The organism is Duganella sp. 1224, assembly GCF_013408245.1.
Taxonomy (GTDB): Bacteria; Pseudomonadota; Gammaproteobacteria; order Burkholderiales; family Burkholderiaceae_D; genus Rugamonas.
The window spans coordinates 1-54,732 of sequence record NZ_JACBYS010000005.1 but is presented as its reverse complement, the minus strand read 5'-3'; the positions used below and the strand labels follow the sequence as shown (position 1 = coordinate 54,732).

The 54,732-nt window shown below is 64.8% G+C and carries 60 protein-coding genes and 1 tRNA gene (1 of these 61 only partly in view); 32 read left to right on the top strand and 29 right to left on the bottom strand.

The genetic code is table 11. The features are described 5' to 3' along the window. A protein-coding gene (locus tag FHW58_RS20385; protein WP_179675010.1) for a CocE/NonD family hydrolase crosses the window boundary here: on the top strand, positions 1–516 show its 3' portion. 1,392 nt of this gene lie to the left of the window's left edge; 516 of the gene's 1,908 nt are visible here — the last part of the coding sequence; the start codon falls outside the window, past its left edge; its stop codon occupies positions 514–516. A gap of 109 nt (positions 517–625) precedes the next feature. Continuing rightward, complete coding sequence (gene ettA, locus FHW58_RS20380; protein WP_179675009.1) at positions 626–2,293, top strand: energy-dependent translational throttle protein EttA; 1,668 nt, start codon at positions 626–628, stop codon at positions 2,291–2,293. Between the two features lie 179 nt (positions 2,294–2,472). Here the strand turns inward: ettA and FHW58_RS20375 are convergent, their stop codons facing one another. From FHW58_RS20375 to FHW58_RS20365, 3 genes are all read right to left on the bottom strand, one after another. Continuing rightward, entirely contained in the window at positions 2,473–3,078 is a 606-nt protein-coding gene (locus tag FHW58_RS20375; protein WP_179675008.1) for an outer membrane beta-barrel protein, read from the bottom strand. A 187-nt stretch (positions 3,079–3,265) separates the two neighbouring features. After that, a complete protein-coding gene (locus tag FHW58_RS27825) occupies positions 3,266–4,984 on the bottom strand; it encodes a methyl-accepting chemotaxis protein (protein ID WP_179675007.1) in 1,719 nt (572 codons plus the stop codon). A 69-nt stretch (positions 4,985–5,053) separates the two neighbouring features. Next, entirely contained in the window at positions 5,054–5,650 is a 597-nt protein-coding gene (locus FHW58_RS20365; RefSeq protein ID WP_179675006.1) for an alpha-ketoglutarate-dependent dioxygenase AlkB, read from the bottom strand. A 43-nt stretch (positions 5,651–5,693) separates the two neighbouring features. Between FHW58_RS20365 and FHW58_RS20360 the strand changes: the two genes are divergently transcribed. Further along, positions 5,694–6,275 (top strand): molybdopterin-dependent oxidoreductase, encoded by a 582-nt coding sequence (locus tag FHW58_RS20360; protein WP_179675005.1) that lies wholly within the window; start codon positions 5,694–5,696, stop codon positions 6,273–6,275. On the opposite strand, the gene FHW58_RS20355 is transcribed toward FHW58_RS20360, so the two are convergent. The 7 genes from FHW58_RS20355 to FHW58_RS20325 all read right to left on the bottom strand — a co-directional run bounded on the left by FHW58_RS20355 (position 6,276) and on the right by FHW58_RS20325 (position 11,934). Next, the gene (locus tag FHW58_RS20355; RefSeq protein ID WP_179675004.1) at positions 6,276–6,638 is read right to left on the bottom strand and encodes a hypothetical protein; all 363 of its coding nucleotides are present in this window, start codon (positions 6,636–6,638) and stop codon (positions 6,276–6,278) included. It lies immediately after the preceding gene. A 231-nt stretch (positions 6,639–6,869) separates the two neighbouring features. Further along, complete coding sequence (locus tag FHW58_RS20350) at positions 6,870–7,697, bottom strand: Rossmann-like and DUF2520 domain-containing protein (RefSeq protein WP_179675003.1); 828 nt, start codon at positions 7,695–7,697, stop codon at positions 6,870–6,872. Next, entirely contained in the window at positions 7,697–8,272 is a 576-nt protein-coding gene (locus FHW58_RS20345; RefSeq protein WP_179675002.1) for a DUF924 family protein, read from the bottom strand. Before FHW58_RS20345 ends, FHW58_RS20350 begins: the two co-directional genes overlap by 1 nt. Before the next feature lies 1 nt (position 8,273). Next, positions 8,274–9,020, bottom strand: a complete 747-nt coding sequence (locus FHW58_RS20340; protein ID WP_179675001.1) for an MgtC/SapB family protein — start codon at positions 9,018–9,020, stop codon at positions 8,274–8,276. 8 nt (positions 9,021–9,028) lie between these two features. Further along, positions 9,029–9,280, bottom strand: coding sequence for a hypothetical protein (locus FHW58_RS20335; RefSeq protein ID WP_179675000.1), 252 nt, complete (start codon positions 9,278–9,280; stop codon positions 9,029–9,031). Then, on the bottom strand, positions 9,277–11,091 hold the full coding sequence (locus tag FHW58_RS20330; RefSeq protein WP_179674999.1) for an aminopeptidase P family protein: 1,815 nt from the start codon (positions 11,089–11,091) through the stop codon (positions 9,277–9,279). The genes FHW58_RS20335 and FHW58_RS20330 overlap by 4 nt, the downstream gene beginning before the upstream one ends. Before the next feature lie 66 nt (positions 11,092–11,157). Further along, positions 11,158–11,934: an SDR family oxidoreductase gene (locus FHW58_RS20325; protein WP_179674998.1), complete on the bottom strand. Its 777-nt coding sequence runs from the start codon at positions 11,932–11,934 to the stop codon at positions 11,158–11,160. A gap of 101 nt (positions 11,935–12,035) precedes the next feature. Between FHW58_RS20325 and FHW58_RS20320 the strand changes: the two genes are divergently transcribed. Next, positions 12,036–12,938 carry a LysR family transcriptional regulator gene (locus tag FHW58_RS20320; RefSeq protein WP_179674997.1) on the top strand — a complete coding sequence of 301 codons (903 nt, stop codon included), beginning with the start codon at positions 12,036–12,038 and terminating at the stop codon, positions 12,936–12,938. A 25-nt stretch (positions 12,939–12,963) separates the two neighbouring features. Here FHW58_RS20320 and FHW58_RS20315 read toward each other — a convergent pair whose 3' ends face one another. Beyond that, positions 12,964–13,653 (bottom strand): Crp/Fnr family transcriptional regulator, encoded by a 690-nt coding sequence (locus tag FHW58_RS20315; protein ID WP_179674996.1) that lies wholly within the window; start codon positions 13,651–13,653, stop codon positions 12,964–12,966. Between the two features lie 110 nt (positions 13,654–13,763). On the opposite strand from FHW58_RS20315, the gene FHW58_RS20310 reads away from it, so the two are divergent. From FHW58_RS20310 to FHW58_RS20270, 9 genes are read left to right on the top strand one after another with little or no spacing between them, the layout of a single operon-like run. Then, a complete protein-coding gene (locus FHW58_RS20310) occupies positions 13,764–15,710 on the top strand; it encodes a long-chain fatty acid--CoA ligase (RefSeq protein ID WP_373996718.1) in 1,947 nt (648 codons plus the stop codon). Between the two features lie 14 nt (positions 15,711–15,724). Then, positions 15,725–16,546 (top strand): ABC transporter ATP-binding protein, encoded by an 822-nt coding sequence (locus tag FHW58_RS20305; RefSeq protein WP_179674994.1) that lies wholly within the window; start codon positions 15,725–15,727, stop codon positions 16,544–16,546. Continuing rightward, the gene (locus FHW58_RS20300) at positions 16,543–17,439 is read left to right on the top strand and encodes a branched-chain amino acid ABC transporter permease (protein WP_179674993.1); all 897 of its coding nucleotides are present in this window, start codon (positions 16,543–16,545) and stop codon (positions 17,437–17,439) included. The genes FHW58_RS20305 and FHW58_RS20300 overlap by 4 nt, the downstream gene beginning before the upstream one ends. Then, positions 17,439–18,497, top strand: coding sequence for a branched-chain amino acid ABC transporter permease (locus tag FHW58_RS20295; protein WP_179674992.1), 1,059 nt, complete (start codon positions 17,439–17,441; stop codon positions 18,495–18,497). The genes FHW58_RS20300 and FHW58_RS20295 overlap by 1 nt, the downstream gene beginning before the upstream one ends. Before the next feature lie 21 nt (positions 18,498–18,518). Continuing rightward, positions 18,519–19,823 carry an ABC transporter substrate-binding protein gene (locus FHW58_RS20290; protein WP_179674991.1) on the top strand — a complete coding sequence of 435 codons (1,305 nt, stop codon included), beginning with the start codon at positions 18,519–18,521 and terminating at the stop codon, positions 19,821–19,823. Beyond that, positions 19,820–20,653, top strand: a complete 834-nt coding sequence (locus FHW58_RS20285) for an ABC transporter ATP-binding protein (protein WP_179674990.1) — start codon at positions 19,820–19,822, stop codon at positions 20,651–20,653. Before FHW58_RS20290 ends, FHW58_RS20285 begins: the two co-directional genes overlap by 4 nt. A gap of 8 nt (positions 20,654–20,661) precedes the next feature. Then, the gene (locus tag FHW58_RS20280) at positions 20,662–21,012 is read left to right on the top strand and encodes an MmcQ/YjbR family DNA-binding protein (RefSeq protein WP_179674989.1); all 351 of its coding nucleotides are present in this window, start codon (positions 20,662–20,664) and stop codon (positions 21,010–21,012) included. A gap of 2 nt (positions 21,013–21,014) precedes the next feature. Continuing rightward, the gene (locus tag FHW58_RS20275; RefSeq protein WP_179674988.1) at positions 21,015–22,268 is read left to right on the top strand and encodes a phenylacetate--CoA ligase family protein; all 1,254 of its coding nucleotides are present in this window, start codon (positions 21,015–21,017) and stop codon (positions 22,266–22,268) included. 36 nt (positions 22,269–22,304) lie between these two features. Then, on the top strand, positions 22,305–22,874 hold the full coding sequence (locus tag FHW58_RS20270; RefSeq protein ID WP_179674987.1) for a hypoxanthine-guanine phosphoribosyltransferase: 570 nt from the start codon (positions 22,305–22,307) through the stop codon (positions 22,872–22,874). On the opposite strand, the gene FHW58_RS20265 is transcribed toward FHW58_RS20270, so the two are convergent. Beyond that, the gene (locus tag FHW58_RS20265) at positions 22,871–24,058 is read right to left on the bottom strand and encodes a tetratricopeptide repeat protein (protein WP_179674986.1); all 1,188 of its coding nucleotides are present in this window, start codon (positions 24,056–24,058) and stop codon (positions 22,871–22,873) included. The two genes, FHW58_RS20270 and FHW58_RS20265, sit on opposite strands and share 4 nt — an antisense overlap. 68 nt (positions 24,059–24,126) lie before the next feature. Here FHW58_RS20265 and FHW58_RS20260 point away from each other — a divergent pair, with 68 nt between their 5' ends. Both FHW58_RS20260 and FHW58_RS20255 read left to right on the top strand, forming a co-directional pair. Further along, positions 24,127–25,236 carry a helix-turn-helix transcriptional regulator gene (locus FHW58_RS20260; protein ID WP_179674985.1) on the top strand — a complete coding sequence of 370 codons (1,110 nt, stop codon included), beginning with the start codon at positions 24,127–24,129 and terminating at the stop codon, positions 25,234–25,236. Between the two features lie 78 nt (positions 25,237–25,314). After that, a complete protein-coding gene (locus FHW58_RS20255; RefSeq protein ID WP_179674984.1) occupies positions 25,315–26,778 on the top strand; it encodes an amidohydrolase family protein in 1,464 nt (487 codons plus the stop codon). Here the strand turns inward: FHW58_RS20255 and FHW58_RS20250 are convergent, their stop codons facing one another. The 3 genes from FHW58_RS20250 to FHW58_RS20240 form a co-directional block, all read right to left on the bottom strand. Further along, positions 26,779–27,732, bottom strand: a complete 954-nt coding sequence (locus FHW58_RS20250) for a nitronate monooxygenase family protein (protein WP_179674983.1) — start codon at positions 27,730–27,732, stop codon at positions 26,779–26,781. 90 nt (positions 27,733–27,822) lie between these two features. Beyond that, positions 27,823–28,725, bottom strand: a complete 903-nt coding sequence (locus FHW58_RS20245; protein WP_179674982.1) for an MBL fold metallo-hydrolase — start codon at positions 28,723–28,725, stop codon at positions 27,823–27,825. Between the two features lie 2 nt (positions 28,726–28,727). Continuing rightward, positions 28,728–28,880: a DUF1289 domain-containing protein gene (locus tag FHW58_RS20240; protein WP_308937278.1), complete on the bottom strand. Its 153-nt coding sequence runs from the start codon at positions 28,878–28,880 to the stop codon at positions 28,728–28,730. 151 nt (positions 28,881–29,031) lie between these two features. Here FHW58_RS20240 and FHW58_RS20235 point away from each other — a divergent pair, with 151 nt between their 5' ends. Both FHW58_RS20235 and FHW58_RS20230 read left to right on the top strand, forming a co-directional pair. Further along, positions 29,032–29,445: a CopG family transcriptional regulator gene (locus FHW58_RS20235; RefSeq protein WP_179674980.1), complete on the top strand. Its 414-nt coding sequence runs from the start codon at positions 29,032–29,034 to the stop codon at positions 29,443–29,445. 8 nt (positions 29,446–29,453) lie between these two features. Continuing rightward, positions 29,454–30,587, top strand: a complete 1,134-nt coding sequence (locus tag FHW58_RS20230) for a PHB depolymerase family esterase (protein ID WP_373996713.1) — start codon at positions 29,454–29,456, stop codon at positions 30,585–30,587. On the opposite strand, the gene FHW58_RS20225 is transcribed toward FHW58_RS20230, so the two are convergent. The 3 genes from FHW58_RS20225 to FHW58_RS20215 are packed head-to-tail and all read right to left on the bottom strand — an operon-like array spanning position 30,588 to position 32,171. Next, a complete protein-coding gene (locus FHW58_RS20225; protein WP_179674979.1) occupies positions 30,588–31,493 on the bottom strand; it encodes a hypothetical protein in 906 nt (301 codons plus the stop codon). It lies immediately after the preceding gene. Positions 31,494–31,506: 13 nt separating this feature from the next. After that, positions 31,507–31,935: a hypothetical protein gene (locus FHW58_RS20220; protein WP_179674978.1), complete on the bottom strand. Its 429-nt coding sequence runs from the start codon at positions 31,933–31,935 to the stop codon at positions 31,507–31,509. Positions 31,936–31,955: 20 nt separating this feature from the next. Continuing rightward, the gene (locus tag FHW58_RS20215; protein WP_179674977.1) at positions 31,956–32,171 is read right to left on the bottom strand and encodes a cysteine-rich CWC family protein; all 216 of its coding nucleotides are present in this window, start codon (positions 32,169–32,171) and stop codon (positions 31,956–31,958) included. Positions 32,172–32,285: 114 nt separating this feature from the next. Here FHW58_RS20215 and argB point away from each other — a divergent pair, with 114 nt between their 5' ends. Both argB and FHW58_RS20205 read left to right on the top strand, forming a co-directional pair. After that, on the top strand, positions 32,286–33,212 hold the full coding sequence (argB, locus tag FHW58_RS20210; RefSeq protein ID WP_179674976.1) for an acetylglutamate kinase: 927 nt from the start codon (positions 32,286–32,288) through the stop codon (positions 33,210–33,212). 49 nt (positions 33,213–33,261) lie between these two features. Next, a tRNA-Thr gene (locus FHW58_RS20205) sits at positions 33,262–33,336 on the top strand. A gap of 23 nt (positions 33,337–33,359) precedes the next feature. On the opposite strand, the gene FHW58_RS20200 is transcribed toward FHW58_RS20205, so the two are convergent. Further along, positions 33,360–34,241: a TraB/GumN family protein gene (locus FHW58_RS20200; RefSeq protein ID WP_373996717.1), complete on the bottom strand. Its 882-nt coding sequence runs from the start codon at positions 34,239–34,241 to the stop codon at positions 33,360–33,362. A gap of 44 nt (positions 34,242–34,285) precedes the next feature. Here FHW58_RS20200 and FHW58_RS20195 point away from each other — a divergent pair, with 44 nt between their 5' ends. Genes FHW58_RS20195 through pabB form a run of 3 tightly spaced genes read left to right on the top strand, consistent with a single transcriptional unit; the run spans position 34,286 to position 37,530 of the window. Continuing rightward, a complete protein-coding gene (locus tag FHW58_RS20195; RefSeq protein WP_179674974.1) occupies positions 34,286–35,011 on the top strand; it encodes a pyrimidine 5'-nucleotidase in 726 nt (241 codons plus the stop codon). Positions 35,012–35,041: 30 nt separating this feature from the next. Beyond that, positions 35,042–35,617 (top strand): nucleoid occlusion factor SlmA, encoded by a 576-nt coding sequence (gene slmA / locus FHW58_RS20190; RefSeq protein ID WP_179674973.1) that lies wholly within the window; start codon positions 35,042–35,044, stop codon positions 35,615–35,617. A gap of 5 nt (positions 35,618–35,622) precedes the next feature. Beyond that, positions 35,623–37,530, top strand: a complete 1,908-nt coding sequence (pabB, locus tag FHW58_RS20185) for an aminodeoxychorismate synthase component I (protein ID WP_179674972.1) — start codon at positions 35,623–35,625, stop codon at positions 37,528–37,530. Between the two features lie 54 nt (positions 37,531–37,584). Here pabB and FHW58_RS20180 read toward each other — a convergent pair whose 3' ends face one another. Next, positions 37,585–37,944, bottom strand: a complete 360-nt coding sequence (locus tag FHW58_RS20180) for a DUF1428 domain-containing protein (protein ID WP_179674971.1) — start codon at positions 37,942–37,944, stop codon at positions 37,585–37,587. Between the two features lie 25 nt (positions 37,945–37,969). Next, entirely contained in the window at positions 37,970–38,923 is a 954-nt protein-coding gene (gene ftrA, locus FHW58_RS20175) for a transcriptional regulator FtrA (RefSeq protein ID WP_179674970.1), read from the bottom strand. A gap of 91 nt (positions 38,924–39,014) precedes the next feature. Here ftrA and FHW58_RS20170 point away from each other — a divergent pair, with 91 nt between their 5' ends. After that, positions 39,015–39,413 (top strand): rhodanese-like domain-containing protein, encoded by a 399-nt coding sequence (locus FHW58_RS20170; RefSeq protein WP_179674969.1) that lies wholly within the window; start codon positions 39,015–39,017, stop codon positions 39,411–39,413. On the opposite strand, the gene FHW58_RS20165 is transcribed toward FHW58_RS20170, so the two are convergent. Continuing rightward, positions 39,394–39,765, bottom strand: coding sequence for a cupin domain-containing protein (locus tag FHW58_RS20165; protein ID WP_179674968.1), 372 nt, complete (start codon positions 39,763–39,765; stop codon positions 39,394–39,396). The two genes, FHW58_RS20170 and FHW58_RS20165, sit on opposite strands and share 20 nt — an antisense overlap. Before the next feature lie 67 nt (positions 39,766–39,832). On the opposite strand from FHW58_RS20165, the gene FHW58_RS20160 reads away from it, so the two are divergent. Beyond that, complete coding sequence (locus FHW58_RS20160; RefSeq protein ID WP_179674967.1) at positions 39,833–40,762, top strand: LysR family transcriptional regulator; 930 nt, start codon at positions 39,833–39,835, stop codon at positions 40,760–40,762. Here the strand turns inward: FHW58_RS20160 and FHW58_RS20155 are convergent. Then, positions 40,759–41,364: a glutathione peroxidase gene (locus tag FHW58_RS20155; RefSeq protein ID WP_179674966.1), complete on the bottom strand. Its 606-nt coding sequence runs from the start codon at positions 41,362–41,364 to the stop codon at positions 40,759–40,761. The genes FHW58_RS20160 and FHW58_RS20155 overlap by 4 nt on opposite strands. A 251-nt stretch (positions 41,365–41,615) precedes the next feature. On the opposite strand from FHW58_RS20155, the gene FHW58_RS20150 reads away from it, so the two are divergent. After that, positions 41,616–42,635 carry a PHB depolymerase family esterase gene (locus FHW58_RS20150; RefSeq protein ID WP_229265418.1) on the top strand — a complete coding sequence of 340 codons (1,020 nt, stop codon included), beginning with the start codon at positions 41,616–41,618 and terminating at the stop codon, positions 42,633–42,635. Here the strand turns inward: FHW58_RS20150 and gabD are convergent. The 4 genes from gabD to FHW58_RS20130 are packed head-to-tail and all read right to left on the bottom strand — an operon-like array spanning position 42,607 to position 48,050. Next, positions 42,607–44,061, bottom strand: coding sequence for an NADP-dependent succinate-semialdehyde dehydrogenase (gene gabD, locus FHW58_RS20145; protein ID WP_179674965.1), 1,455 nt, complete (start codon positions 44,059–44,061; stop codon positions 42,607–42,609). The two genes, FHW58_RS20150 and gabD, sit on opposite strands and share 29 nt — an antisense overlap. An 11-nt stretch (positions 44,062–44,072) precedes the next feature. Continuing rightward, positions 44,073–44,915 (bottom strand): polyphosphate kinase 2 family protein, encoded by an 843-nt coding sequence (locus FHW58_RS20140; RefSeq protein ID WP_179674964.1) that lies wholly within the window; start codon positions 44,913–44,915, stop codon positions 44,073–44,075. A 13-nt stretch (positions 44,916–44,928) separates the two neighbouring features. Further along, positions 44,929–46,539: an NAD(P)/FAD-dependent oxidoreductase gene (locus FHW58_RS20135; RefSeq protein WP_179674963.1), complete on the bottom strand. Its 1,611-nt coding sequence runs from the start codon at positions 46,537–46,539 to the stop codon at positions 44,929–44,931. Beyond that, positions 46,539–48,050: a polyamine aminopropyltransferase gene (locus FHW58_RS20130; protein WP_179674962.1), complete on the bottom strand. Its 1,512-nt coding sequence runs from the start codon at positions 48,048–48,050 to the stop codon at positions 46,539–46,541. The genes FHW58_RS20135 and FHW58_RS20130 overlap by 1 nt, the downstream gene beginning before the upstream one ends. Before the next feature lie 51 nt (positions 48,051–48,101). Between FHW58_RS20130 and FHW58_RS20125 the strand changes: the two genes are divergently transcribed. The 6 genes from FHW58_RS20125 to FHW58_RS20100 are packed head-to-tail and all read left to right on the top strand — an operon-like array spanning position 48,102 to position 52,354. Next, on the top strand, positions 48,102–48,488 hold the full coding sequence (locus FHW58_RS20125; RefSeq protein ID WP_373996712.1) for a DUF350 domain-containing protein: 387 nt from the start codon (positions 48,102–48,104) through the stop codon (positions 48,486–48,488). Between the two features lie 12 nt (positions 48,489–48,500). Further along, positions 48,501–49,556 carry an SPFH domain-containing protein gene (locus tag FHW58_RS20120; protein ID WP_179674961.1) on the top strand — a complete coding sequence of 352 codons (1,056 nt, stop codon included), beginning with the start codon at positions 48,501–48,503 and terminating at the stop codon, positions 49,554–49,556. 6 nt (positions 49,557–49,562) lie between these two features. Beyond that, entirely contained in the window at positions 49,563–51,032 is a 1,470-nt protein-coding gene (locus FHW58_RS20115; protein ID WP_179674960.1) for a DUF4178 domain-containing protein, read from the top strand. Continuing rightward, the gene (locus tag FHW58_RS20110) at positions 51,029–51,211 is read left to right on the top strand and encodes a hypothetical protein (protein ID WP_179674959.1); all 183 of its coding nucleotides are present in this window, start codon (positions 51,029–51,031) and stop codon (positions 51,209–51,211) included. The genes FHW58_RS20115 and FHW58_RS20110 overlap by 4 nt, the downstream gene beginning before the upstream one ends. Further along, positions 51,208–51,600: an adenosylmethionine decarboxylase gene (gene speD, locus FHW58_RS20105; protein ID WP_179674958.1), complete on the top strand. Its 393-nt coding sequence runs from the start codon at positions 51,208–51,210 to the stop codon at positions 51,598–51,600. The genes FHW58_RS20110 and speD overlap by 4 nt, the downstream gene beginning before the upstream one ends. Positions 51,601–51,604: 4 nt before the next feature. Continuing rightward, entirely contained in the window at positions 51,605–52,354 is a 750-nt protein-coding gene (locus FHW58_RS20100; protein WP_179674957.1) for a substrate-binding domain-containing protein, read from the top strand. On the opposite strand, the gene FHW58_RS20095 is transcribed toward FHW58_RS20100, so the two are convergent. Continuing rightward, positions 52,326–53,024 carry a CPBP family intramembrane glutamic endopeptidase gene (locus FHW58_RS20095; RefSeq protein WP_179674956.1) on the bottom strand — a complete coding sequence of 233 codons (699 nt, stop codon included), beginning with the start codon at positions 53,022–53,024 and terminating at the stop codon, positions 52,326–52,328. The genes FHW58_RS20100 and FHW58_RS20095 overlap by 29 nt on opposite strands. Further along, entirely contained in the window at positions 53,021–53,650 is a 630-nt protein-coding gene (locus FHW58_RS20090; protein WP_179674955.1) for a glutathione S-transferase family protein, read from the bottom strand. Before FHW58_RS20090 ends, FHW58_RS20095 begins: the two co-directional genes overlap by 4 nt. Before the next feature lie 78 nt (positions 53,651–53,728). Between FHW58_RS20090 and FHW58_RS20085 the strand changes: the two genes are divergently transcribed. Then, a complete protein-coding gene (locus FHW58_RS20085) occupies positions 53,729–54,544 on the top strand; it encodes a helix-turn-helix domain-containing protein (protein WP_179674954.1) in 816 nt (271 codons plus the stop codon). Positions 54,545–54,732 lie beyond the last annotated feature (188 nt).

The window sequence follows — 54,732 nt, the reverse complement described above, 5'->3', positions numbered from 1 at the left end:
CGCGCGGTCGGCACCCGCACCGACGTGCTGTCCTACCAGACGCCGGTGCTGACCGCGCCGGTGACGCTGCAAGGCGCGCCGGTGGCCGACATCTTCGCCAAGACCAGCGGCACCGATGGCGACTTCGTGGTCAAGCTGATCGACGTGTTCCCGCCGTTCGTCGCCGAGCAGCCGGAACTGGGCGGCTACCAGCTGGCGATCAGCCTGGACATCTTCCGCGGCCGCTACCGCCAGAGCTTCGAGCACCCGTCGCCGATTCCGGCCGGCGAGACGCAGGAATACAAGTTCCGCCTGCCGACCGTCAACTACGTGTTCAAGCCGGGCCACCGCATCATGGTGCAGATCCAGTCGTCGCTGTTCCCGCTGTACGACCGCAACCCGCAGACCTACGTGCCGAACATCTTCTTCGCCAAGCCGGAAGATTTCCAGAAAGCGACGATTTCGGTCCAGCGCGGCGCGGCCGGCGCCAGCTCGGTGCTGCTGCCGGTGGTGCCGGCCAGCACGGCCCTGAAATAAACCGGTGCGGCGATGGCGTCGGCGCGCCGCGCGGCGCCGCGACGCGCCTATAATGCACGCCATCGCCTGTAAAATGCACCTTGTTTATTTTTTTAGAAAGCCTCAGTAAATGGCCAATTACGTCTACACCATGAACCGCGTGGGCAAAATCGTCCCGCCCAAGCGCCAGATCCTGAAAGATATTTCGCTGTCCTTCTTCCCGGGCGCCAAGATCGGCGTGCTGGGCCTGAACGGTTCCGGCAAGTCCAGCCTGCTGAAAATCATGGCCGGCATCGACACCGACATCCAGGGCGAAGCGCGCCCGATGCCGGGGCTGAACATCGGTTACCTGCCGCAGGAACCGCAGCTGGATCCGGAAAAAACCGTGCGCCAGGAAGTGGAATCGGGCCTGGGCGAAGCATTCGAGGCGCAAGCCAAGCTGGAGGCCGTGTACGCCGCCTACGCCGATGAAAACGCCGACTTCGACGCCCTGGCAAAGGAGCAGGAGCGGCTGGAAGCCATCATCGCCGCCGCCGACGGCGGCAACCTGAACCTGCAACTGGAAATGGCCGCCGACGCGCTGCGCCTGCCGCCATGGGACGCCAAGATCGGCGTGCTGTCGGGCGGTGAAAAGCGCCGCGTGGCGCTGTGCAAGCTGCTGCTGTCCAAGCCGGACATGCTGCTGCTGGACGAACCAACCAACCACCTGGACGCCGAGTCGGTCGAATGGCTGGAGCAGTTCCTGGTGCGCTTCCCGGGCACCGTGGTCGGCATCACCCACGACCGCTACTTCCTCGACAACGCCGCCGAGTGGATCCTGGAACTGGACCGCGGCCATGGCATTCCCTGGAAAGGCAACTACTCGTCGTGGCTGGACCAGAAACAGGCCCGCCTGAAGCAGGAAGAGGCGACCGAATCGGCGCGCCAGAAGGCGCTGGCCAAGGAACTGGAATGGTCGCGCCAGAATCCGAAGGCGCGCCAGGCCAAGTCCAAGGCCCGCCTGGCCCGCTTCAACGAGCTGAGCGAATACGAATACCAGAAGCGCAACGAGACGCAGGAGATCTTCATTCCCGTGGCCGAGCGCCTGGGCAACGAAGTGATCGAATTCAAGAACGTGTCCAAGGGCTTTGGCGACCGCCTGCTGCTGGACAACGTGTCGTTCACGATTCCGCCGGGCGCCATCGTCGGCATCATCGGCCCGAACGGCGCCGGTAAATCAACGCTGTTCAAGATGATCGCCGGCCTGGATACGCCGGACAGCGGCGAGGTGGTGATCGGCAAGACCGCGAAAATCTCGCTGGTCGACCAGAGCCGCGACAAGCTGTCGGACGCCAAGACCGTGTTCGAGGACGTGTCGGGCGGCGCCGACGTGCTGAGCGTGGGCCGCTTTGAAATGCCGTCGCGCGCCTACCTGGGCCGCTTCAACTTCAAGGGCGCCGACCAGCAGAAGGTGGTGGGCAACCTGTCCGGCGGCGAGCGCGGCCGCCTGCACCTGGCCAAGACGCTGCTCAAGGGCGGCAACGTGCTGCTGCTGGACGAACCGTCGAACGACCTGGACGTGGAAACCCTGCGCGCGCTGGAAGACGCGCTGCTGGAATTCGCCGGCTCGGTGATGGTGATCTCGCACGACCGCTGGTTCCTGGACCGCATCGCCACCCACATCCTGGCGTTTGAAGGCAACTCGCAGGTCACCTTCTTCGACGGCAACTACCAGGAATACGAAGCCGACAAGAAGAAGCGCCTGGGTGAAGAAGGCGCCAAGCCCAAGCGCATCCGCTACAAACCGCTGACCAACTGATCGGCGAAGTCAACCACCGTCGTTCCGGCGTACGCCGGAACCCATGGAACGTGTGCATGGCAAGAGGCACACTGCGCATGGATTCCGGCTTGCGCCGGAATGACGGACCAAACGTCAAAGGCCGGGCCTGCGTGAGCAGGTCCGGCCTTCTTACTTGAAGGGACTATACCGCGGAGCGCTTAGAAGTTGTAGCGCAGGCCGGCGGTGATGGCGCCGGCTTTGCGGCCGGTGTCGATGTCGTTCTTGCCGTAGTTTTCATACTCCAGCGAGACCTTCACGTTCTTGTTGATGGCGTATTCGCCACCCACCGATGCGTACAGGGCGGTTTTGTTGTCGCTGCCACTCACCGAGGCGATGCCCGAGGTGTTGACTTCGTTATGGTTGCGGGCCACACCCAGTTTGCCGAACACGGCAAAGTCGCGCGCCACTGGCCAGGTGCCTTTACCGGCAACGTAGTACGAGTGCGCGTCGGTGTTGATGCCGCCGGCGGCGCCATTCACCGAGTAGTTGTAGCTGCGTTTGCCGAAGTCGGTGTAGCCAGCTTCCACGGCCCAGGTGCTGTCGATGTTGTAGCCACCGTAGATTTTGCCACCGGCCTTGGTGCCGCTGTGGTTGTCGCCGCTGACGGCGCCAGCGCCGGCCGCGTCGAAGTCATAACGGCTGCCGACCACGCCGGCACCGATGTAGGCGGTGCCTGGCGCGTCTTGCGTGTTGGATTGGGCATAAGCTGCGGAGCCACCCAGGGCGGCGGCGGAAGCGACTAAGGCAAAGATAATTTTTTTCATGATTTTGATCTTTCAGCAAAATGGTTGAAGCGGGACTTGCTTGGGATCGCAGTTGCTATTGAATTGCGATGTGTCCAAGATAGCACTCCGACCAACTCCCGTCACGACCGAATTAGTAAGAAGTGTGACGAGATGTAAGCCAAACGATCATTGGCAAATTTCAAGATGCGCCAAACTTAAGACAAGCTTAAAATTCCTCCCAATCCGTTGTCGATTGCTTAACGGAGGCCCTGGGCGCGACCGGCCGGGACAGTTTGGGCGCCGCTTTGGCCGCCATTTTTGGCACGGCGCGGGCCGTCGGCCGCGCCGGGGCGGGGGCCGGGGCCGGGGCCGATGCCGATGCCCCCTGCGCCAGCCGGAACACGCTGACCAGTTCGGCCAGCTTGCGCGCCTGCTCCTGCATCGCCTCCGAGGCCGCCGCCGACTCCTCCACCAGCGCGGCGTTCTGCTGCGTCACCTGGTCCATCTGGACGATGGCCTGGTTGATCTGCTCGATGCCGGTGGTCTGCTCGTGGCTGGCGGCCTGGATGTCGGCCATGATGTCGGTCACGCGCTGGATGCTGGCGACGATCTCGCGCATCGTCACGCCGGCCTGGTCCACCTGGCGGGCACCGTCGCCCACCTTGCCGACCGAATCGTCGATCAGCTGCTTGATCTCCTTGGCCGCCGCCGCCGAGCGCTGCGCCAGCGTGCGCACCTCGGACGCCACCACCGCGAAGCCGCGCCCCTGTTCACCGGCGCGGGCCGCCTCCACCGCCGCGTTCAGCGCCAGGATGTTGGTCTGGAAAGCGATGCCGTCGATGGTGCCGATGATGTCGGCCATCTTGCCGGACGAGGCGTTGATCGCGCCCATGGTGCCGATCACCTCGTCCACCATGGCGCCGCCCTTCTGCGCCACCGTCGACGCCGACCGCGCCAGCTCGTTGGCCTGGCGCGCGTGGTCGGCGTTGGCCTTGACGGTCGAGGTCAGCTGTTCCATCGACGACGCGGTTTCCTCCAGCGCGCCGGCCTGCTGCTCGGTGCGGGCCGACAGGTCCTGCGTGCCGCTGGCGATCTGCGCCGAGGCGGTGGCGATGGTGTCGGTGCCGCTGCGCACCTGGCCGACGATGCCGCCCAGGCTGTCGCGCATGGCCTTCATCGCGTACAGCACGCTGCGGTTGTCGTCGTGCCGGACGGTGACGTCGACGGTCAGGTCGCCGCCGGCGATCTTGCCGGCCACGGCCGCCACGGCCGCTGGTTCGCCGCCCAGCTGGCGCGTCAGCGCGCGCGTGATCAGCGCCCCCAACAGCAGCCCGGCTGCCAGGCTGCCCAGCACCAGCACGATCATCAGCGTCAGGCTGAAATGGTAGAGCTGGGCTGTGTCCTGGGCCTTGGCGGCGGCGCGCGCCTCCTTCAGATCGGTCATGCCGTCGAACAGCTTGTCCAGGTTGTCGGCCTGGGCGCGCGCCAGCGTGTGGGCGCGGTTGGTGTCGTCGGCGCGCTGCGCCAGCGGCTCACGCTCGGCCAGGTCCAGCGCGGCGCCGATCACGCGCCGGTACTCGGCGGCCGGCGCCGTGTATTCGCTGAGCAGGCGCTGGCCCTCGGCCGACACGAACAGCGGCTTGGCCTTGGCCAGGTAGTCGTCCATGGCGTCCAGGTACTTGCCAACGTCGGCGCGCACGCGCGCCCGCTCCTCGGCGGAGGTGGCGGCAAGGAAGGTGGTGCGCGCGCGGCCGGCGTAGATCAGGTTGATGTTGGCCTCCTTGATGTACGACAGGCCGAGCAGGTCTTCCCGGTACATGGCGTCGGCAGCACTGTTGAGCTTGCTCATGCTGACGATGCCGATGCAGGCGACGATGGCGCCGACCACCGCCACCAAACTGAAGCCGCTGATGAGTTTGGTACCGACTTTCATCTTGCTAAACATAGAGCCTCCCACGGTGAGGAAACTACGATAGCAGTAGCGCCGGCCGGCGCCGCGGCGCACACGCAACACTTAGCGGATCAGGCGGAAAGTCAGGTTGACGCGCGGCCCGCGCGGCGTGCGTTCCTTGTTGATGCCGTGCAGCCAGTGCCGCTGCAGCGCGCCCGCCATCAGCAGCAGGCAGCCGTCGCCCAGCGCCAGCTTGACCGTCTTCGGCAGCGCGCGGTGCTTGAGGATGAAGGTGCGCGGCGCGCCAAAGCTGACCGAGGCGATGGCCGGCTCGGGGCCGAGTTCGCGTTCATCGTCGGCATGGAAGCCCATGCTGTCGCGCTCGTCACGGTAATAGTTGAGCAGCACGCTGTTGAAGCGCCGCCCGGTGACGCGCTCGACCGCCTGCTTGATGTGCAACTGCAGCGGCGTGAACGGCAGCGGGTGGAAGGTCTTGCCGGAATAGCGGTAGCTGGCCTCGCCATGCCAGGCCGACAGGCGCGGCTGCATGTGCAGCTTGCCCCACACCTGGATCTCCTCCGCGCGCCACGGGGTTTCGGCCAGCAGGCGGCGCATCACCTCGTCCGGCGCCAGGTCCAGCGGCAGGCGCGGCTGGAACCACAGTTCGCCATCGTCGATGGGGATGGGGGTCAGGCTGGTGTCGTCGGCAAATAAGTCCATGCGCGGTATGATACCGGCACCTCGCAGACAAGGAGTTTTCCGCATGAACAAACGCCAGTTCCTGGGCACGGCCGCGCTGGCCGGCGTGTCCGCCACCCTCAGCCTGCCGGCGCGCGCCGCCGCCGGCGACGGCCCCACCCTGCTGACCGTGACTGGCGCGATCAGCAAGCCCAACCGGGGCAAGCTGGACCCGGTGCGCGACCAGATGATGTACAAGCAAAAGCTCAGCTTCGAGCGCGCCCACGCCTTCGATTACGCCGCGCTGAGCGCGCTGCCGGCTGTGACCATCAAGCCGACGCTGGAATATGACGCCAGGCCGCACACGTTGAGCGGCCCGCTGCTGCTGGAGGTGGTGAAGGCGGCCGGCGCCAGCCTCAACGGCAACACGCGGCTGGTGCTGCGCGCCATCGACGGCTTCGCGGCCACGGTGACGGTGGCGCAGGCGACCGCGCAGCGCTACATCGTGGCCACCCATCTGGACGGCGCGCCGATGGCGCTGGGCGGCCTGGGCCCGTTGTGGGCGGTGTACGACGCCGACAAGGTCCCCGACATGGCAGCCAAGCCGTTAGCGGACCGCTTCGGCTTGTGCCCGTGGGGCCTGTATCACATCGACGTGCAAGCCTGATCAGGCGTAGGCTTCGGCCAGGCTCATGACGCGCGGCGTGATGGTGATGCCGATGCCGCCGAACAGCGCGGTGATGGCCGCCATGTTGGCTTCCTGTTCTTCGGCCTTCCAGCCCTCGAACAGGTCGGTGCCGGGTTTCTGGAAGTGCAGGTCCAGCACCTTGCCGCGGTCCTTGTGGGTGTAGCCGCCGCTGTAGGTCTGCTTGAAGCCGAGCGCGGCCAGCTGGGCCAGCACTTCGGTGGGAGGATTGTCCGGATCGGTGGCCAGGAACACGCCAAAGGTCTTGCCTGGCGGTTTGGCGGCGATGTCTACGTCGTAAATGCCAGGCGCTTTCGTGACGGTCGTACTTTTCAGAAATAACATGTTCTTACCCCTACTATCCAAATTGGCGCCGGTTAGCTTGCAGATTGATTCTTGTAGAAAACATTCTAAGAAACAAGCTTATTGCTAATTGCCCGGTTTGTCGACTGATCCGCCACTTATTTTGTGAAATCGTGTCATTAAAACTGCAACGGCCTTGTCTCGGACAAACCGGCTTGCTACTTAGAATATAGTTGTTAAGTAGTAATTTGCAAGAAGATACGCGACGTAGCGCTATTTCAGCGCCTTGCGGCGCGCCAGCGCCGTGGTGGGCGCAACCAGCGCCTGATACAACGCGCCGGTGTCGGCGTCCCATTGCGTGACCGCCTGCCGCTGGCGCGCCACCGTGGCCAGGTCGCCGCGCGCGATCGGCCCGCTCAGCGCCGCCGCCGCGCCAAGCCGGAATACATTCGCCATCGACTCGCTGGCCAGCGGCTGCGCCAGCTGGCGCGCCACCGGCTCGGGAATGCCGGCCGCCTGGTAGGCGCGCAGCGCGGCGTCCAGCACCGTCACCAGGTAATTACTGGCGAACACCGCCGCCGCGTGGTAGACCGTCTTGGCGGCGGCATCGATCGGCACCGGTTGCGCGCCGATGGCCTGCAATGCCGGCGTCAGCACCGCCAGCGCGCCAGCGTCGCCCTCGATGCCGCAGAAGGTGCCGGCAAAGTGCGCCGCCACCGCCGCCGGATCGGCAAAGCTGCGGATCGGATGGACGCTGGCCACCAGCGCGCCGGCCGCGCGCGCGGCCGCCAGCTGGTCCGAGGCCAGCGCGCCGCTGCAGTGGAACACGATGCTGCCCGCCAGCGGCACCGCGCGCGCCAGCGCCGCGGCCGCGGCGACGATCTGGTCGTCGCCGACCGCCAGCACGTGCACCTCGGCCGGCTGTAGCTGCTCGTAGGCCGTGGCCACGGCGCCGGCGCCGATGAAGTCCACCGCCTGCCGCGCCGATGCCTGTGAGCGCGTCAGCACCTGCTGGATGACAAAGCCGTCCTGCCGCGCCAGCAGCCGCCCCAGCACGCGGCCGACGTGGCCGGCGCCGATCAGGTTGAGCGTGGTCGCCATCAGAACCGCGCCCCCGGCTGCTGGAGGAACTCCGCCTCGGCCGGCGTCGACGCCCGTTGCAGGATGTCGTTACGGTGCGGGAAACGGCCGAAGCGGCGGATCACCGCGTGGTGCTTGATGGCGTAATCCAGCATGCCGGCGATGCCCTTGTCGCCCGGCGCCGCCTCGGCCAGGCGCGTGAACAGATCGACCGAGCGCTCCTGCATGGCGAGATCCTCGGCATGCTCCAGCGGCAGGTAGACGAAGGCGCGCTGGTACGGCCCCAGCGCCTGGTCCTCGCCGGCGTCGATCATGTCCAGCGCGGCCTGCAAGGCCTGGTGGTCGCCGGCGAAGGCCAGCGCGCTGCCGCGATGGACGTTGCGGCAGAACTGGTCCAGCACCAGGATGCGCGCCAGCGCGCCATGCGGGCCGTCGGCGTCCCAGTGATGCAGGCCGCCTTCCAGCGCCTGCGCGATGTCGTCGCCGAAGCGTTGCGCGATCTCGCGGTCGAAGGCGTCGTCCTTCCTGAACCATTCCTTGCGCGGCAGCGCGCCGCCGAACCAGAAGTCGAGTACCGCCTGTGCCTGTGCATTCATATCAGTTGCGCGCGTGGGTCAGTTGAAAGCTGTGGATGCCCTCGAATTCGGCCAGTTCCGCCGACAGCACCGACATCGGCGCGCCACTGCGCTTGCTGAAGGCGATGGCGACGAAGCGCCACTCCTGCATGCCGTTCTCGCTGCCGATCATCAGCGAGCCGCCGGCGATTTCGTAGCCACGCTGCGCCGCCATGGTCCGCAACGCCTGCTCCTGCGGCTTGTAGCCGGTCTTGAAGCGCATGGTGATGGCGATGGCGTGGCGCGACGGCAGCCAGGCCTCCAGCCGCGTGAGGAAGATCATCGAGCAGGCGCACAGCAGGGCCAGGCCCATGGCACCGGCGTAAAAGCCCACGCCCACCATCACGCCGATCACCGACGAAGCCCAGATCGACGCCGCCGTGGTCAGGCCGCTGATGTTGAAGCCCTCGCGCATGATCACGCCGGCGCCGAGGAAGCCGATGCCGGTGACGATGCCCTGGACGATGCGGGTGGGGTCGGAGCTGATCAGGTACTGCGACACGTGGCCGCCGAACCAGTGCGCCGGATAGCCGCCGATCACCGTCAGGCCGGCGGAGGCCATGCACACCAGGCCATAGGTGCGCATACCGGCGGCGCGGCCGTGATACGAGCGCTCGTAGCCCACCATCAGCCCCAATGCCAGCGCGCCCAGCAGGTTCAGCAGGATCACCGCGTTGGTGGCCAGCTCGGAGTGCGACCAGTAGGCGGTGAGAAAATCGATGGCGGGCATGTTAAGCCTTATTTTTTAATGAGCTGCTTTTCGAAGGCGATATCCAGTTTGCTGACGCGCTTGGGCGCTTCCGGGGCGATGGTCTTGACGAAGGCCACGAAGTCGTCGAGCTCCAGCGGTGGGCACAGCGGCGGATTGCCGGCGCCGTCGGACAGGAAGAAGTGGCCGCTGCCGGTCACCGACATCGAGTATTTCTCATTGCCGGTGCGGCGCTTCAGGCGGTCCACCGCGGTGGTGGCTTTGGTGGCGCGTCCGCTCATATATTCTCCGTGCGTTTTTCCAGCCATGCCAGCGCGTCGCCGGACAGCAGCGGCGACAGGCGCTTGCGCACCGTCGCGTGATAGTCGTTGAGCCAGCGCTTTTCGTCGTCGCGCAGCAGCGTTGGTTCGATGCAGCGGCAGTCGATCGGGCACAGGGTCAGTGTTTCAAAATGGAGGAATTCGCCGAACTCGGTCTGGCCGGCGGCGCGGTTCAGCACCAGGTTCTCGATGCGGATGCCCCAGCGGCCCGGCCGGTACAGGCCCGGTTCGATCGAGGTGATCATGCCCGGCTCCATGGCGGTGTGCGGTTCCGGCATGGTGGACGGCGAGATCGATTGCGGCCCCTCGTGCACATTCAGGAAGTAGCCGACGCCATGGCCGGTGCCATGGCCGAAGTCCAGGCCCTCGGCCCACAGCGGCGCGCGGGCGATGGCGTCCAGCATCGGCGATTTGGTCCCGCGCGGGAAGCGGGCGGCCGACAAGGCGATCATCCCCTTCAGCACCAGCGTGAAATCGCGCCGGTGTTCGTCGGTGAGGCGGCCGACCGGCACCACGCGGGTGATGTCGGTGGTGCCGCCCAGGTACTGGCCGCCGGAGTCGATCAGCAGCAGGCCGTTGCCCTCGATGGTGGCGTGGCGCGCCTCGGTGGCGCGGTAATGCATGATGGCGCCGTTGGCGCCGAAGCCGGCGATGGTGGCGAAGCTGGGGCTGACGAAGCCGGGGCGGCGCGCGCGGGCGGCGGTGATGCGGCGGTCGATCTCCACCTCGGTCAGCGGTTCGCGGTCGGGATCGGACAGCGTCTGTTCCAGCCAGGCGAAGAATTCGCACAGCGCGGCGCCGTCCTGCTCCATGGTGGCGCGCACGTGGATGGCGTCCTGCTCGCTCTTGCGCGACTTGGCCAGCGTGGTCGGGTTGATCGCCTCCACCACCTTGACCCTGGCCGGCAGCCACTGGCGGGTGCCGTGGGTGACGCGGCGCGGGTCCAGCAGCAGCGTGGCGTCGGCCGGCAGCGCGGCCAGCGCGGCGGCGGCGGCATCGTACGGCGCCACGTCGATGCCCTCGTCGGCCAGCGTAGCGCGCAGCTCGGGCGAGATTTTGCCGTCGGCGACGTACAGCGTGGCGCGGGTGGGCGTGATCAGCGCATGGGCCAGGAAAATCGGATTGAAGTTGACGTCGGCGCCGCGCAGGTTGAATAAATAGGCGATATCGTCCAGCGTCGAGATCAGGTGGCGGTTGGCGCCGGCCTGCTGCATGGCGCCGCGCAGGTCGGCCAGCTTGCCGCTGCGGCTTTTCGATGCGTACGGCGGCAGATGCTCGACGATCGGCGCCGTCGGCAGCGCCGGGCGGTCTTGCCACACCTGGTCCAGCAGGTCGAGGTCGGTGCGCAGGGTGACGTCTTTGGCATCCAGCGCGGTGTGCAGCAGGCGGGCGATGGCCAGGCCGAGCACGGCGCCGTCGACGGCCAGCGTCTGGCCGGACTTGAGCTGGCTTGCCAGCCAGTCAACGTATTGGGTGCCGGCGCCGGAGGTCAGCTTCATCAGCTGGATGCCGGTTTCGGCCAGTTGCTGTTCGGCCTGGGTCCAGTAGCGGGCGTCGGTCCACAGGCCGGCGAAGCTTGGCGTGATGATCAGGGTGCCGACCGAGCCGGTGAACCCGGACGCCCATTCGCGTCCCTGCCAGCGCGCGGGCAGGTATTCGGACAGGTGCGGGTCTGCCGACGGGATCATCAGCGCTTCGATCTGCTGTTGACGCATCGCCGCCCGCAGCAGCGCCAGGCGCTCGGCGACTTGGGAGGGGTCTGGAGTATTCATGGGACGTTTTTCGATTGCTTGTCCCTATGATACCCCGATTGCCCATCCCTCCGCCAAGCGTCCGGGTCACACCACCGGGACGGTGCCGCCGTCGATGATGTATTCCTGCCCCGTCAGGCAAGCGGCCTGGTCGGAAGCAAGGAAAGCGATCAGGTCGGCCACCTCGCGCGGCTGGGCGGGACGGCCCAGCGGAATGCCGCCCAGGGCCTGCATGACGCTCTCGCGTGCTTCTTCATAGGTGATGGCGTTTTTGGCGGCGAGTTCGCCGAGGAAGGCGGTGGCCGCGCCGGTCTCGACCCAGCCCGGCGACACGCGCAGCACCCGCACGCCCCGGGAGGTGACTTCCTTCGACAAGCTCTTGCTGTAGGTGGACAGCGCCGCCTTGGCCGCCGCGTAGGCGGTGGTGGAAGCCGGCAATGGCAGGCGGCTCTGGATCGACGTCACGTGAATAATCACGCCGTGCCCCTGCGCCAGCATGCCCGGCAGCAGCGCTCGATCCAGGCGCACCGACGGCATCAGATTCAAATGCAACGCCCGCTCCCACTCCTGATCGTCCAGCACGGCGAAACCGCCGGCCGGCGCCGTCGATCCGCCGGCCACGTGCACGATGGCGTCCACGCCGCCGAGTTGCTGTTGCACCGCATCGGCCACCGCGGCGCAACCGGCCGCCGTGGTCAGGTCAGCAGCGACAAAGATCACCTCCGCCGGCAAGTCATCGGCCGGGCTGCGCGCGGTCGTCAACACGCGCGCACCGGCCGCGTGGAAACGGGCCACCACTTCGCGGCCCACGCCTTTGGTGCCGCCGGTCACCAGCACGCGCTGGCCTTGAAATTCATTCGACATATCGCCTCCTTGACAAGAAAGGCCCCATCATACGGCGGCGGATTATGATCTTAAATGGCTAAAAATGATATGCTCTTTGAACTATCAGTTCAGAATACATCATGAAAAGACCCTCCCTCGACGGTGTGCGCACCTTTTTAGCCGTGGCCGAGCATCGCAGTTTCAGCGCCGCCGCCGCCCAGTTGGGCATGACAACCACGGCGGTCAGCAAGACCATCAAGACGCTGGAGCAACGGCACGGGGTTATCTTGTTCAGGAGAACCACCCGCAGCGTGGCCTTAACGGAAGCGGGCGCGGAGTTATTCGCGCAGTTACGTTCAGCAACGTCGCAAATAGACGACGCCTTTTCCGCATTAAACGCGCATCGCGACAAACCGATCGGCACGTTGCGTCTGACGGCGCCCCGCGCCTTGGGCGGCCTGATATTGAAAACCCTGATTCCGGCATTTCATCGACGATACCCGGATATTCATGTCGATATTTCTCTCGACGATGGCGTCGTTGATTTGGTGGCCGCTGGCTATGACGCCGGTATTCGCCTTGGCCATGCGGTCGCCAAAGATATGGTCATGGTGCAATTAACGCCAGAATTAATATGGATGGTGGTGGGCTCGCCCGATTATTTCCGTGACGCCGGCAGACCAGCAACGCCGGATGATTTAATCCATCATCAAACCATACGCTACCGCTTTCCCAGTTCTGGCATATTACCCCGCTGGCGGTTTAAAGACCGCGAAGTGGAAACCCGGGGCGGATTAATCGTCAACGATACAACCTTGATTGCGGAATTCGCGCGCCAAGGGCTAGGATTGGCTTATCTTCCAGCAGTAGAAATTAAAAATGATTTACTGGCAGGGAGGCTGGAGAATATTCTGGCGGATGATATTCCGCGTACGTCGGGACTATACCTGTATTTCCCTGCTCGCACCCAGCAACAGCCCAAGCTACGGGTGCTGATCGACGCCGCTCGCGCCGGAAATTGGCTGGATCATGCCAATAATTAGCATGTCCAAAACGAAAAAAAGCCCGCTAAGCCTCATAACGCCGTAAACCTTCCAGATCGAGAATGCGAATGCCGCCATAATCCAGACTCAGCAATCCCCGCCGCTCCAGCAGTTGCAACGCCTGATTCGCGCGCTGGCGCGAGGCCCCGGATAATAATCCAAGCTCCTCCTGCGATATATGCACAATCCTTTCCAAATTCGGATATAAATGCGCATGGTATAAGGAGGCCAGACAGCGCGCCACCCGAGTATCCGGATTGAGCAGCCGGTCATTCTCCACCATTCCGATAAATTGCCCCAGCCGCTCATTCAATTGCATCAGCAAAAACCGGCTGAACGGCAAGCTATTATCGAGCAGCCACATAAACGTGGCCGCCGGCATGCGCGCGATACGGCTATCGCGCAACGCCATCGCATCATATTTGAGGATTTCATTCTTTAATACCGTGCCCTCGCCAAACCACCCGCCGCGCGGCACGCCGGTAAATGTCACGCTTTTACCGTTGGAAGAGAAATTAGTCATCTTCACCATGCCGTCGATAATCCCCAGCCAGTTTTCGACCATGTCTCCCTTGCGGCACACATAACCGCCCTTGGGAACAAAAGTCTCGACAGTATCAGCTTCGACGCGCGCCATTTGTTCCGGCGTCAGGTCTCTGGCCCAGATCGCCGAACGCAACGCCTCCCGCAAAGTCATTTGATTCAGATCAGACATTTTTGCGACGCACCATGGAAAAGTCTGTGAATTGTCGTCGAAAAGACAACTTGCCCCGGCAGGGCACGTTAATATCATCACACAAAAAAACAAAACAGCAACAGGAGACACTGGTGCAAACAGAACACGAGACGTTCCCTCGCCGGCTGCTCGCCCACGGCCAGGTCAGGCCGGAGAAACCCGCGTTCCGGGAAAAGCATCTGGGCATCTGGCAAAGCTGGACTTGGGCCCAGGTCAACGCCGAAGTGCGCGCCCTCGCCTGCGGCCTGGCCGCGCTCGGCTTCCGGCGCGGCATGAATCTGGCCATCGTCGGCGACAACCGCCCGCGCCTGTACTGGGCCATGCTGGCCGCCCAGTGCCTCGGCGGCGTGCCGGTGCCGTTGTACCAGGACGCCCCCGCAGCCGACATGGCCTACGTGCTGGACAACGCCGACATCAGCTACGCCATCGTTGAAGACCAGGAACAGGTCGACAAATTACTGGAATTGCAATCTTTCTACCCCCACATCCGCCACATCGCCTACGACGACGAACGCGGCATGCGCCACTATCACCACCCCGGACTGCTCTCCTACGCCCGCGTGCAGGAGATGGGCCGCGCCTGGGACCAGGCCCATCCCGGCTTCTTCGAGGCGCAGGTGGCCGAAGGGCGCGGCAGCGACAACGCCATCATCCTCTACACCTCCGGCACCACCGGCAAGCCCAAAGGCGTGTGCCAGACCCACGCCGCGCTGACGGCCGCCGGCACCGGCGGCACCGGTTTCGAAAATCTGACCGACGCCGAAGACATCCTCTCCTACCTGCCGATGGCCTGGGTGGGCGACTGCCTGTTCTCCTTCGCCCAGGCGATGACCGCCGGCTTCACCGTCAACTGCCCCGAATCCGGCGAAACAGTCATGACCGACATGCGCGAAATCGGCCCGACCTACTACTTCGCCCCGCCGCGCGTATTCGAGAACATGCTGACCACCGTGATGATACGAATGGAGGACGCCAGCGCCATCAAGCGCCGCATGTTCCACTACTTTATGGCCGTGGCGCGCCGCTGCGGCGCCCAGATTTTGGACGGCAAGCCGGTGCCGCTGGCCGATCGCCTGCGCTACGCCGCCGGCAGGCTGCTGGTCTATGGGCCGCTGAAAAACGTGCTGGGCATGTCGCGCATCCGCGTCGCCTACACGGCCGGCGCGGCGATCGGGCCGGACCTGTTCCGCTTCTACCGCTCCATCGGCGTCAACCTCAAGCAGTTCTACGGCTCCACCGAAACCTGCGCCTACATCTGCCTGCAGCCGGATGGGCAGATCAAGTTCGACAGCGTCGGCCTGCCGGCGCCCGGCGTCGAGGTCAGGCTGGCCGACAACGGCGAGGTGCTGGTCAAATCGCCCACCTTGATGGACTGCTACTACAAGCGTCCCGACGCCACCAGCGAAGCGATCGATGCGCAAGGCTACTTCCACACCGGCGACGCCGGCCTGTTCGACGCCGATGGCCACCTGAAAATCATCGACCGCGCCGCCGACGTGGGACGCATGAACAGCGGCGCCATCTTCGCGCCCAACTATGTCGAGAACAAGTTGAAGTTCTTCCCCTTCATCAAGGAGGCGGTGGTGTTCGGCCACCAACGCGATGAGGTCTGCGCCTTCATCAACATCGATATGGAAGCGGTGGGCAACTGGGCGGAACGGCGCGGCATTGCCTACGCCGGCTATACCGACCTGGCCGCGCACGCCGCCGTGTATGGCCTGGTGCGCGACTGCATCGAACAAGTCAACGCCGACCTGGCCGCCGAACCGTCGATGAGCGAGACGCAAATCCACCGCTACCTGGTGCTGCACAAGGAACTCGACCCCGATGACGATGAGCTGACCCGCACGCGCAAGGTACGCCGCAAGTTCATCGCCGAGAAGTACGCGGTGCTGATCGATGCGCTCTACAGCGGCAAGACCGCGCAGTACATCGAAACACAGGTCAAATTCGAGGACGGCCGCACCGGCATGGTGGCGGCGGATCTGCAGATCGAACCCTGCAAAACCTACCCTGCCGTGCAGGCAGCGGCATGACGGAGGCGGCGCACATGCAGATGAATGAACCTGAAGCGCACTTCAACACAACGCGCCGGCCCACCGGCCCGGTCATCCTCGACCTGAAGAACATTTCGCTGTCGTTCGGCGGCGTGCGCGCGCTGACCGATATTTCTTTCGACGTGCGCCAGCACGAAATCCGCGCCATCATCGGCCCCAATGGTGCCGGCAAAAGCTCGATGCTGAACGTGATCAACGGCGTCTACCGCCCGCAGCAAGGGCAGATCGTCTATCGCGGCGAGGTGCGCAAGAATATGGACTGCCACGCGGCGGCCAAATCCGGCATCGCCCGCACCTTCCAGAACATCGCGCTGCTCAAGGGCATGTCGGTGCTGGACAACATCATGACCGGCCGTAACCTGAAGATGAAGTCCAGCTTCCTGATGCAGGCGCTGTATTGGGGCCCGGCGCGGCGCGAGGAAATCGCCCACCGCGTCAAGGCCGAGGAAATCATCGACTTCCTGGAGATCCAGGCCATCCGCAAGACGCCAGTGGGCCGCCTGCCTTATGGCCTGCAAAAGCGCGTGGAGCTGGGCCGCGCGCTGGCCGCCGAACCGGACATCCTGCTGCTGGACGAACCCATGGCCGGCATGAACGTCGAGGAAAAACAGGACATGTGCCGCTTCATCCTCGACGTCAACGACCAATTCGGCACCACCATTGTGCTGATCGAGCATGACATGGGCGTGGTGATGGACATCTCCGACCGCGTTGTGGTGCTCGACTACGGCAAAAAAATCGGCGACGGCACACCGGACGAAGTGCGCGCCAACCAGGACGTGATCAACGCCTACCTGGGAGTGGCCCACCCATGAACTTCTTCTTCGAGGTGCTGATCGGCGGCCTGCTATCCGGCGTGATGTACGCGCTGGTGGCCATCGGCTTTGTGCTGATCTACAAGGCGTCCGGCGTATTCAATTTTGCGCAGGGCGCGATGGTGTACTTCGCCGCGCTCACCTGCGTCGGCGTGATGGACAAGCTGGGCGTATCGCTGTGGATCGCGCTGCCGGTCACGGTGGCGGTGATGATCGCGCTCGGGCTGGCGATCGAGCGCGTGGTGCTGCGGCCCTTGGTCAACCAGCCGGAAATCACGCTGTTCATGGCCACCATCGGGCTGGCCTTTTTCATCGAGGGCCTGGCGCAGCTGGTGTTCGGCGCGCAGGTACGCAAGCTGGAGCTGCCGATCGAAGATGTGCCGTCGCAGTACCTGATGGACCACTACAACATCCTCGTCTCGCAGTTCGACATCATGGCGGCCGCCGTGTGCGGGCTGCTGGTCACCACGCTGGCCCTGCTGTTCTCGAAAACCAAAGTCGGCCGCGCGCTGCGCGCGGTGGCGGACGACCACCAGGCCGCGCTGGCGGTCGGCATTCCGCTGCAGCGCATCTGGGCCGTGCTGTGGGCGGTGGCCGGGCTGGTGGCGCTGGTGGCGGGGATGCTGTGGGGCGCGCGCAATGGCGTGCAGTTCGCGCTGACCTTCGTGGCGCTGAAGGCGCTGCCGGTGCTGATTCTCGGCGGCTTTACGTCGATGCCGGGCGCGATCGTCGGTGGCCTGATCATCGGCGCGTCCGAAAAACTGGCCGAGGTGTATATCGGACCGCTGGTCGGCGGCGGCATCGAGGGCTGGTTCCCCTACGTGCTGGCGCTGCTGTTCCTGCTGGTGCGGCCGGAAGGGCTGTTCGGCGAAAAAATCATCCGGAGGATCTGATGCTTTACCGCGAAGCAGGACAATTCAAGACCAGCTACGAGGCCGATGGCCAGATCTTCCCCATCGTGCAGGACCGCATCGCCATGCTGGCCTTGCTGGCGGTGGCCATCGTGTTTGTGCCGCTGCTGGCGTCGCCGTATGTGCTGTCGGCGATTCTGATTCCCTTCCTGATTTTCTCGCTGGCCGCGCTCGGCCTCAACATCCTGACCGGCTACGCGGGGCAGCTGTCGCTGGGTACGGCTGCCTTCATGGCGGTGGGCGCGTTCGCATCGTATAACTTCATCCTGCGCATTCCCGGCTTGCCGGTGCTGGTCGCGTTTGTGCTGGGAGGCCTGAGCGCCGCGCTGGTCGGCATCGCCTTCGGCCTGCCGTCGCTGCGCATACGCGGCTTCTATCTCGCCGCCGCCACGCTGGCCACGCAGTTCTTCGTGGTCTGGTGCCTGACCAAGATTCCCTACCTGACCAATTACAGCACTTCCGGCGTCATCACCGCCCAGCCCATCGTCATCCTCGGCTACGCGTTTGACACGCCGGACCGCAAATACCTGCTGGTGCTGGGAGTGGTGGCGGTGATGGCGCTGCTGGCCAAGAACATGATCCGCTCCAACGTCGGCCGCTCATGGATGGCGGTGCGCGACATGGACGTGGCGGCGGAAGTGATCGGCTTCCGCCTGATGCGCACCAAGCTGCTGGCCTTCGCCGTCAGCTCCTTCTACTGCGGCGTGGCCGGCGCGCTGTATGCGTACGCCTATCTCGGCACGGTGGAGCCGGAAGCCTACAACCTCGATCTGTCGTTCCGCATCCTGTTCATGATCATTATCGGCGGCGTCGGTTCGGTGTTGGGCTCCTTTCTTGGCGCGGCCTTCATCGTGCTGCTGCCGGTGCTGCTGAATGTCGTCGCACACAGCCTCGCGCTGCCGACCAGCGTGGCCTCCAACCTGGAGCTGATGGTGTTTGGCGCGCTGATTATTTTCTTCCTGATCGTCGAGCCGCACGGCCTGGCGCGTCTGTGGCAGATAGGTAAAGAGAAATTGCGTCTGTGGCCGTTCCCTCACTAAAACAATACAGGAGACTAGTCTATGAAACGCTTTGCATCCATTGTTGCCGGCATGCTGCTGGCGGCCAGCGGCGCCGCCCTCGCGCAGCCCGCGGAGCAGTACGTCGCCCTGCCCTCCTACCGCGTGGGCCCTTACGCGGCGGGCGGTTCCGGCTTTTACGGGGGGATTATCGACTACTTCAATCTGGTCAACCTGTCCGGCGGCGTGAACGGCGTGAAGATTTCATGGGAAGAGTGCGAGACGGAGTACAACCCGTCGCGCGGCGTGGAATGCTACGAGCGCCTGAAAACCCGGAATGGCGGCGCCACGCTGGTGGAACCGCTGTCCACCGGCGTAGCCTACGGCATCCTGGACCGCCTGGCGGTCGACAAGATTCCAATGACGATGATCGGCTACGGCCGTTCCGATGCCGCCAACGGCAAGGTCTTCCCTTACGTCTTCCCGCTCATCACCAGCTACTGGAACCAGGCCGCCGCGATGATCAAGTACCTCGGCGACAAGGAGGGCGGCATGGCAAAGCTGAAAGGGAAAAAGATCGTCCACCTGTACCACGACTCGGCCTTCGGCAAGGAACCCCTGCCGGTGCTGGAGGCGCTGTCGAAGCAGCATGGCTTTGAGCTGATCAAGATTCCGGTGACGCCGCCCGGCAGCGAACAGCAGTCGCAGTGGCTGCAGATCCGCCAGGCGCGTCCTGACTACGTGATCCTGTGGGGCTGGGGCTCGATGAACGCGGTGGCCATCAAGACCGCGCAGCGCAACGGCTTCCCGCGAGAGAAGATCCTCGGCGTGTGGTGGGCTGGCTCGGAGGAAGACACCGTGCCGACCGGCGACGCGGCCAAGGGTTACAGCGCGATGACCTTCAACACGCCGGGCAACTACCCGGTGCTGGACGAGATTCGCAAAAAGCTCTACGACGCCGGCAAGGGCAATCTGGCCGATCCATCGCGCATCGGCAGCGTGTATCACATGCGCGGCGTGAGCGCGGCGATCCTGTGGGTGGAGGCGATGCGCACCGCGCAGGAGAAGTTCGGCAAGGGCAAGCGCGTGAGCGGCGAGCAGTTGCGCTGGGGCCTGGAGAACCTGAACGTGGACGAGGCGCGCCAGAAAGCCATCGGCGCCTTCGGCATGCTGCCGGTGGTGAAGACCAGCTGTGACGATCATGAGGGCTCGGGCGCCGTCAAAGTGCAGCAATGGGATGGCAAGAAGTGGAATGCCATCACGCCCAACTGGATCATCGGCGACAAGGCACTGACCCGCAGGCTGCTGGAGGAAAGCTCGGCGGCCTATGCGGCCGAGAAGAAAATCACGCCGGCGTGCCTGAAATGACAGCCGCCGCCACCACCGCATTCCCGGCGGCGTCCTACCTGGCTGTGAATAACATCGAGGTTATCTACAACCACGTCATCCTGGTGTTGAAGGGCGTGTCGCTGCAGGTCCCGCAGGGCAAGATCGTCGCCCTGCTGGGCGCCAACGGCGCCGGCAAATCCACCACGCTGAAGACCATCTCCACGCTGCTGCGCGGCGAGCGGGGCGACGTCACCAAGGGCGAAGTTCAGTTCAAGGGCGAACGCATCGACCAGCTCACGCCCAATGAACTGGTCAAACGCGGCCTGTCGCAGGTGATGGAAGGCCGTCACTGCTTCGGCCACCTGAGCATCGAGGAAAACCTGCTCACCGGCGCCTACACGCGCAACGCTCCGCGCGCGGAACTGAAGGCATCGCTGGAAAAGGTCTACCACTACTTTCCGCGCCTGAAGGAGCGCCGCGGCAGCCAGGCCGGTTACACCTCCGGCGGCGAGCAGCAGATGTGCGCCATCGGCCGCGCGCTGATGGCGCGGCCGTCCATGATCCTGCTGGACGAACCATCGATGGGCATCGCGCCGCAGATCGTCGAAGAGATCTTCGGCATCGTCAAGGACTTGAACAGCAAGGAAAACGTCTCCTTCCTGCTGGCCGAACAGAACACCAGCATCGCCTTGCGCTATGCCGACTTTGGCTACATCCTTGAAAACGGCCGCGTAGTGATGGAAGGCGCGGCCGCCGACCTGGCCTGCAACGAAGACGTGAAGGAGTTCTACCTCGGCGTCTCCGGCGCCGGCCGCACGAGCTTCCGCGACATGAAATTTTACCGGCGCCGCAAGCGCTGGCTAGCGTAAGGAACAGCATGAATCTCACCAAGGCCAAGGCCTACTGCCGCAAGCTGCCAGGCGCCACGGAGGACATCAAATGGGAAACCAATCTGGTGTTCTCCGTCGGCGAAAAAATGTTCGCCGTGACCGGCGCGGACGGCAGCGAACGGGGCATCAGCTTCAAGGTGGATGACGACCGCTTCCTGGAACTGACCGACCGTTCCGGCATCATTCCGGCACCGTATCTGGCGCGCGCCAAATGGGTCTATATCGAAGACCCCAAGGCCGTCAGCGATGCCGAGGCGGCAGAACTGCTGCGGCGCTCCTACGAACTGGTGTTCGCCAAACTGACCAGGAAACTGCAACGCGAAATACAAGGAGCATGATCATGTCCGATACGCTCGACAGCCTGGAAACACGCCCGCCGGAACAGCGCGAACGCGATCTGATGGCGCGCCTGCCGCAACTGGTGGCGCGCGCCAAGGCCGCCGCCGGCTGGGCGCGCATCCTCAAGGACGTCAACCCGGCCGACATCGACAGCCGCGCGGCCTTGGCCACGTTGCCGGTCACGCGCAAGTCCGGGCTGCGCGACCTGCAAACGCAACAGCCGCCATTTGGCGGCCTGAATACCACGCCGATCGGCCAGCTGGCGCGCGTCTACATGTCGCCCGGCCCCATCTTCGATCCCGAAGGGCGCCGCCAGGACTGCTGGCGTTTCGCGCGGCCGATGTATGCGGCCGGCGTGCGCGCAGGCAGTCTGCTGCAAAACTGTTTTTCCTACCATTTCACGCCGGCGGCGTTCATGGTGGAAGGCGGCGCCGCGCGCATTGGCTGCGCGGTGATCCCGGCCGGCAGCGGCCAGACCGAGATGCAGGTGCAAGCCATCCACGCGCTGCGGCCGGACACCTATGTCGGCACGCCGTCCTTCCTGAAGATCATCATCGAGAAGGCGCGCGAGATGAACGTCGATATCGGCAGCATCCGCCAGGCCATGGTCGGCGCCGAGGCACTGCCGGAATCGCTGCGCGCATGGCTGATGGAACATGGCGTGCCGCGCGTGCTGCAGATGTACGCCTCGGCCGATATCGGCAGCATCGCCTACGAAACCCACAGCGGCGACGCGCGCGATCCCGGCATGGTGCTGGACGAGGACGTGATCCTGGAAATCGTCCGCCCCGGCAGCGGCGAGCCGGTGCCGCCGGGCGAAGTGGGCGAGGTGGTAATCACGGTGTTCAATCCCGACTACCCGCTGATCCGTTTTGCCACCGGCGACCTGTCGGCGATACTGACCGGTGCGCCGCCGCTGCCGTGCGGCCGCACCAACACCCGCATCAAGGGCTGGCTGGGACGCGCCGACCAGACCACCAAGGTGCGCGGCATGTTCGTGCACCCGTCGCAGGTGCATGACATCGCGCGCCGCCATCCGCAGATTGTGAAGGCGCGGCTGGTGGTGTCCGGCCAGATCGCGCAGGAGACGATGACGCTGCATTGCGAGGTGGCCGATCCCGCCAGCGCCAGCGACGGCGACATCATCGACTCGATCCGCAGGCTGACCAAATTGCGCGGCGAGGTGCGGTTTGTCGCCATCGGCAGCCTGCCCAACGACGGCAAGGTGATCGCCGACGTCCGCGATTACCAGTAAAATATCGTCCTTCACACGTTCGTTTAACAAAAGATCATGCAAGACTTCCACCACAACCGCGCCCGCGCCCTGATGCAGAGCGCCGAAGAACTGTATTCGAAACAGGACGTCGACACCGCCGTCAGCGCGATGGCCGACACGCTCAACGCCCGCTTCAACCATCCGGACAGCGAGGAGTTCCCGCTGGTGCTGGGCGTGATGGGCGGCGCCGTGGTTTTCACCGGCAACCTGCTGCCGCAGCTGACCTTCCCGCTCGAATTCGACTACATCCACGTCAGCCGCTACGGCGACGAGGACCGCGGCGGCGAAGTGGTGTGGAAAGTGGTGCCGCGCTCAAACGTCAGCGGCCGCACCGTGATCGTGCTGGATGATATTCTGGACGAGGGTGAAACGCTGGCCCACGTCAAACAGCGCCTGCTGGACATGGGCGCCAGGGAAGTGATCCTGGCCGTGTTCTGCGACAAGGCGATCGGCAAGACCAAGCCGGTGAAGGCGGACATCGTTGGCATCACCATCCCCAACCGCTTCGTGGTCGGCTTTGGGATGGACGCCTATGGCTACTGGCGCAACCTGCCGGGCCTGTGGGCGATCAAGACCGACAACTAAGGACGCAGCGCATAGGTGTTGACGAATTTGCGGACGCCGTCCGGGTGCGCTTTTTTCCACGCCTCGAATTCGGCGCGCCAGGACTCGCGGTACTGCAACAGCATCAGCCCCGCTTCCAGCTGGCCGTCCCTGGCCAGCATGCGCAGGTTCAGCAGCGCTGGATCGTGGATGTCGTCGCCGCCATTGGCCACCACCTCGTCAACCACCTTTAACGCCGAGCGCCACGCCGCCACTTCAATCGCAAACGGCTGATCGGCCACATTGGCCTGCTGGTTCTTCAGGCGCGCATCGACTTCAAACGCGGCATAGGCAAACCACATCGCGCCATCTCCCGCCAGCCTGGCTTTATCGTCGCGGTATTGTTCATCCAGATTGATGACGAACTTGCCATTGGCGTCCAGCTTCACGAAGGACTTGCGCTGGAGATGCAGCGCCGTCAGCGGGTAACCCTGCTTGCCGCGCAGCGACGCCAGCTTGTCCCAGGTCGGCAACTGGTTGGGCTGCGCGGCGATGCCGTTGAACAGCGCGGTTTCCGCCGCCGGCCACTTGCCCTGCCATGACAAGGCATCGGCCAGGAAGCGCCAGGCCTGGCCGTTCAACGGTTCGATCTCGGTCGCCTTGCGGAAGCGTTCTTCGGACTCCGGCCACTTTTTCTGCGCAAAGTAGCAGTCGCCGGCATACACCTCGGCGGCCGAATACTGCGGATCCAGGCGCGCCGCTTCCTGGTATTTGGCCAGCGCCTCGTCGTACTGCTTCGCATGGAACAACACTTCGCCTTCCTGCATCGCTTTGGCGGCGGCCGGCGTGGGCACATGCAGCGGCGCCGGTTTGTCATCCAGCAGATGGCGCAACACTTCCTGTGCCAGCGGGTCGTCCGCCCCCAGCGCCAGCGCCTGGCGGGCCACGCTCTCGGCCTGGCCGCGCAAGCGCGCCGCCGCCTCGCCCTGCGCCTGCAGCGACGCCATCATCAACACGTTCGCGATGCCAGCCAGCGGCCCCGACGCGGCCGGATCAGCCTTGGCTGCCTCCTGGAACTTGGCGATGGCATCCTTGTATTTGCCTTGCGCGGTCAGCACCACCGCCTCCTGCTGCAATGGCGCCGCCGCCTGGTTCGGCAATACGGATGCCTGACCGGCGGCGCACACCAGCGCCAGCAACAGGGATACTGCATATCCAGTTTTCATGACCATCCTCCGCAATATTGCGTTAATTGTAATTGCTTTGGATTGCTAAAAATGTCAGGATTTGTATCATGGTGAATACAATCATTTCCTGGCTTTTCCTGGCGGCCATCGCGCAGGCCGTGTTTCTCAGCATCGCGCTATTCAACCCGCGCCAGCCGGAAATGCGCACCGCCAACCGGCTGCTGTCGGCGCTGTTGCTGGTGTTTTCCGCCATCATCGGGCACGCCTGGCTGGGGCTGAACCACCTGTACCGCGTCTATCCGCACAGCGCGCTGGCCATCGTCACGCTCGGGCTGGCGGTGGGGCCGCTGCTGTATCTGTACCTGCGCGCCATGCTGTCCGACCAGCCGCTGGGCGGGCGCGCGCTGCTGCATTTTCTGCCGTTCGCGGTCGCCACGCTCGCCATGCTGCCCTTCTACCTGCGCCCGGCGGACGAAAAACTGGCGTGGATGCGCCAGCTGCGCGGCTGGCCGTGGTACCTGGCGCTGGGCGCCGTGGTGAAGCTGGTCATCCTGTTCTTTTACCTGCGCGCCAGCTACCGGCTGGTGCGGCGGGTGCCGGCGGATTCGGAACTGGTGACCGACCTGCGCCGCCTGATGCGGCTATGGCTGGCCAGCGCCGTGCTGAGCGCGCTGGCGGTGGCGATGGCGGCATTCGACATCGATCAACCACTGTCGGTGGAGGCCGTGGACGGCGGCGCGCTGATGCTGTTCGTGTTCGCCACCGCCTACACGGCGATGCGCCTGCCGCTGGGCTACCGGCCGCGCGCGCTGCCGCCTGCGCCACCACCCAAGCCGCGCTACGCCGACAAACCGTTATCCGCCGCCGACCGCGACGCCTTCCTGGCCCGGCTGACCGCCTGCATGGCGCAGGACCAGCCCTACCGCAACGGCGAACTCAAGCTGGAAGACCTGGCCGAACGGGTCGCCATGACGCCACACGAGCTGTCCCAATTGATCAACCAGCACTGCGGCACCAATTTCGCCGACTACCTCAACCGCCACCGCGTCGAGGCCCTCAAACTGGCCCTGCAAGACCCGCAACAGGCCGCCACCAGCATCCTCGACCTGGCAATGATCGCCGGATTTAACAGCAAAAGCGCGATGAACCGCGCATTCAAGAAATACACCGACATGACGCCCGGCGAATTCCGCGAACAGGCAAAAACTACCGCCTAACGAGGTGCCAGATCATCATTTGCGACGCCGCGACCGGCCTGGCGCGGCACACTGGGGCATCTCAACCAGGAGCCACGCATGAAACTTACCCACCTCGCCTTCAGCTTTCTGGTCTGCGCGCCAGCCATCGCCGCCCAGACCTGGATCACCAACGTCAGGCTGGTGTCGCCGGAAAAACTGGACCGCATTGACACCGGCAGTGTCCTGATCGACAACGACCGCATCGTCCGCGTGGAGCGCGGCACCGGCAGCAACGTCCCCAAGGGCGCCACCCGCGTCGATGGCAAGGGCTACTACCTGACGCCCGGCCTGATCGATTCCCACGTCCACCTGTTCGCCGTGCCCGGCATGAGCTTCGAGCAGGCCGACCACATGCAAGCCATGGCCAACGCCTATTTCGCGCAAATGCCGCGATCTTACCTCTACTATGGCTATACCACCGTCATTGATCTGGCGGCAGGCAGCCGCGACTTCATCAACCGCGTCAAGGCCATGCCGCGCCATCCGGACATTTATGACTGCGGTCCGCCGCTGGTGTTTGCCAACGGCTACCCTTCCTCCTACGCGCCGCCGGAACACCGCTTCGAGATGTTTTCCAACTTCATCTACGACCCGGCCCAGGCCGACAAGATTCCCAGCCGCTACAAGCCCGAGGACTACACGCCCGCGAAAGGGGTAGCGCGGGCGAAGGCGGACGGCGCCATTTGCGTCAAGACCCACTATGAACACGGCTTTGGCAGCCAGCGCAATCTGCCGGTGATGAGCCCGGCCGTCTATGGCGAGGTGCGCGCCGCCGCCACCCGCGACGGCCTCACGCTGGTCACCCACGGCAACTCGTTTGAAGCCCAGACCTTCGCCGTCAACGGCGGCGTCGACGTCCTGGCGCACGGCATGTGGCACTGGGGTGCGCTGAACAATTCGCCGGAGTTACCAGACGAAATCAAACAATTGCTGGACAAAATCGTCGAGCGCCGCATCGGCTACCAGCCGACCATGCAAGTGCTGTACGGCCTGCGCGCCTATGTCGATCCCGATTATCTGAACACCCCGGCCCTGGCCAAACTGCTGCCGCCCGCCATGCTGGCGTGGCTGAAGACGCCGGAAGGCAGCTGGTTCAAGGAGGAAGTGGCGGAACCGGGTGAGACTGACGAGGACGTTCGTCACGGCATGGAAGCGCCGCTGCGCCGTCAGCGCCAGGTGGTGGCCTATCTGGCGAGCAAAAACGCCAACTTCCTGTTCGGCACCGACACGCCATCCTCACCAACCTACGGAAATATTCCCGGGCTGAACGGCTATCTGGAAATGCAAAACCTGCACAACGCGGGGCTGTCGCTGGCCCAGTTGTTCCAGGCGGCCACCATCAACAACGCCCGGGCCTTCCACCTGGATCGGGATCTGGGCACCATCGAAGCCGGCAAGGTGGCGAACCTGGTGCTGATGAAAGAGTCGCCGCTGCAAGACGTCCGTGCCTACGATACGGTAAACACAGTCTGGCTGCGCGGCAAACCGATGGCGCGCGACAGCCTCGCCGTCGGCCAGTGATTACAGCGCCAGGCGGGCGCGGGCGGCGTCGTACTCGCGCTTCAGGCGCTCGACCATGTCGCCGGCCGAGGGAATGTCATCCATCAGGCCGACGCCCTGACCGGCGCCCCAGATGTCGCGCCAGGCCTTGGCGCTGCTGGAACCGAAGTTCATCGCGGTCTTGTCGGCGGTCGGCAGCGCGTCCGGGTCGAGGCCTGCGGCCACGATGGATTTTTTCAGGTAATTGCCGTGAACTCCGGTGAACAGGTTCGAATAGACGATATCCGCGGCGGTCGACTCGATGATCGCCTCGCGGTAGCCGTCGCTGACGTTGGATTCCTTGGTGGCCAGCCAGCGCGAACCAATGTAGGCAAAGTCGGCGCCCATGGCCTGGGCCGCCAGGATCGCGTCACCGGTTGCAATCGATCCGGACAGCGCAATCGGGCCCTTGAAGAACTTGCGCACCTCGCCCACCAGCGCGAACGGCGACAGCGTGCCCGCATGGCCCCCGGCGCCGCTGGCCACCAGGATCAGGCCGTCCACGCCGGCTTCCAGCGCCTTTTCGGCGTGACGGATGGAAATCACATCGTGCAGCACGATGCCGCCGTAGCTGTGGATGGCGTCCAGCATCTCTTTCGGCGGCGCGCGCAGCGACGAGATGATGATCGGAATCTGGTGCTTGACGCACACTTCGACGTCATGCGCGAGGCGGTCGTTGGACTGGTGTACGATCTGGTTGACGGCGATCGGGCCGACGCGCTTGTCCGGGTTGGCGGCCTGGAAATCGGCCAGCTCCTTCTGCAGATCGGTCAGCCACACATCCAGCAGCTCGGCCGGACGCGCGTTCAGCGCCGGGAACGAGCCGACTATGCCGGCCTTGCACTGGGCCGCCACCAGCGCCGGTCCACTGGCGATGAACATCGGGGATGCGATGACGGGAAGGGTGAGGTTTTGCAAGACTGCGGGCAAGGTCATGGCGTACTCGCTGACGTGAGTTGATCGGTGTGAACGATTATAGTTCGAAAATAGTACGATCGTGCCGAAACTAGGGCAAACCCTCTACATTTACTGGTTAAGTAAGTACTCACCCTCTACGCGGGCGGCAGCGCTGCGTACCAGCTGGCCCACTGCCCAGCGGCCGAGCTGGTCCGGCGACTGCTTCAGAAAGTTGCTATTGGCGGCCGCGAACACCGGCATCGAGGTCAGCAACGCCGGCACATCGGCCAGCGCGATCCGCTGGCGCTCCAGCAACAGGAACTTGAGCAGCACCTTCAGCGCGTTCTGCGCGTTGCGGACCGGATCAGCTTCCAGGTAGTCCAGCCGCGAACGCGCGCGGGCCAGCGCGCCGGCCATGTCGGTGAACGGCGCGCCGTGGCCGGGGATGACGACCGCCACGTCCAGCCCGGCAATCAGGTCCAGCGTGGCGCGCTCTTCGGCAAAACCGGACTGGCCGTCCAGCTCGGGAAAGATGACGCCGAAGCCGTTTTCCCACAGCGCGTCGGCCGACACCAGCACTTTTTCCTGGGGACAGTAAAAAATCAGCGCATGCGGATCGTGGCCGGGCGCGGCCAGCGCCTGCCATGCCATGTCGCCCAGCGTCAGCGTGTCGCCGGGCGCGATGGTGGCGTCGAAGGTGAAGCGGTCGCAGCGCTGGCCGGTGGCCTTGAAACTGAGCGCCTCCACGTCCCAGTGCCGCACCTTGTCGGCCTCCGCCACCGGGATCGAGGTCTGGCAGCCAAAGTGCGCCTGCAGCATGGCGTTGCCGCCGCAATGGTCGGAATGCAGGTGGGTGTTGATGATCTGGTCCAGATGGCGGCCGTGCAGCACGTGGCGCACCAGTTCCAGCGTTTGCTGCGCGTGGCTGACGTAGCCGGTATCGATGATGGCCGTGTCGTGCCGTCCCAGCAGCAGGATGTTGTTGGACGACAGCCAGCCCCGCTGCAGCACCTGTATCGCCTCGGGCAGCATGGTTATTGCTCCTCGTCGTCGAAACGGATGGTTTGCCGGCGCAGCGGCAGTTCGGCCCACACGGCGCGCTTGAACTCATCGTCGGCCTGGCCCCAGGCAACAATTTCCTCGAGGGTGCGCAGGCAGCCCATGCAATAGCGCCGGTCCGTGTCCATCTTGCACAAACTGACACAAGGCGACGGCACCGGGGACGGAATAGTGTTAGCGGCTTCACTCATGGCGTCATTATGCCGCGAAGCCGCTTGACGCGGGGCGCAGTCGGCGTAGACTTACCATCCATATAGATGGTGCTCGGATGGAGACACTGTGGCCAAACAAGAAATCAAGCTGAAGACTGCCGAATCGGAAAAAATCACCATCAATCTCGGTCCCATCGACTTAGGACAGATTGACCTGCTGGTACAGGAAGGGTTTTACTCCAACCGTACCGATCTGATACGCACGGCAATCCGCAATCAGCTGAACCAGCACGCCGAGGTGGTCAGGCAGACCGTGGCGCGCAAGAGTCTGGTACTGGGCATGCAGCATTATTCGCGCGCCGACCTGGAAGCAATCCAGGCGGCGGGGGAGCGGCTGCAAATCCAGGTGCTGGGCCTGGCCAGCATCGCCAGCGACGTGTCGGTCGAACTGGCACTGGCGACTATCGAATCCATTTTTGTACTCGGCTCGCTGCATGCCAGCGCTGTTCTCAAGACTGCCCTGGCGACGCGCATCCATTAAGGAGTGCCATGAAGCTCAATTTTCTCACCCAGATGCGCGAAGCTGCGCAGCAGATGTTCCACAAGGGCGCGCCTGTGCGACGCCAGACCATGCGTGATATTAATCCGCCGCCGCCGAACGCGGCGCCCCCGACGCCGGTGCCGGAGTCCGGCCAGCAGCCGAATCCGGCCACGCATCCGGCCGAGTTCGCGCAAGACATGCTGAACCGCATGGGCATCAAGATCGATCTGCAGGCCAATCTGGAGCGGGCCATCGATGTCGGTTCGCTGCTGCATCCGGCGCCGGCGCAACCGCTGCCGGCGGGGGCGCAGTTTGTCAGCGGCAGTTATACCAACCATGCCGGCACGCGCAACTACAAGCTGTACATTCCGTCCAGCTATCGCGGCCAGCCCATGCCGCTGCTGGTGATGCTGCACGGCTGCACGCAGAATCCGGATGACTTCGCCGCCGGCACGCAGATGAACCAGCGCGCGGAGGAACTGGGCTGGCTGGTGGTGTATCCCGAGCAGACGGCGCAGGCCAATCACTCCAAGTGCTGGAACTGGTTCAACGCCATCGACCAGCAGCGCGGACAAGGGGAGCCGTCCATCATCGCCGGCATCGCGCGCCAGGTCATCGACGAGTATGCGGTCAATGCGCGGCAGGTGTATGTGGCGGGCTTGTCGGCTGGCGGGGCGATGGCGGTGATTGCCGGCACGCTGTATCCGGAATTGTTTGCGGCGGTGGGCGTGCATTCGGGCTTGCCGTTTGCTTCGGCACAGGATTTGCCGTCGGCGCTGACGGCCATGAAGCGTGGCGTCAAGCAGGCGGCCAAGGCGGGCAATGGGTCGCAGCCGATCATTGTGTTCCATGGGGACCATGACACCACGGTGAATCCGAGCAATGGCGAGCAGGTGATGGCGCAGCGGTTGCATCATCATCGCGGCGCGCGGCCGTTGGTGCGCTCGGGCGCGGTGCCGAATGGCTATCGCTACACGCAGACCACGCACACCAAGGCGGACGGGTCGACGCTGGGCGAGCATTGGGTGGTGCACGGCGCGGGCCACGCCTGGTCGGGCGGCAGCGCGTCTGGCAGCTATACCGATGCCAAGGGGCCGGATGCCAGCCGCGAAATGCTGCGCTTCTTCCGCAACGTGAGCTGATCAGATCGTGCCGGTGGCGCGCAGGATCAGGCCGACCACCGCCAGCACATTGGTAATCATCAGCCCGGCCATCCAGGAGACCAGCCGGTCGATGCGATTGCTCAGATGGTCGATGCGCTTATCCTGACGATCGATCGCCCGGTCAAAGCGCTCAATGGCCATCGCCAACGAACGATCAAATCGCGCTACGGCCTCCGCCTGGGAATGCTCGAAGCGGACGATTATCTCGGCCTGAGAACGGTCGAGCCGACCAGCTGTCTCCACCTGAGAATGCTCAAGCCGGGTGGCTGTCTCGGCCAGAGCACGGTCAAACCGATTGGCGGTCTCGGCCAGAGCACCGTTAAACCGGCTGGCTGTCGCGGCTTGGGTATGCTCGAGCCGGCTGGCTGTCTCGGCAAGGGCACGGTCAAAACGATTGGCTGTCTCGGCCTGCGAATTCTCAAGCCGGCTGGCTGTCTCGGCAAGGGCACGGTCAAAACGATTGGCTGTCTCGGCCTGCGAATTCTCAAGCCGGGTGGTTGTCTCGGCAAGGGTACGGTCAAAACGATTGGCTGTCTCGGCCTGCGAATTCTCAAGCCGGGTGGCTGTCTCGGCAAGAGAGCGATCAAACCGGGCAACTATTTCTGCTTGAGAACGCTCGAATCGTTCAGATGTTTCGACCAGCGCGCGATTGAATCGTTCCGTTGTCGCCTCGAAGCGGGCATTGGTGTCGTCGCGGAGTACATCGATTTTGTCACGCAGGGAGGCGAATCCGGCCAGCATGGCCTGATGATGTGCTTCCTGCGCGCGCTGCAAGGACGCCAGCGCGCTGGTGACGTGGTCCATTTGCGTCTCCAGCCGCACGATGCGGACGATCTGGTCATCGTCCGCCGCGCCACTGGGCTTGTCAAGCGAGGGCGGGTTCATATTCCGCTCTGGCTCAGGCCAACAACATGCGCGCGTACACGCCGGCGATAGCGGTAATGTTGGCCAACATCAGGCCGATCAGCCAGAGGGTGTGCCGATCCATCCGGTCCTGCAGGCGCTCTATCCGCTCCAGCGTGTGCAAATGCACCTGGTCGATCCGGCTTTGAAGAGCGCTTATCTGTCCTTGCGTGTTGATATATACCTGGTCGATCCGGCTTTGAAGGCCGCTTATCTGTCCTTGCGTGTTGACATACAGCTGGTCAATCCGGTCACGTAGGTCGTCGAAGCGCGTCAGCGTGTATTGAAAGTGTTGCTCTTGCGTGCGCTGCAGGGCGGCAAGAACGCCGGTCACGTTATTCATATCGGTCTCCAGCCGCACGATGCGGGCCAGATGACCATCGTGGCCACCGCCACTGTGGTTGTCAAGCGAGGTCGGGTTCATGTCAGCGCTTCCGGTGAAGGTTATGCGCTATTGTCCGAGGCCGCCGCCGGGGGCGTTTGAGGATGATCAAGGATGTGCTGGCGCAGACAGGCCGGGCACCAGCAGCTGGCGCCGGCGTCCGAGGGCACGGGCAGCGCGGCCGGCAGATAGGTACACCAGCACGGTTGCGCGGCAGCGGCGTCGGCGTCCTTCATGGCGCAGGAAAACTGCGCGCCGCAGCGGGAACAGGTACTCATGGCTTCAGCGTATCGGAGCTTCCGGGAAATTACAACCGGATGGCCCTATAATGCGTGCTTGAGTGCAGCCAGAGGCTGTAAAATTGCGCCCAAAATCTTCTTACCGGAATCGCCATGACCCAACTGACCAATCTGAAATTAGGCAATGACGCCGACGACCTGACCGCCGTTGAACCACGGATCAAGGCGCAAATTCTGGCTGAGGCTCTCCCGTACATCCGCAATTACCACGGCAAAACCATCGTCATCAAATACGGCGGCAACGCCATGACCGACGAACGCCTGAAACACGGCTTCGCCCGCGATGTCATTTTGCTCAAACTGGTCGGCATGAATCCGGTGGTGGTCCACGGCGGCGGTCCGCAGATCGACAACGCGCTGAAGAAAATCGGCAAGCAGGGCACCTTCGTGCAGGGCATGCGCATCACCGACGAAGAAACCATGGAAGTCGTCGAATGGGTGCTGGGCGGCGAAGTGCAGCAGGACATCGTGATGTTGATTAATCACTACGGCGGCCAGGCGGTCGGCCTGACCGGCAAGGATGGCGGCCTGATCCGCGCGCGCAAGATGGCCATGCCGGACAAGGAAAATCCAGGCCAGACGCTGGACATCGGCTTCGTCGGCGAAATCGAGGCGATCAACCCGGCCGTGGTCAAGGCGCTGCAGGACGACGCCTTCATCCCGATCATCTCGCCGATCGGCTTCGGCCAGGACGGCCAGGCCTACAACATCAACGCCGACGTGGTCGCCGGCAAGATCGCCGAAATCCTCAAGGCCGAAAAGCTGATCATGATGACCAATATCGCCGGCGTGCAGGACAAGCAGGGCAACCTGGTGACCGACCTGTCGGCGCGCGAGATCGACGAGATGTTCGCCGACGGCACGATTTCCGGCGGCATGCTGCCCAAAATTTCATCAGCGCTGGACGCCGCCAAGTCCGGCGTCAACACCGTCCACATCATCGATGGCCGCATTGAGCACTCTTTGTTGCTGGAAGTCTTGACCGAACAGGCATTTGGCACTATGATCCGGTCTCACTGAAAAAAAGGCGGTCTCGCCGGCAATCGGTGAAACCGCCACATTTTCACATGCCCTTGTAGCTCAGTGGTAGAGCACTCCCTTGGTAAGGGAGAGGCCACGTGTTCAATCCACGTCAAGGGCACCACTCCTCGCAGCACCCTTCCCAGCTTAGTAAATCCGCTCCACCGTCAGGCCGCGCTTGCGCAGCAGTTCCGGCACGCTCGCTTTGCCGATCAGATGCAGCACGCCGATCGCCGCCACACTGTTGTTTTCGCGCGCCATCAGCTTGACCATGCCGTCGGCCAGCGCCGGATTGCGGCCTTCCAGCAACACCTTCTGCATGAAGCGGCCCGACAGGCTGTCGTCGCCCTCCGCCTTCAGCGCCAGCGCATCCAGCGCCTTGACGTCGGCGTGCCGCCAGGCCTCGGCGATCTCGCGCGCCTGGTCGGCCTGCTCCTTGTCCTCGATGCCGGCGATGGTTTCCTGCAGGAAGGTCAACTGCTCGGCCGGCGTCATCTTGTCGAACAGCGCCATCTGGCTGTCCGGCGATTCCAGCTCCAGCACTTTCTGGCCGGCGTCGTGCGCCTGCTTCGCCAGGTACGCGTCCACCGCCAGCGCGGCGTCATAACCCTGCGCGCCGAACTCGCTCACCGTCAGCACGCTGGCCAGCAGCCACGGCTTCATCGGCGCCACCGTCTCCGGCGCGATGTTGTACTGCTTGAGCAGGCGGTTGAGGCGCTGGCGCCATTCCGGCGACAGCGCCGACGAGCCCTTGGCGCTGATGCCGTACTGCTGCACCGAGCGCGCCAGCTTCTGCTGATCGGCCAACGGATCGATCTCCAGCGCCAGCACCGGCGCGTTCTTCAGCAGCCCGGCCAGGCGCGGCTCCAGCGGATAGAAGTCCCTGGCGCCGACATGGATGGTGCCGAACAAATACAAGGTGTGCCCATCCTGCTGCACCTTGAACAGCGCCCCCCGGTTGGGCGTCGCGCCCTGCTCCACCGCCACCGCGGGGCCGAGGGCAAACAGGAACAAACTACAGAACAACACTATAATCTGGCGGCGCATTCGTGACCTTTACTGATAGAGATGACGTGAATATTACCCGCTCCACACCCGTCTGGCTGTTTGATCTGGATAACACCCTGCACAACGCCTCGCACGCCATCTTCCCGGCCATCATGGCGGGCATGAACAGCTATCTGGCGCGCCTGCTGGGCGACGGCGTCACGCCGGCCAGCGAGGAGCTGGTCAACGCCACCCGCACGCTGTACTGGCAGCGCTACGGCGCCACCACGCTGGGCGTGGTCAAGCACCACGGCGTCAAGGCTGAACACTTTCTCGATGCCACCCACCGCTTCGATGACCTCCACGCCATGATCCGCGCCGAGCGCGGCTTGCGCCAGCTGCTGCGCCGCCTGCCCGGTCGTAAAATTTTGCTGACCAACGCGCCGCACCGCTACTCGTCGCAAGTGCTGCGCCACCTCGGCTTACAGCGCCATTTCAACCACCACATCGCGGTCGAGGCGATGACGGTACACCGCCACATGCGGCCCAAGCCTTCGAAGCTGATGCTGCAACGGCTGATGCGCCGCCATCAGCTGACGCCGCGCCGCTGCATCCTGGTGGAAGACACGCTGGCCAATCTGCGCAGCGCGCGCGAGCTGGGCATGCGCACCGCGTGGGTCACGCAGTACCTGACGATCGGCGACAGCGCCGGCCTGGCGCATCCGCAGAAAAGATTAATTCGGCCCGCTTATGTCGATGTCAAAGTAAAATCTGTCCGCAACCTGCCGTCGCGCCTGCACCACTTGCGCTGACCATCACTTTTATTCAACTCGCGAGAACATATGGCAAGCACACCGCCAGGCCAGCGCCGTCTGCAAATCCTCCAGGCGCTGGCGGAGATGCTGGAACAGCCCAAGGGCGACAAGATCACCACTGCCGCGCTGGCGCGCAAGCTGGCGTTTTCCGAGGCCGCGCTGTACCGGCATTTCGCCAGCAAGGCGCAGATGTTCGAGGGGCTGATCGAGTTCATCGAATCGACCGTGTTCGGCCTGATCAACCAGATCGCCGAGCGCCAGAACGACGGCCTGGCGCAGGCGCGCGACATCGTCGGCATGCTGCTCAATTTCGCCAGCCAGAATCCGGGCATGACGAGGGTGCTGATCGGCGACGCGCTGGTCAATGAGGACGAGCGCCTGCAGCTGCGCATGAACCAGTTCTACGACCGCGTGGAGCTGGCGCTGAAGCAGGCCTTGCGCCTCGCCGCCAGCGAAGGCCAGGCGCACGAAGCCGACACCGCCGCGCGCGCGGCGATGCTGACCAGTTTCGTCATCGGCCGCTGGCACCGCTATGCCAAGAGCGGCTTCAAGAACAATCCGTCGCAGGACGCGGCGCTGCATATTGCGCTGCTGTTATCGTAACCAGCATGAACACCGACGTATTTGCCCTGCTGGATGACGCCAGCCCCGGCGCCGACAACGACCAGGGTGGTGCCCGTTCGCGCCTGTACACCGGCCACATCGCCACGCTGCGCTGCGACGACATCGCCCAGTGGCCGCAACTGCTGGCGCAGATGCAGGCGGCGCTCGCGCGCGGCGAGTACGCGGTGACCGTGTGTCGCTATGAATTGGGCCAAGCCTTGCTGGCGCTGGCGCCGCACCAGGTGCCGCCAAGCGCGGCCACTGCCGCAACCGTGGCCGCGGCGAGCGCCACGCCGCCTGAGCCGCTCGCACAGATCGTGCTGTTCCGCGATTGCGCGCATCTCAGCGCGCGGGAAGTCGGCGACTGGCTGGCCGCGCGCTCGTTCCCGATCGACCGGCCGGCCGGCATCGCCAACATCCGCGCCAATATCGACCAGGCAGCGTTCAACGCCGCGCTGGCGCGCATCCACGACTACATCGCCGCCGGCGACACCTACCAGGTCAACTACACCTACCGTCTGCGTTTCGACGCATTCGGCGGCATCCACCCGCTGTACGCGCGCCTGCGTGCCCGCCAGCCGGTGCCCTACGGCGCGCTGATCGCGCTGGACGACGGCAGCGCCGTGCTGTCACTGTCGCCCGAACTGTTCGTGCGCCACAGCGACGGCGTGCTCACCGCGCGGCCGATGAAAGGCACCGCCCCCGCCGCCCCGCCGGCGCAGCGCGAGGACAACCTGCAACGCGCCCAGGCCCTCGCCGCCGATCCCAAGAACCGCGCCGAGAACCTGATGATCGTCGACCTGCTGCGCAACGACATCGCCCGCGTGGCCGTCACCGGCAGCGTGGAGGTGCCGGCGCTGTTTGAAGTGCAGCGCTACGCCAGCGTACTGCAGATGACCTCCACCATCACCGCGCAACTGCGCGACGACGCCACGCTGCACGACATCTTCGACGCGCTCTATCCCTGCGGCTCCATCACCGGCGCGCCCAAGCGCCGCACCATGGAAATCATCCGCGAACTGGAGCCGGACCCGCGCGGCATCTACACCGGCGCGATCGGCTGGTTCGATCCACCAGCGGCGCGCACGCTGGGCGACTTCTGCATGTCCGTGCCGATCCGCACGCTGACCCTGCAAGCGCAAGGCGCGGACGGCGTGCGCCATGGAGAAATGGGCGTTGGCGCCGGCATCGTCTTCGACAGCGACGCCGGCGAGGAATACGCCGAATGCAAACTCAAGGCGCGCTTCCTCACCGGCCTGCAAAACGACTTCGAGATCTTCGAAACCATGCGCGCCACGCCCGGCGACGGCGTACGCCATCGCGAGCGCCACCTGAAACGGCTGGCCGCCTCCGCCGCCTACTTCGGCTTCCCGTGGGACGCGAAAGCAGCGGACGCCTATCTCGACACCGCCTGCGCAATGCTGGACCGGCAGCATGCGGCGTACCGCTTGCGCCTGGCGCTGAGCGCTTCCGGCGCGTTCTCGGTACAGCACGCGCCGCTGGCGCCGCTGAACGAGCCGGTGCGCGTGCTGCTGGCGGAGGACCACACCAGCAGCGGCGACCTGTTCCTGCGCCACAAAACCAGCATCCGCCAGCGCTACGACCTCGCCTGGCGCGACGCCGAGGCGCACGGTGCCTTCGACACGCTGTTCTTCAACGAGCGCGGCGAATTGACCGAGGGTGGGCGCAGCAACGTGTTCGTCCGCATCAATGGCCAGTGGCTGACGCCACCGCTGAGTGCCGGCGTGCTGCCCGGCGTGATGCGCGGCGTGCTGCTGGACGATCCCGACTGGAACGCCGGCGAAGGGGTCATCACCCGCGCCATGCTGGCACGCGCCGAAGCGCTCGTGGTCTGCAACGCGCTGCGCGGCGTAGTGCGCGCTGTCATCAGTACCCCGACCGAAAGGGTCTGACCCCTGCGGGGTCAGACCCTGGCCGCAGCGGTGTGCGGGGTGCAGGGGTGCCGTCTACAGATCGACGATCATCTCAAACCCGCCGTAAATCATGCGCCTGCCATCGAACGGCATATTGGCCGGATCCATGTACGCGGCCACGCGCGGATCGTTCATGACCTTGTCGTTGACCTCATCCCGCTTGGCGCGCGAGGCAAAAATAATCCACGAAAACACCACCACCTCGCCCTCTTCCAGCATCACGCTCTGCGGAAAGGACGTCAACTTGCCGGGCGGGGCATCGTCGGCCACCGTCTCGCGGAACTCCAGCGCGCCGTGCTCCTTCCACACCGCGCCGCATTCCTGCGCCATTGTCTTGTACGCCGCAAGTTTGTCCTTGGGCACCGGAATCACAAAACCGTCTACGTAAGCCATGGCTGTCTCCCAGGTTGTGAGACGGTCAGCGTAGCACGAAGCGCTTGCGGTAAGCGCCCGGTGTGGTGGCGGCAAGCCGGCGGAAATGATGCCGCAGCGATTCCTCCGAGCCAAAGCCGGCGCGCTCGGCGATCTGCGTCAGCGGCACATCAGGCTCCTCCAGCATCTCCTTGACGATGGCCACCCGTTCGCGGATCAGCCACTCGACCGGTCCCACACCAGTCGCCTGCTGAAATTGCCGCTGCAAGGTGCGCGGACTCATGGCCGCGCGCTCGGCCATGCTGGCCACGGTGTGCGGCAGCGCCGGATGGCTGCGCAGCCAGTCCATCAGCTTCGACAAACGCCCCTGCTCACCCTGCGCCATCGGACGCGGCAGGAACTGCGCCTGGCCGCCCTCGCGGTGCGGCGCCACCACCAGCCGCTGCGCCACCAGGTTGCCGACCTTGGCGCCATGGTCGCGCCGCACCAGGTGCAGCAGCATGTCCAGCCCGGCAGCCGAGCCGGCGGCAGTGATCACCTGGCCGTTATCCACATACAGGTGATCCGGCTGCACCTCGATCAGCGGATAACGCTGCGCCAGCTTCTCGGCATAGCGCCAGTGCGTGGTGGCGCGCTGGCCATCCAGCAGCCCGGCCGCCGCCAGCACGAACACGCCCGAGCAGATCGAACACAGGCGCGCGCCGCGCGCGTGGGCCGCGCGCAGCCAATCCAGCAATGGCGGCGGCGGCAACTCATCGGCATCGCGCCAGCCGGGAATGATGATGGTGTCCGCCAGCGCCAGCAGCTCCGGCCGGAACGGCGCCTGCACGGTGATGCCGCCGGCCGCGCGGATAGTCCCCTCCTCCACGGCGCAGACGGCGAAGTCGTACCAGTCGACGCCCAGTTCCGGACGCTCCAGCGCAAACAGTTCGACCGTGCAGCCAAACTCAAACGTGCACAGGCGATCGTATGCCAGCGCCACCACCAGATGTTTTTTCATGGCGCAATCTTACCGTAGATTGGCCTATGCGCCACTTCTGGCCGCAGCGGCGCGACCGCACAATGAGCGCTCAACGTCACAGGAGAAACCGATGTCCCGAGTTACCGCCATTCCCGCCGCCGACAGCGCCGCCGCGCTGGCCCACTTCGAAGCCAGCTTCCGCTACGAAACCGATTGCTGGGACGTGCACGACGTGCTGGCCGGCGGCCAGCCGGACTTCGTGCTGCTGGACGTGCGCGGCAGCGAGAAATACGCCGCCGGCCACGTGCCGGGCGCGCTGGATCTGGCGCACCGCAAGATCATCGGCTCGAAGATCGCCGAATTCCCGGCCGACACGCTGTTCGTGGTCTACTGCGCCGGACCGCACTGCAACGGCGCGGCCCGCGCCGCCGTACGGCTGGCGCAACTGGGCCGCCCGGTCAAGGTGATGCCGGGCGGGATCACCGGCTGGCTCGACGAAGGCTTTGCGCTTACCAGGGCAGCGGTATAGGCTGGCCGTCTGCATCGACCACCGGAACGGGTGATACCGCCAGCACGCCATATAGCGTAAGCTCTTCGCTGCCGGTATTGACGATCTGGTGCAGCTCATTGGGCTGGCACAGCAGCACCGTACCGGCGCCGACCGGGGTAGCGCTGCCGGCATGATGCATGACGCCGCTACCGCCGGTGAACACAATCACTTCCTCGCAATCGTGGCGGTGCAGCGGCGTGGCCACACCCGGTCCCAGCGACTGCTGCCAGATTTCAAACGCGCGGATGCCCTGCGCGGCCGAAGCCAGCGTCTGGTGGGTCAGGCCCGGCAGCGCAACGGCCGGGATCATATCGAGGTGGCGGACTTCCATGGGGGTTCCTTGTGGATAACAGTGAAGTTATTATCGGGGCCACCCCGCAGGAACGAAACGGCACACCATGTCTAAACCGATTGGACTCAAAGTCAACACGCCCGAGCTGATGAAGCAGCGCTCCTTCGTCCAGACCGTGCGCACCGGCGGCATCACCAGCGCCGCCAAGCTACTGGGCCTGACGCCGTCGGCGGTCAGCAAGAACATCGCCCGGCTGGAGGCGGAACTGGGCACGCAGCTGCTGGCGCGCGACAACCGCCATCTGACGCCCACCCAGCGCGGTCAGGAAGCCTATGTCGCCTATGCCGATCTGCTGGCGCAACTGGACCGGGTGCACGAGCAGCTGACGGCGCCGGCGGAGCTGGGCGGCCAGCTGTCGCTGTCGATCCCGTCCGGCACGCTGCCCTGGCTGACGCCGCTACTGGACGCCTACCGCGCCGCCTGTCCGCAAGTGCAGCTGCACCTGAACATCAGCGACGATTACAGTGACCTGGTGCGCGACCGCAACGACTTTGCGCTGCGCCTCGGCAGCCTGAAAGACAGCAATCTGCGCGCGCTGGCGCTGCCGGCCACGCCGCTCATCATCTGCGCCGCGCCAGCCTATCTGTCGCGCGCCGGCACGCCGCAACAGCCGGCGCAGCTGGCGTCACACGAAGGTTTGCTGTTTCGCCGCCCTGGCAGCGGCAGGATACGCCCGCTGGCATTACCGGCGGGCGCCGACGGCTGGCAGCCGCGCGCCGTGCTGGACGACGGCCAGGCCTTGGCGCACGCGGCGCTGGCCGGCTTCGGCCTGGCGCAGCTGCCGATGATGCTGGTGGCGGCCGAGATTGCCGATGGAAGGCTGGTGGAGGTGCTGCAGCCATATCGGCCAGCGCCGCTGGAATTGAATTTGCTGTATGCCGCCAGCCGCTGGCTACCGAGAACCGCCGATGCCTTCCTCGACGTCGCGCGGCGACATTTCTGGCCGGAGCGCGCCGGCCAGCAGCATCAGGCTTAGGAGCCCAGTGCTTTTTCGACGGCGCTGACCAGCTGCTTGTCGCTCGGCGTGACCTTGCTGCCGAAGTTGTTGACCACGTTGCCGTGGCGGTCGATCAGGTATTTGTGGAAGTTCCAGGCCGGCGCCTTGCCGGTCGCCTTGATCAGGTTGGCAAACAGCGGATTAGGCTCCTTGCCGGACACCACCGACTTGGCAAACATCGGGAATTTCACGCCGTAGGTGTTGTAGCAGAAATCCGCGATTTCCTTGCTGGAACCCGGCTCCTGCTGGCCGAAGTCGTTGGACGGGAAGCCCAGCACCACCAGGCCCTTGCTGCCGTACTTGGCGTACAGGCCTTCCAGGCCCTCGTACTGGTTGGTGAAGCCGCAGTAGCTGGCGGTGTTGACCACCAGAACCACCTTGCCGGCGTACTGGCACAGGTCTTGTGGGGCATCATCCTGCAGACGCTTGAAGGTCTGCTTGAGGATGGCCGGGCAACTGGCCGGGGCCGTCGCCGCTGGCGCAGCGGCGGGGGCGGCGGCAGGTGCTTGCGCAAACGCGGAGGCGCTGGCCAGGGCGGTCAGCGAGGAAACGAGGCAAAGCTGGGCGAAAGTCTTGGACATGGTGTCGACCGGAAAGAATGAGAAAAAATCATTCTAGTCCAAATTAGTTCCCCCCGCACGATTGGGCCAGATTAAGCAACCTGCGACCGACCGCGCTATCGTCGTCATTCCCGCAGGCGGCCGGTCCGCTGCCGCGGTCCATGGAACGCAAGCTCAGCATGGATTCCCGCGTGCGCGGGAATGACGGGCGTGCGGCGGAGGTAGCTATGCGAATCTTGTTGCGATGCTTGTTGCGATGCTTGCTGTGGTGCTTGCTGTGGCTCGCGGGCGTGGCGTGCGCCCAGGTCATCCCGCTGCCGGCGCTCGGCGCCGGCCAGGTCAGCGTTTCCGGCCTGTCGTCCGGCGCGTACATGGCGGTGCAGTTCCAGGTGGCGTTCTCGCGCACCGTCGTCGGCGCCGGGATCATCGCCGGCGGCCCGTATTTCTGCGCGCAGGGCAGCATCTACACCGCCACCACCAGTTGCAGCTGCACCAACGACTACTTCTCCTGCCGCGTGCGCCCCGGCGGCACCCGCGTACCGGACCTGATCGCCCTCACCGACTGGTTCGCCGCCGCGCAAAGCATCGACGCTACCAGCGCGCTGGCCAGCCACCGCATCTGGATGCTGTCCGGCAGCATCGACTCGGTGGTGCCGCAGCCGGTGATGAACGACCTGCTGAGCTACTACCGCCATTACATCGACGCCAACCGCATCGCCTACCAGCGCACGCTCGCCGCCGAACATGCCATGCCCACCGACAGCTACGGCAACAACTGCTCGGCGCTCGGCTCGCCCTACATCAACAACTGCAACTACGACGCCGCCGGCGAACTGCTCACCTGGATCTACGGCGCGCTGGCCGCGCGCAACACCGGCACGCTGACCGGCCGCTTCATCGCCTTCGACCAGTCAGAGTTCATCGCCGCACCGCGCTGGCATGGCATGGCGGACGTAGGCTACCTGTACGTGCCGCCGGGATGCGACAACGGCGGCTGCCGGCTGCACGTCGCCTTCCACGGCTGCCAGCAGAACCCGAACGCCATCGGCACCCTGTTCATCCGCCACGCCGGCTACAACGCCTGGGCCGACAACAACCGCCTGCTCATCCTGTATCCGCAAACCGCTGCCACCTACGCCAACCCGCGCGGGTGCTGGGACTGGTGGGCCTACGACGACACGCGCTACGCGCAAAAAAACGGCCGCCAGATGGCGGCCATCAAACGCATGGTGGACCGGCTGAGCGGCACCGCCCCGCTGGTGGTCATATGCCGCCGAGGCAGATGTACTTGATCACCAGGTAGTCCTCGATGCCGAGGTGCGAGCCCTCGCGCCCCAGGCCCGATTGCTTGACGCCGCCGAACGGCGCCGCCTCGGTGGAAATCAGGCCGGTGTTGACGCCCACCATGCCGCTTTCCAGCCCCTCGGCCATGCGCCAGATGCGGCCGACGTCGCGCGCATAGAAGTAGCTGGCCAGGCCAAACTCGCTGGCGTTGGCCAGCGCGACCGCCTCCTCGTCGGTCTGGAAGCGGAACAGCGGCGCCAGCGGGCCGAAGGTTTCCTCCTTCGCCACCAGCATGTCCGCGTGGACGTCGGCGATCACGGTCGGCTGGAAGAAGCTGTGCCCCAGCGCGTGGCGCTTGCCGCCCAACAGCAGCCGGCCGCCCTTGGACAGCGCGTCGGCCACGTGCTGCTCGACCTTTTGCACCGCCTTGTCGTCGATCAGCGGCCCTTGCGTCACGCCCTCCTCGACGCCGTTGCCGACCTTGAGCTTTTCCACCGCCGCCACCAGCTTTTGCGCGAAGGCCTCGTACACGCCGTCCTGCACGTAGATGCGGTTGGCGCACACGCAAGTCTGGCCGGCGTTGCGGTACTTGGAGGCGATGGCGCCTTCCACCGCCGCATCCAGGTCCGCATCATCGAGCACGATGAACGGCGCGTTGCCGCCCAGTTCCAGCGACAGCTTCTTGATGGTCGGCGCGCACTGCTCCATCAGCAGCCTGCCCACCTGCGTGGAGCCCGTGAAGGTCAGCTTGCGCACCAGCGGATTGGCGGTCATCTCGCCGCCTATGTCCTTCGACTTGCCGGTAACGACGCTGAACACGCCCGGCGGCACGCCGGCCCGTTCCGCCAGCACCGCCAGCGCCAGCGCGCAATACGGCGTGGCCTCGGCCGGCTTCAGCACCATCGGGCAGCCGGCCGCCAGCGCCGGGCCGGCCTTGCGGGTGATCATGGCGATCGGGAAGTTCCACGGCGTGATGGCGGCGCACACGCCGATCGGCTCCTTGGTCACCAGAATGCGGCGGTCCGGCCACGGCGAAGGCAGCGTGTCGCCGGCCACGCGCTTGGCCTCCTCGCCAAACCACTCGATGAACGAGGCGCCATACGCCACCTCGCCGCGCGACTCGGCCAGCGGCTTGCCCTGCTCCGCCGTCATCAGCCGCGCCAGGTCGTCGGTGTTTTCCAGGATCAGGTCATTCCACTTGCGCAGGATGCGCGCGCGTTCGGCGGCGGTTTTCTTGCGCCACGCCGGCCAGGCGGCGTTGGCGGCATCGATGGCGCGCCGGGTCTCGGCCGCGCCCATCACCGGCACGGTGCCGATTTGTTCGCCGGTGGCGGGATTGGTGACCGGCAGCGTGGCGCCGCCGTCGGCGTCAGTCCACTCGCCGTTGATGTAAGCCTGCTGGCGCAGCAGGCCGGGGTCTTTCAATTGCAGCATTCGTCATCTCCTTACTCCACGGTGAAGGACGACAGATCGGGATGCGGCGGCGGATAATGCAGGTCCATGCCTTCCAGCGTTTCCAGCAGCAGGCTGGCGACCACCAGGTTGCGATGGGTCTTGGAGTTGGCCGGCACCACGTACCAGGGGGCATGCGGCGCGTCCGTCTCGCGGATCGCCTTCTCGTACGCGCGCTGATAGTCGTCCCACTTTTCACGTTGCTTGATGTCTTCCGGATTGAACTTCCACTGCTTGTCCGGATCGTCCAGTCGTTCCTGCAGGCGTTCGCGCTGTTCTTCCTTCGAAATGTGCAGGAATACCTTGATGATCACTGTACCCGTTTCCGCCAGCATGCGTTCGAAATCGCGGATCTGTGCGTAACGTCGCGCACATTCGTCGTCATCGATCCAGCCTTGCACCTTGGTGATGAGCACATCCTCGTAGTGGCTGCGGTTGAAAATGGCGATTTCGCCCTTGGCCGGCACGTGCTGGTGCACGCGCCACAGGTAATCGTGCGCCAGATCGGTCTCGGTCGGCGCCTTGAACGCCACCGCGCGCAAGCCCATCGGGCTGATGCCCTTGAACAGCGCGCGTACCGTGCCGTCCTTGCCGCCGGTGTCCGTGCCCTGCAGGACCAGCAGCACCTTCTGCTTGTGCTGCGCGTACAGCTTGTCCTGCAGCGCGGCGATGCGGTCGATCAGCGCGGCGGTGCGCTCCAGGTCCAGCGCCTTGGCCTTGGACTTGCTCAGTTTCGGATTGGCGGCGCGGCTGGAGAAGGCGGCATCGTCCGCGTCCTTGTCGCGCAGCTTCAGTTTTGGGGTGGCGCGGAAGCGCTGTCGGGCATTATGTGTCATGGTATTGAGCTTATCATTGCGCGGCTAACTGCGCCGCGCGGTATCCCCACCAGGCGGCTTCCTCGAACACCGAGAAACCCGACAGGTCGGCATGGGCAAACAGGATGGGACCATCCACCTCGCGCAATGCTCGCATGCCGGCGTTGCTGCGGAAATTGGGCCAAGGGACAGCCATCGCATGCCCCCTCAGGGTGATGTCGACCCGCTCCACACAGGAGGCAAATTGCGCGCCATAGGCGGTGTGCAGGTCGGCGCTGGCCAGCGCCAGCAGCTCCTCCGGCTTGGCGGACGCCATCCAGTGGCGCGCCGTGCTGGCCTTGCGGTCGGACAGCGCGACATAGGCGCTGAACACCGTCTTGTCTGGCGGCCGCACGCGGATGTCCTGGTGGGTGGAGACCACGAAGCCCAGTCCCGGCTCGCTGTACACCACGTTGTCCCACGATAGCGGCTGGCTGGGCAGCTCGTCGGGGAAGCGCTTGAGCAGGAAGTTCGCCACCATCCACGGCGCATATTCCGGCGCGTGCTTCGACGCGTCGAAACCGTAGTCGCCGATGTTCTCCACCACCCGCGCCGCCACATAGGTCGGCATCGCGCAGATGGCTTTACGGGCGCGCACCAGATAGCTGGTCGGCTGGCCGTTTTCCAGCTTGAAGCACAGCGCTTCGACACCGTCGGCGGTCTTCTTCAGCGACACCGCCGTTCCCGCCATGCGCCTGACCGCCGCCGCGCGCTCGATGCCGGAAGCCAGCGGCTGCAAGCCACCCGGCCATGTCAGCCAGGCGCCATTGCCGGCGTTGGCCGCCTGCCCCCAACGGCTGCAGTAGTAATGCAGACCGGCCCACGCGGACACCTTGTCATAGCGGGTACCGTAGTCGTCGCGGCAGCAATAGTTCAGATACCAGTGCAGCGTGGGCGACTCGTAGCCGTGTTGATCCATCCACTGCTTGAGCGAGATGCGGTCCAGCGCCTGCCACTCGGCGTCCTCCGACGACAGCACGGTGGGGAACACGAAAATGCGGCGGCCATCGGCGCCATGCAGCTGCCGCAGACGGCGCACCTCGTCGAAGAAACGCTTGTGCTCATCGCGCTCCCACTGCGGCACGCCATCGGTGGGAATGAAGCCGTCCTGCCAGTGGCCGTTGAACAGCAACCGTTCCTCCGGCGCGTGCAGGATGAAGCGCTCGTCGTAGTAAGGCTTTTCCGCCAAGGCGTCCTTCTGGATGATGCCGAGGTCCGCCAGGATTTCGCGCACATGCGTGGATTCCGGCGACGGCAGCGGCAGATAGTGGGCGCCGGTCGGATATTCGTATTCGCCGAAGGCGCCGCCGGCCGCATTGCCGTATGGTTGCGGACCGTCGATCATCAGCACATCGGTCTTGCCCAGCTTTTTCAGCTTCCACCCGGCCACCAGGCCAGACATGCCGGAACCGAGAATCGCCACATCGGTGTGGATCACTTGCGATGGCGGCGGAATGAAGCGGCGGTCGCGCAGGTAATGGCCCTCGTCGCGCCCGACGTAATGCACGGTGGGCGTAATCTCCTGCCAGCGCTGGAACGCCAGTCCGCTGCCGGCGGCGGCCAGTCCGGAAGCGCCAGCCCACACGAGGAAGGAACGGCGCTGCATCAGCGGATCACCCGGCGCCAGTCCTGCTCGAATTCATGCACGAGCGACTGGGTGTTGAGACGGTTCGGTTCCATCGGCAGCGGCTTCATATCGGGCGGGAAGATGAACATCTCGCGCGTGGTGTCGGCGTTCAGGTAGCGCATCGGCAGGCGGTAACTGGTCGGCGGCGTGTAGCTGGCCTGCGGCGTGGCCAGGATGAAGCCCCACTCGCCGAACGACGGCACATAGGCGTGATACGGATAAGTCTTCAGGCCCACTTCGCGCAGCGTGGCATCGATGGTCCAGTAGGCATGCGGCGCGAAGAACGGCGACGTCGATTGCACCACCATCAGCCCATTCGCCGCCAGGTGCTTGCGCACCATGCCGTAGAACGGCACCGAATACAGCTTGCCCAGCGCGAAGCTGGAAGGATCGGGGAAGTCGACGATGACCGCGTCGAACATATCGTCATTCTGCTGCAGCCAGATGGCCGCATCGGCGTTGATCACCTGTACGCGCTTGTCGCTGAACGAGCCGTGATTGAGCTTGACCAGTTCCTCGCGGCGCGTGAAGGCGCCGGTCATGGCCGGGTCCAGGTCGACCAGCGTCACATGCTCGATGTTCGGATAGCGCAGGATCTCGCGCAGCGCCAGGCCATCGCCGCCGCCCAGCACCAGCACGCGCTTCGCCCACGGCATCGGCTGCAGCACCGGGTGCACCAGCGCTTCGTGATACCGGTACTCGTCGCGCGACGAGAACTGCAGGTTGCCGTTGATGTACAGGCGCGTATCGTCCTTCCACCTGGTGATGACCAGGCGCTGATACGGCGTGGTGGTGGCAAACACGATCTCGTCGCCGAACAGGCCATGCTCGCCCCAGTAAGTCAGCTTGTCGGCGAAGGCGAAGCCAAACACCAGCGCGCACAGCACCGCGCTGGCACGCAGCAAGCGGCCGGTGACGTTTTTCAGCTCTGTGGAAAAAGCCTTGATTGTCCACAGGGCCACGCCCACATTCAGCATCCCGAACAAAAAGCCGGTGCGCACCAGGCCCAGATGCGGCGCCAGCACCAGCGGGAACAGCAGCGACACCGCCAGCGCGCCGAGGTAGTCGAAGGTCAGCACCTTGCTGACCAGTTCATTGAAGGCGGTCTGCCGCGCGTTCAGCGCGCGCATCACCAGCGGCACCTCCATGCCGACGAAGGCGCCGACCAGGAACACCATGGTGTACAACAGCGTGCGGAATGGCGCCGCCATCCACGAGAAGGTCAGGAACAGCACCGCCGCCGACACGCCGCCAATCAGGCCGACGGCCAGCTCGATGTCGACAAAGCGCGCCAGTACATCCTCGTCCTTGACGTACTTGGACAGGTGCGCGCCGACGCCCATGGCAAACAGATAGCATCCGATAATGGTGGAAAATTGCAGCACCGAGTCGCCCAGCAGATAACTGGACAGCGCACCGGCAATCAGCTCGTACGCCAGTCCACAGGACGCCACGACAAACACGGACAAAATCAGAATCTTTTTGGTCATTTCCACTCGTTTGCATTATTATCAAGTAAATACTTTACCTGAAGGTGTGCCGTGCCCGCCATCCTAAACTATCTGATTCACCTGTTGCTGGCCGCCGTGCTGCTGGCCGTGTTCTTCAAGGCCTACACCTGGATGACGCCCTTCGACGAGGTGAAGCTGATCCGCGAAGGCAACCAGGCGGCGGCGCTATCGCTGGGCGGGGCACTGATAGGTTTTTCCATCACGATCGGTTCGGCGCTGATGCATACGCTCGACTACCAGCAGTTTTTCGCCTGGGCCTTCGGCGCGATGCTGATCCAGATGCTGGCCTACGCCATCACCACCCGGGTGCTGAACATGTCGAAAGACCAGATCGAAGCAAACAACACGGCGTTCGGCGGCCTGCTGGGCGCCATTTCCCTTTCCATCGGCGTGATCAACGGCGCCGGCATTTCCTGAGCGAGGACCATCATGGGTATCGGCAGCTTTATCAAGAAGCAGTTTATCGATGTACTGCAGTGGAACGAGGACACCGACGGCGTGCTGGCCTGGCGCTATCCAATGGCCGACCAGGAGATCCAGAACGGCGGCCAGCTGGTGGTGCGCGAATCGCAGGTGGCGGTGTTCGTCAACGAGGGCCAGGTGGCCGACGTCTTCGGACCCGGCACCCACACGCTGACCACGCGCACTCTGCCGGTGCTGACCAACCTGAAAAACTGGGATAAGCTGTTTGACTCGCCGTTCAAGTCGGACGTCTACTTCTTCAGCACCCGCGTGCAGACCGGCCGCAAATGGGGCACGCCGCAGCCGATCACCATCCGCGACAAGGACTTCGACATGGTGCGCGTGCGCGCCTTCGGCATGTACTCCTACCGCGTGACCAATGCCCGCGCCTTCTTCACGGAGGTCAGCGGCACGCGCGAGGTTTACACCCGCGACGAGGTGGAAGACCAGCTGCGCGGCATCCTGATGGCGACCATGGCCAGTTCGGTGGGCGCGTCGCAAGTGCCCTTCCTCGACATGGCGGCCAACCAGGCGCTGATGGCGCAGCAGGTCAAAGGCGACCTGACCACCGCCTTCGCGCGCTACGGCATCGCGCTGGATGAATTCAACGTGGCCAGCGTCAGCCTGCCGGAAGAACTGCAGGCGGCGCTGGACGAGCGCATCTCGGCCGGCATGAAGGGCGGCATGAGCGCCGACAAGCTGGCCGGCTTCACCAAGTACCAGGTGGCGAGTTCGATCCCGCTGGCGGCCGGCAACGAGGGCGGCCTGGCCGGCATCGGCGCCGGCCTGGGTGCCGGCGTGACGGTGGGCCAGGTGATCGGCCAGACGCTGGGCAGCACGCTGGCGCCGCAAGCCGCCGCGCCGGCAGCTCCCGCCGCTGGTTCCGCCACTGGTTCCGCGCCGGCCGAGGACTCGATCGAAGCGCGCCTCGAAAAGCTCAAGGGGCTGCTCGACAAAGGCCTGATCTCGGCCGCCGACTACGACAGCACCAAGGCCGAACTGCTGAAAAAACTGATCGGCTAACACTGCATGCAAATCGTTTCCTGTCCCAGCTGCGGCGCGGAGGTCACCTTCCGCTCGCACGCCTCGGTCATGGCGGTCTGCGAATATTGCAGCACGCGGGTGCTCAAGGATGCGGACGCGGTCAAGGACCTCGGCAAGATGTCGTCCGTGCTGGAGGACTATTCGCCGATCCAGATCGGCACCGCCGGCGTGCTCGGTGGCCGGCCGTTCACCGTGGTCGGCCGCATCCAGCTGCGCTATTCGGCGGGCATGTGGAACGAGTGGTATCTGCTGTTCGACGACGGCAAAACCTCATGGCTGGGCGATTCGTCCGGCATGTACACCATCACCGCAGAATACGACGGCGACATCAACACGCATCCATTCGAGGCGCTGGTGCCGGGCCGCAGTTACGGCATCGGCAATGGCGTGTACACGGCAGCAGAAATCCGCGTGGCCGACTGCATCGGCGGCCAGGGCGAGCTGCCGTTCAAGGTCGGCGACGGCTACCAGGCCAGGGTGGCCGACTTCCGCCGCGGCCTGGAATTCATCACGCTCGATTACTCCGACGGCCCGGAGCCGGTGGTTTACACCGGCATTGCCGTCACGCTGGACAGCCTGCAATGCCAGCTGCTGCGCGACGACGACACCATCCAGCGCGCCGCCGGACGCTATCGCGGCAAGCTGTCGGCGCTGGATTGCCCGTCGTGCGGCACACCAATCAAATACCTGCCCGGCATCACCGCCAACCTGGTGTGCCCGGCCTGCGCCACGCAGATCGACGCCGCCAGCCCGAAAGCGCAGGTGGTGGCGGTCGGCGAGCGCGTGGCGGCCGAGCCGCTGATGCTGGAACTGGGCGCGACCGCCAACATCAACAACCAGGACTTCTCCATCATCGGCATGATGCGGCGCGCCGACGACGAGGGCAACGCGTGGGACGAATACCTGATGTACGGGCCGCGCGCCGGCTTCTCGTGGCTGGTGCTGACCGAAGACGGCTGGTCCGGCGCCAACGTGCTGCCGGAGTGGCCGATGACGTACACGCCCGGCGCGTCGCAGGTGTTGGTGAATAAGGTTCAGTATTCGGCGTTGTACAGCTACCAGGCCAAAGTGACCTACGCGGTGGGCGCCTTCAACTGGCGCGTGTCGGTGGGCGACACGGCGCAGGTGGCGGAATTCCAGGCCGGCCAGCTGCGCCTGGCCGCTGAAACCACCGCCAGCGAGATGACCTGGTCGCGCTCCTCGCCGGTATCGGCCGACCAGCTGGCGATGTGGTTTGGCGACGGCTTCAAGGGCAAGGTCAAGGCGCCGTCGAAGAGCAAGCCGTTTGGCAACAACCGCTATCGCACGACGGCCAAGTACATCATCTGGTTCATGCTGGTGCTGAACGCGGTGCCGCTGCTGTTCAACTTCTCCGGCACCTGGTTCATCACCGTCATCGCCGCGCTGGCGATCTACCTGCCGGCGACCTTTCTCGACAACAACGACAACTCATGAGCAGATTCTTCATCTACGCGGTCATCGTGGTGCTGTTCAGCGCCGGCAGCAGCTGGACGCGGATGGCCGGCGGCGGCGCCTCGCGTGGCTACGGTTACGGCGGCAGCGCCTGGAGCTCGCACACCGGCGGTGGCGGCGGCAGCTGGGGCGGCGGCTCGGGCGGCGGAGGCCACAAGTGAAGCGCGAATCGCTGCCGGCCCACGTCGCTTCCGGTACCCACGTGCTGGCCGACCTGAATGGCATCCCTGCCGAAAAATTAAGCGACTGCGCGCTGCTCGAAACGCTGCTGCGCGACGCCGCCGAAGCGGCCGGCGCGCGCATCCTGTTCAGCCACTTCCACGCCTTTGGCGAAGGCCAGGGTGTGACCGGCGTGGTGCTGCTGGCGGAATCCCACATTACCATCCACACCTGGCCCGAATGCGGCTTCGCCGCCGCCGACATCTTCATGTGCGGCAGCGCCCAGCCGGAGTTAGCGCTCGCTCTCATCACCAGTGCGCTGCAGCCAGACGCTGCGCAAACCAACATCCACCGGCATGCCCGCGCCGCGGTGCCCGGCACAGGAGCGTAACCCGATGATGAGCCATCGCTTTGTCACCACAGCCGCCTTCCTGCTGGCCGCATCGGGCGGCGCGCGGGCGGCGGACATCACCGTCTTCGCCACCGTCGCGGCCAAATCGGCGTTGGAGCAAATTGTGCCGGCGTTTGAAGCCAGCAGCGGCCATCACGTGACGCTGCGCATTGCCACCACCGGCGAACTGAAATCCGAGATCGAAAAAGGCGCCCATGCCGACGTGGCGTTTCTGACCGTAGCCGCGTTGAATGAGTTGATCCAGCAAGGCAAACTGGATGGGGCGGGGCAGATTGCTGTCGCGCGCAGCGGCGTCGGCGTGGCGGTCGCCAGGGGCGCGCCGCAGCCAGCGATGGCCAATGCGGAAGATTTCAAGCGCACGCTGCTGGCGGCGAAATCGATCTCGTACTCGGCCCAGGGCGCGACCGGGCCAACCATGAAAAAAATCTTCGAGCAGTTCGGCATCGCCGACACCATGAACGCCAAGACCGTCATCATTAGCAAGATCACCGCACCGCAGGCGGTGGCGGCTGGTCAGGCGGAGATGGGGTTCACGCAGATCAGCGAAATCTTCGATGCCCCGGAGGCGCAGTTCGCCGGTCCGCTGCCGGCCGAGGTGCAGGTGTATTCGACCTTTTCAGCGGCGCCCTCGGCAGCGGCGAGCGATCGGGCCGCCGCCCAGGCCTTCGTCAACGCCCTCGCGCAGCCAGCCGCCAAGGCCATCCTCAAGGCGCGCGGACTGGAGCCGCTGTAGGCTGGCGCGCTGCCAGTTTTTTCAGCAGCGCCGGCAGGAAGATGATCAGTGAGTCGATCAGCATGTGGGCGATCATGCAGGCGACCAGGTCGCGCTGCCACAGGTAGAGCCCGGTCAGCAGGCCGCCGCCGAACAGCACGCCAACCAGGTGGCCGGGCGACCACCCGCTCAGGTGCGCCAGCGTGAAGACCGCCAGCGGCACCAGCGCGGCCAGCCACAGGCTACCGCTGAGTTCGGCCAGACGCTCGATCGGATAGCCGCGAAACAGGATTTCTTCGCTGACGCCGGCGGTCAGCACCACCGCCCAGCGAAACCAGGCGGGCGTGGCCATCAGCCGCGTCAGGCCGGCCTCGGAGTCGGCCGGCAGCGCCGCCTTGCCGCCCTTGCTGGCCTGGATGACCGACAGCACCGAGCTGGCCAGCACCGTCGCGCCCAACGCCACGCCGATCAGCCAGGCCACATGGTTGTCGGCGACGATGCCGATGCTGGCCAGCGGGCGTCGCTCCCACAGCAGCACCCAGGCCACCACGGCCAGGCAGCAGCCCCACATCGTCAGCAGGTGGCGCCGGAGGTTCATCGGCTGGCGCTTGCCCTCGCGGTAGAGGAAGGCGAACAGCGTGGGCAGGCCGAGCGACAGCAGCACGCCCGCAACGCTGGCGGACATGGTCATGCGATAGCCTGTTCCGCCGCCAGCGCGGCGTCTTTCTCGCGCGCGGCGACGGCGGCCGGCCGGTTGCTCACCCGCTGCACGTACTGCTCGATGACCGGCAGCTTGGGCACCAGGCCGAACATCATCATCCAGCCGAAGGCCGTGCCCCACAGGATGTCCAGCGCGCTGAACTGTTCGCCCAGCAGGTAGGGGCCCTTGCCCAGTTGCTCGACCAGCGTGTTGAACATGGTGTCGAAGTCGCCGTAGTGGCAGGCGGTCTTGTCGGCCGGCGGGTTCTTCATCCACTGGTCCACGATGGCCGGCTCGAAGCAGCTGCCGTAAAAGGCCATCCAGCGCAGATACGGGCCGCGCAGCGGATCGCCCAGCGGCGGCGCCAGTTTGGCCTCGGGAAACAGGTCGGCCAGGTACAGGTAGATGGCCACCTGTTCAGTGACGATGGCGTCGCCATGGCGGATCGCCGGCACCTTGCCCATCGGGTTGACGGCCAGGTAGGCCGGCTCGCGGTTTTCGCCCTTCTTCATGTTCATCACATGCAGGTCGTAGGGCGCGTGCAATTCTTCCAGCAGCGTCAGCACACCCGTCGAGCGCGAGTGGGGGCAGTGGTACAAGGTCAGTTGCGGTGCCATGAATTTCTCCTGGTGGTGGATGGAAAACTCACGATAACTCTTGCTAAGATGGGCGTCTTGTAAAAACGCGAACGCCTTATGACAACGCTGCAAAGTGTACCGCGTCCGACACGCGGTGTGGTAAATCCGGCGGCCGGCGAAAAGATGTTCCGGCTGGAGACGTTTGCGCCGGACGCCGACCTGGCGCCGTTCATCGAGCACTTCTGGCTGGTGGCGTGGACGCTGCCCGACGGCGTGGTGCACGTGCAGCGCACCCTGCCCTCGCCGTGCATCCACGTGGTGTTCGACGCCGGCCGCACGGCGGTGTTTGGCGTCATGACCGGCGCCTTCGAGTACACGCTGCGCGACAGCGGCCGCGTGCTGGGCCTGCGCTTCCGGCCGGGCGCGTTTCGCGGTTTTCTGCGCCAGCCGGTGCAGACCGCCACCAACCGCCAACTGCCGCTGTCGGCCGTGTTTGACTGCGATGATGCCGACGCCGAACGCAGCGTCATGAACGCGGCCGATGACGCCGCCATGGTGGCCGCCGCCAGCGCCATCATCCGCACCGCCCTGCCGGCGGTCGACCCGATGCAGGAGCGTATCGGCGGCATCCTGCTGGCGATCGAGCACAACGCCGGGATCACGCAGGTGCAGCAGCTGGCCGACCAGGTCGGCATCGGCGTGCGCAAGCTGCAGATGCTGTTCAAGGACTACGTCGGCGCCACGCCCAAGTGGGTCATCCGCCGCAACCGCCTGCTGGATGCCTCCGACCTGCTGGCCAAGGGCAGCGACATCGACCTGGCCGCGCTGGCCCAGCAGCTCGGCTACTACGACCAGGCCCACTTCACCACCGACTTCGAAAAACTGGTCGGCAAACCGCCGGCCGAATACCGCCGCAATTGCAAGGCCGAATAACCTCGCACGATACCGCGATCGTGCGTGCCTGCCTCGGCCATCAGCAATAAAAAAAGGCAGCCGAGGCTGTAATGCCGTTCAGTTAAGACTGAGCGGCATTTTTATTTTGCGGTGTTGTAAACGTAAGAAGAGCCTGTTAACCTGCGGCTCATGCTTGATGATGCGATTCACTATTTGGCTGAGAACCA

Coding starts and splice junctions, on each gene's coding strand:
- ettA (WP_179675009.1), top strand. CDS start 626: ATGGCCAATTACGTCTACACCATGAACCGCGTGGGCAAAATCGTCCCG.
- FHW58_RS20375 (WP_179675008.1), bottom strand. CDS start 3,078: ATGAAAAAAATTATCTTTGCCTTAGTCGCTTCCGCCGCCGCCCTGGGT.
- FHW58_RS27825 (WP_179675007.1), bottom strand. CDS start 4,984: ATGTTTAGCAAGATGAAAGTCGGTACCAAACTCATCAGCGGCTTCAGT.
- FHW58_RS20365 (WP_179675006.1), bottom strand. CDS start 5,650: ATGGACTTATTTGCCGACGACACCAGCCTGACCCCCATCCCCATCGAC.
- FHW58_RS20360 (WP_179675005.1), top strand. CDS start 5,694: ATGAACAAACGCCAGTTCCTGGGCACGGCCGCGCTGGCCGGCGTGTCC.
- FHW58_RS20355 (WP_179675004.1), bottom strand. CDS start 6,638: ATGTTATTTCTGAAAAGTACGACCGTCACGAAAGCGCCTGGCATTTAC.
- FHW58_RS20350 (WP_179675003.1), bottom strand. CDS start 7,697: ATGGCGACCACGCTCAACCTGATCGGCGCCGGCCACGTCGGCCGCGTG.
- FHW58_RS20345 (WP_179675002.1), bottom strand. CDS start 8,272: ATGAATGCACAGGCACAGGCGGTACTCGACTTCTGGTTCGGCGGCGCG.
- FHW58_RS20340 (WP_179675001.1), bottom strand. CDS start 9,020: ATGCCCGCCATCGATTTTCTCACCGCCTACTGGTCGCACTCCGAGCTG.
- FHW58_RS20335 (WP_179675000.1), bottom strand. CDS start 9,280: ATGAGCGGACGCGCCACCAAAGCCACCACCGCGGTGGACCGCCTGAAG.
- FHW58_RS20330 (WP_179674999.1), bottom strand. CDS start 11,091: ATGAATACTCCAGACCCCTCCCAAGTCGCCGAGCGCCTGGCGCTGCTG.
- FHW58_RS20325 (WP_179674998.1), bottom strand. CDS start 11,934: ATGTCGAATGAATTTCAAGGCCAGCGCGTGCTGGTGACCGGCGGCACC.
- FHW58_RS20320 (WP_179674997.1), top strand. CDS start 12,036: ATGAAAAGACCCTCCCTCGACGGTGTGCGCACCTTTTTAGCCGTGGCC.
- FHW58_RS20315 (WP_179674996.1), bottom strand. CDS start 13,653: ATGTCTGATCTGAATCAAATGACTTTGCGGGAGGCGTTGCGTTCGGCG.
- FHW58_RS20305 (WP_179674994.1), top strand. CDS start 15,725: ATGCAGATGAATGAACCTGAAGCGCACTTCAACACAACGCGCCGGCCC.
- FHW58_RS20300 (WP_179674993.1), top strand. CDS start 16,543: ATGAACTTCTTCTTCGAGGTGCTGATCGGCGGCCTGCTATCCGGCGTG.
- FHW58_RS20295 (WP_179674992.1), top strand. CDS start 17,439: ATGCTTTACCGCGAAGCAGGACAATTCAAGACCAGCTACGAGGCCGAT.
- FHW58_RS20290 (WP_179674991.1), top strand. CDS start 18,519: ATGAAACGCTTTGCATCCATTGTTGCCGGCATGCTGCTGGCGGCCAGC.
- FHW58_RS20285 (WP_179674990.1), top strand. CDS start 19,820: ATGACAGCCGCCGCCACCACCGCATTCCCGGCGGCGTCCTACCTGGCT.
- FHW58_RS20280 (WP_179674989.1), top strand. CDS start 20,662: ATGAATCTCACCAAGGCCAAGGCCTACTGCCGCAAGCTGCCAGGCGCC.
- FHW58_RS20275 (WP_179674988.1), top strand. CDS start 21,015: ATGTCCGATACGCTCGACAGCCTGGAAACACGCCCGCCGGAACAGCGC.
- FHW58_RS20270 (WP_179674987.1), top strand. CDS start 22,305: ATGCAAGACTTCCACCACAACCGCGCCCGCGCCCTGATGCAGAGCGCC.
- FHW58_RS20265 (WP_179674986.1), bottom strand. CDS start 24,058: ATGAAAACTGGATATGCAGTATCCCTGTTGCTGGCGCTGGTGTGCGCC.
- FHW58_RS20260 (WP_179674985.1), top strand. CDS start 24,127: ATGGTGAATACAATCATTTCCTGGCTTTTCCTGGCGGCCATCGCGCAG.
- FHW58_RS20255 (WP_179674984.1), top strand. CDS start 25,315: ATGAAACTTACCCACCTCGCCTTCAGCTTTCTGGTCTGCGCGCCAGCC.
- FHW58_RS20250 (WP_179674983.1), bottom strand. CDS start 27,732: ATGACCTTGCCCGCAGTCTTGCAAAACCTCACCCTTCCCGTCATCGCA.
- FHW58_RS20245 (WP_179674982.1), bottom strand. CDS start 28,725: ATGCTGCCCGAGGCGATACAGGTGCTGCAGCGGGGCTGGCTGTCGTCC.
- FHW58_RS20240 (WP_308937278.1), bottom strand. CDS start 28,880: ATGGACACGGACCGGCGCTATTGCATGGGCTGCCTGCGCACCCTCGAG.
- FHW58_RS20230 (WP_373996713.1), top strand. CDS start 29,454: ATGAAGCTCAATTTTCTCACCCAGATGCGCGAAGCTGCGCAGCAGATG.
- FHW58_RS20225 (WP_179674979.1), bottom strand. CDS start 31,493: ATGAACCCGCCCTCGCTTGACAAGCCCAGTGGCGCGGCGGACGATGAC.
- FHW58_RS20220 (WP_179674978.1), bottom strand. CDS start 31,935: ATGAACCCGACCTCGCTTGACAACCACAGTGGCGGTGGCCACGATGGT.
- FHW58_RS20215 (WP_179674977.1), bottom strand. CDS start 32,171: ATGAGTACCTGTTCCCGCTGCGGCGCGCAGTTTTCCTGCGCCATGAAG.
- argB (WP_179674976.1), top strand. CDS start 32,286: ATGACCCAACTGACCAATCTGAAATTAGGCAATGACGCCGACGACCTG.
- slmA (WP_179674973.1), top strand. CDS start 35,042: ATGGCAAGCACACCGCCAGGCCAGCGCCGTCTGCAAATCCTCCAGGCG.
- pabB (WP_179674972.1), top strand. CDS start 35,623: ATGAACACCGACGTATTTGCCCTGCTGGATGACGCCAGCCCCGGCGCC.
- FHW58_RS20180 (WP_179674971.1), bottom strand. CDS start 37,944: ATGGCTTACGTAGACGGTTTTGTGATTCCGGTGCCCAAGGACAAACTT.
- ftrA (WP_179674970.1), bottom strand. CDS start 38,923: ATGAAAAAACATCTGGTGGTGGCGCTGGCATACGATCGCCTGTGCACG.
- FHW58_RS20170 (WP_179674969.1), top strand. CDS start 39,015: ATGTCCCGAGTTACCGCCATTCCCGCCGCCGACAGCGCCGCCGCGCTG.
- FHW58_RS20165 (WP_179674968.1), bottom strand. CDS start 39,765: ATGGAAGTCCGCCACCTCGATATGATCCCGGCCGTTGCGCTGCCGGGC.
- FHW58_RS20160 (WP_179674967.1), top strand. CDS start 39,833: ATGTCTAAACCGATTGGACTCAAAGTCAACACGCCCGAGCTGATGAAG.
- FHW58_RS20155 (WP_179674966.1), bottom strand. CDS start 41,364: ATGTCCAAGACTTTCGCCCAGCTTTGCCTCGTTTCCTCGCTGACCGCC.
- gabD (WP_179674965.1), bottom strand. CDS start 44,061: ATGCTGCAATTGAAAGACCCCGGCCTGCTGCGCCAGCAGGCTTACATC.
- FHW58_RS20140 (WP_179674964.1), bottom strand. CDS start 44,915: ATGACACATAATGCCCGACAGCGCTTCCGCGCCACCCCAAAACTGAAG.
- FHW58_RS20135 (WP_179674963.1), bottom strand. CDS start 46,539: ATGCAGCGCCGTTCCTTCCTCGTGTGGGCTGGCGCTTCCGGACTGGCC.
- FHW58_RS20130 (WP_179674962.1), bottom strand. CDS start 48,050: ATGACCAAAAAGATTCTGATTTTGTCCGTGTTTGTCGTGGCGTCCTGT.
- FHW58_RS20120 (WP_179674961.1), top strand. CDS start 48,501: ATGGGTATCGGCAGCTTTATCAAGAAGCAGTTTATCGATGTACTGCAG.
- FHW58_RS20115 (WP_179674960.1), top strand. CDS start 49,563: ATGCAAATCGTTTCCTGTCCCAGCTGCGGCGCGGAGGTCACCTTCCGC.
- FHW58_RS20110 (WP_179674959.1), top strand. CDS start 51,029: ATGAGCAGATTCTTCATCTACGCGGTCATCGTGGTGCTGTTCAGCGCC.
- FHW58_RS20100 (WP_179674957.1), top strand. CDS start 51,605: ATGATGAGCCATCGCTTTGTCACCACAGCCGCCTTCCTGCTGGCCGCA.
- FHW58_RS20095 (WP_179674956.1), bottom strand. CDS start 53,024: ATGACCATGTCCGCCAGCGTTGCGGGCGTGCTGCTGTCGCTCGGCCTG.
- FHW58_RS20090 (WP_179674955.1), bottom strand. CDS start 53,650: ATGGCACCGCAACTGACCTTGTACCACTGCCCCCACTCGCGCTCGACG.
- FHW58_RS20085 (WP_179674954.1), top strand. CDS start 53,729: ATGACAACGCTGCAAAGTGTACCGCGTCCGACACGCGGTGTGGTAAAT.